A 57671-nucleotide genomic window follows, 5' to 3' on the forward strand; every position below is an offset into this window, starting at 1 on the left:
GACCCGCACGCAGCTGATCGGGCGGCCGCTTCTGATGCGTCGCCTGACGCAAGGCTCAGGGCTCTTCATCGCCGGCCTCGGCCTGTCGCTCGCGCTGGCGAGGCGGCCCGTGAATGGATAGCGCCACGATGACCGTCCCGCAAAGCCGCTATTACGAGTCTCACGGCCTGCGTCTGCATTATGCAGATTGGGGTAACGAGAATGCGCCGCCTCTCATCCTGGTCCATGGCGGCCGGGATCATTGCCGGAGCTGGGACGCCATCGCCCGCTCATTGCAGCCGCACTTCCACGTGATCGCGCCCGATCTGCGCGGCCACGGCGATTCCGACTGGACGAAGGGCGGCAGCTACGCGCTGACCGAGTATGTCTACGATCTCACCCAGCTCGTCCGCAGCATCGCGGCGCCCCAAGTAACTCTCATCGGCCATTCGATGGGCGGAATGGTGAGTCTCATCTTCTCGGGTTCATTCCCCGAGCTGGTCTCGAAACTCGTCGTTCTCGACGGCGTAACGATGCTGCCGGATTCACCCAAACCGCCGACGCATGAGCGCATCGGCAAATGGGCCGCCCAGCTCGACAGACTGCACGATCGCACGCCGCGCCGCTATGCGACCCTCGAGGACGCGGCTGCGCAGATGATACTTCACAACAAGCGGCTCTCCCGTGATCTCGCGCTGCATCTTGCCACCTACGGCGCGCGGCAGAATGAAGACGGCACCTATAGCTGGAAGTTCGATCCCTACCAGCGCGCCAGTGCGCCGCACCGGCTCTGGCCGGACGATCACGTCGCCCTGTGGTCGCGCATCACTTGTCCCACTCTGCTGCTGAATGCCGGCGAGAGCTTTCTCGCCGGCACTCGGTCGGCGGGACTGGAGCGCTATTTCCGAGAGGCGCGGATCGAGACCATCGCCGGCGCCGGCCACTGGCTGCAGCACGACAAGCCTGAGGAGGTGCTGGGTAAGATCCGGCGATTCTTGGGATTGGCCGAGGACGGCGCAGGTTAGCTACGCTGGAGTGGGCAAAGCGACTTGTCCGCCGTAGCTCGAAGAGCGAAGGCGGAGGCAATGCCCACGCCTTCGAACGCGTCATATCTATACATGGTGGGCACGGCGCTATCGCGCCTCTGCCCCCTACGGCACCGTCTTCCGGGAAACAGCTAGCTCAATGTCCCCGCATGCACCCACCAGCCCGGATGATCCGCGCGGATCTTCTCGGCAGCGGCGTGCGCCTCGGCGGGCAGGCCGTAGATCGCAAAACAGGTCGCGCCCGAGCCTGACATGCGCGCGAGCTTGACGCCGGCGGAAGAGCGCAAAGCGCCCAGCACGTCACCGATCACTGGCTCGATACGCATCGCAGGCGCCTCGAGGTCGTTGGCCACCGCGTCGAGAACCGCGACCCAATCGGCGATCGATCCGCCCGCCTCCGGCCAGGCCGGAGCTGCGAGGACCGAGGTCGCGCCGACCAGGAGCTCACCATTGCGCAAGCCGAGCGCCTGGAACACGTCCTTGGTCGCGACCGGCACGCGCGGATTGACCATCACGCAGGGCATGCTCGGCAACGCCAGCGGCAGCAGCTGCTCTCCGACCCCGGTCATGTCGCAGGCACGCGAGAGCAGGCACACCGGCACATCGGCACCGGTCGCGAGCGCGACCTCCTGGAGCCTGGGATCATCGAGCGACAGATTGTTGAGACGCGCCAGCAGGCGCAGTGCCGCCGCCGCATCCGCCGAGCCGCCGCCGATACCGGCTGCGACCGGCAAGACCTTGTCGAGCGCGAAGGCGCCGAGCTTCAAATTCGGCACGGCGTCGGCCAACAATTTTGCAGCCTTGAACACGAGATTATCCGACGTGTCGCCGCAGGCCGCTGCAAGCGGCCCCGTGGTCGCAAGCCTGAGCTCGCCACCCGGCTCCAGCGTGAGCCGGTCAGCACAGTCGGCAAACGCAACCACGCTTTCGAGATCATGATAGCCGTCGGCACGGCGGCCGATCACGCGAAGGCTCAGATTGACCTTCGCGCGCCCTTCTTCAACCAACGCCGGCATTGGCGATGCCCCCTCAACGCAGCCTTAACCGCCCTTGTCGTCGTCTTTCTTCTTATCCGCCTGCGCGGCCGAAGAGTTCGAATTATCGTCGCTCATGCCGTTGGCGATCTTGGCCTCGATCTTCTGCAGATCGTCCGCCTCGGGCTTGAGATCACGGGCATGCGCCCACTGGAATTTGGCCTCCAGCGTGCGGCCGACGCGCCAATAGGCGTCGCCGAGATGGTCGTTGATGGTGGGATCCTCGGGCTTGAGATCGATCGCGCGCTCGAGGTTCTTCACCGCCTCTTCGTAGTTGCCGATGCGGTAGTAGGCCCAGCCGAGGGAATCGACGATGTACCCGTCGTCGGGGCGCTGCTCGACGGCACGCTTGATCATCTTCATGCCTTCGTCGAGATTCACGCCCTGGTCGATCCAGGAATAACCGAGATAGTTCAGGACATGCGCTTGGTCGGGCTGCAGCTCGAGCGCCTTCTTCATGTCGGCTTCCGCGTTGCCCCACTGCTTGGAGCGCTCCTCGCAGATGCCGCGATAATAGTACCAGACGCTGTTGGCCTTGTCGTTGCCGGCCGGCAGCACGTCGATGCCTTGCGAATAGGTCGCGCCGCAGTCGCTGAACTTCTTGCGGCCGCGCTCGAGATTGCCGAGCGCCATGATGGCTTCGAGATCCTTGGAGTCCTCCGATATGACGCCCTTGAGGATCTTGATCGCCTCGTCGGTACGGTCGGCCGAATCCAGATCGATGGCGAGCTGAATCTGCGCGTTGCGCTTCAAGGGCGAGCTCGACGGCACGCGCTCGTAGATCTTGATCGCCATCTGCGGCCGCTTCACCGATTCATAGAGGTCGGCGAGCGAAAGCAACGCCAGCGGATGATTGGGCTGGAGATAGAGCGCGAGTTGGAGATAGACCAGCGCGAGATCTTCGCCGCCGCGGCGGGTCAACATCGCGCCGATGCCGTAGAGAGCCTCGGCCGCACCGGCCTGCGGGGAATCGACCAGCGATGGCATCTTCTTGCCGGCCTTGGTCTCTCGCAGGCCTTCCACGATCAGCGGATGACGGGCGAGCTTCTTGTCGAAGGCTTCATAGATCGCGGTCGCAGAGGCCGCATCCTTGTTGCGCGACAGCCAGCGCGCATAGGCCTCGCTGACGCGCAGCATGGAATCGTCGAGCTTATAGGCGCGCTCGAAGCGGGGGCCCGCGTCCTTCTCCTTGCCGGCGTTCTCGAGGATCATGCCGGCGTGCAGATCCTTGAACAGCGGATACCACTCCGGGCCCGCCAGCTTGTCGATCGTCGCAACCGCGCTCTTGGCATCGCCCGCACCATAGGCCGCCCAGCCGGACAGAAGCGTCGCGACGAGATCGGTGATCGGCCCGCGAATCGACTGGTTGATGTTGCTCTGCGCGCTCGGATATTTCTTCAGCTTCAAATCATGCACGCCGACCACGAGGCGTGCGATGCGATTGGTCTTGTCGATGGCGAGGATGCGCTCGGCGAGCTTGATCGCTTCTTCGAGGTCGCCATCGTCGACCGAGGAGATGAAGGCGCGGTCGAGCAGCTCGTTGTTCTTGGGATCGGTCCGCAGCGCAGAGCGGTAGAAGGCGGCGGCAGAGCTCGCGTCGCGCTCGACATTGGCATGACGGGCGGCGAGATAGCTGCCAGCGGTGGTGAGCGACTTCAGATCGTTTCGGGTCGGAAACGGCGCCGCCGTATCGGCCGGATGATCCGGCGTCTGCGCCAGCACCCCGCCGGGGACCGCCACGATCGCAGAACCGACAAGGGCGATGGCAGCAGCAGTCCAGCGGTTGAAACGATTTGAAAACATCAGGGCTCGCCTTGAGTTGGTGGTGCCTGGGTTTGAAGCAAAAGGCCGTCTCGCACGCGAACGCGGCCGGCGACATCGAGACCCGGAACCGTCGGGTCCGGACAATGCCGCTTTTGGCGCGTCACCGCAAGGATTCGGACCGGGTGCCCCCCTCCGCACGCCCCAAATCGGCCAATGACCGTCAAGAGCGCCCCAAGACGCCGCTACTATGGCCTTATCGTGGCCGGGAGCACCCGTGGTCCTGCCGTCCTCACGCGAACGTGCGCCAGATCACGCTTTGTGACCCTGCGGCCCCTACATCGCCTCGTAATTCGGTCCGCCGCCACCCTCCGGAGGAACCCAGGTGATGTTGCCGTTGGGGTCCTTCACGTCGCAGGTTTTGCAGTGGACGCAGTTCTGGGCGTTGATCTGGTAACGCGGGCTGGCGCCCTCCTCGACCCACTCATAGACGCCGGCCGGGCAATAGCGATTCGACGGACCGGCGAAGACGTCGTGCTCCGACGACTTCTGCAGGTCCATGTCGGTCACGCGAAGATGAACCGGCTGATCTTCCTCGTGATTGGTGTTGGACAGAAACACCGAGGACAGCTTGTCGAACGAGATCTTGCCGTCCGGCTTCGGATAGTTCTTCGGCGCATGTTGCTTGGCCGGATCGAGCGTCGAGCGATCGGGCTTGGCATGGGACAGCGTGCCGAACAGCGAGACGCCGAACAGCTGATTGGTCCACATGTCGATGGCGCCAAGGGGCACACCGAGAAAGGTGCCGAACTTCGACCACAGCGGCTTGACGTTGCGGATCCTGAAGAGGTCCTTGCCGACCGCGGAATCGCGCCAGGCATTCTCGTAGGCGGCGACCTCGTCATTGGCGCGGCCTTCGGCGAGCGCAGCGGCGACATATTCGGCGGCGAGCATGCCGGTGCCCATCGCGTTGTGCACGCCCTTGATGCGGGGAACGTTGACGAAGCCGGCCGCACAGCCGACCAGCGCACCGCCCGGAAAGGTCAAGCGCGGCACCGACTGGTAGCCGCCTTCGGTGATGGCGCGCGCGCCGTAGGCGAGACGCTTGCCACCTTCGAATACGTCGCGGATCGACGGATGGGTCTTGAAGCGCTGGAATTCGTCGAACGGCGACAGATATGGATCGTCGTAGTTGAGGTGCACGACGAAGCCGACCGCGACGCGGTTGTCGTCGTAGTGATAAAGGAACGAGCCTCCGCCGGTCGAATTATTGAGCGGCCAGCCGAACGAGTGCTGGATCAGGCCCTTCTTGTGCTTGGCCGGATCGATCTGCCAGACCTCCTTCAGGCCGATGCCGAACTTCGGCGGTTCGCACTTGGCATCCAATGCAAACTTCGCGATCAACTGCTTCGACAGCGAGCCCCGCGCGCCCTCGGCGAACAGCGTGTACTTGCCGAGCAGCTCCATGCCGCGGGTGTAGGAATCCTTGTGCGTACCATCCTTGGCGATGCCCATGTCGCCGGTCGCGATGCCCCGCACCGCGCCCTTCTCGTCATAGAGCACTTCGGTCGCGGCAAAGCCCGGATAGATCTCGACGCCGAGCCCTTCCGCCTTCGGCGCGAGCCAGCGGCAGACATTGCCGAGCGAGCCGATGTAGCAGTGATGATTGCTCATCAGCGGCGGCATCGCGAAGCCAGGCAGCTTGATGCGGTTGTCGCCGAACATCCAGTAGAAGTGGTCATCCTTGACCTGCGTCTTCAACGGACAGTCGGGATCCTCGCGCCAGTCCGGGATCAGCTTGTCGAGCGAGATCGGATCGATCACCGCACCCGAGAGAATGTGCGCACCGACCTCGGAGCCCTTCTCCACCACGACGATGTTGAGATCGGCGTTGAGCTGTTTGAGCCGGATCGCCGCAGCCAGGCCCGAGGGGCCGGCGCCGACGATGACGACGTCGAATTCCATGGATTCGCGCGGGGGAAGTTCTTCGGTGCTCATCTGATCTCAGCCCTTGAGACGGTTCCTTGTCATTTGCGCCCCCTTGTTTCCGATTTTTCCGGGTAGGACAACCACGGAAATGCGTTCCGCTGGGATGCAAGGCGCCTTAAGATGAACTAATAGTCCGACTTTCCCAATGATGCCCGAGCCCGCACCCACCGTCCGAGAGCTTCTCGCCTTCTATCTGGAGGCCGGTGTCGACTGCGCGCTCGCCGAGGAACCGGTCGACCGCCTGGCGGAATTAGACGCCCCGCCGCCGGCCCCGCGTGCGTCACCGGTCGAGGCACCGCGGCCGGTCGCCGCGCCTGCGGTGATGCGCGGCGAGGCCGCACCTGCTCCTGACGTCGCGATCGCCTCGGCGCGCGAGGCCGCGCGCACTGCGCCGACGCTGGAGGCACTGCGCGAGCTCATGCAAACCTTCGAGGGCTGTGCGCTCAAGCACACCGCGACGCGGCTGGTGTTCGCCGACGGCAATCCGCAGGCGCGCATCATGTTCGTCGGCGAGGCGCCCGGCCGCGATGAAGACATCGAGGGGCTGCCGTTTGTGGGGCGCAGCGGCAAGCTGCTCGATCTGATGATCGGCGCCATAGGCCTCAACCGCACCACGGCCTACATCACCAACGTGATTCCCTGGCGGCCGCCCGGCAACCGCACGCCGACGCCGCAGGAGACACAGATCTGCCTGCCCTTCATCCAGCGTCACATCGAGCTCGTGAACCCCGACGTGCTGGTGACGCTCGGCAATCCCTCGACGCAGACGTTGCTGTCGACGCGCGAAGGCATCATGCGCACGCGCGGACGCTGGTTCGACTACGATACGGGCCAGCGCGCCATCCGCGCGCTGCCGACCTTCCACCCGGCCTATCTGTTGCGCTCGCCATCATACAAGCGGCTGGCCTGGCAGGATCTGCGCGCGATCGCGAAGGTGCTGGCGGGATCGTAAGGAGCAGTACGTCCTATCTTCGTCATTGCGAGCGCAGCGAGGCAATCCAGAATCGTTCCGCGGAGGGAGTCTGGATTGCTTCGTCGCAAGGGCTCCTCGCAATGACGACGGAGAGAGCACGCGCGCGCCTCACGCCCCCTTCGGTCGCACGATCGCCCAGCCGATGCGCAATAGTCCCTGGCGGCCATTGACCAGCCATTCGAAGGCACGCGGCACTTCCGGCACGATGCCGGGGAAGCGCGCGAGGATGTCGGGCGGCGGGGTGCCGGCGGTGTCGGAAGCGCGCCAGACCACGACGCCGCCGCTCTCGCTGAATTTGGCCTGCGACATCCACGGCGTGCGGGCGGGCGCGGCGTCGATGAAGAGATGCGGCCGGCCGGAATGCAGCGTGATCAGGCTCGCAAGCTGCGTTTCACCGGCGACCGCACGCAGGCGATGGTTGGTGCGGCGGGCAAAGCTTTCATCGAAAAAGTCAGAGATCGCTCGCGCCGGCATCGAGGTCGCGATCTCGCCGGTGCCGCTCCAGGGCAGGAACAACACGGCCAGGACGACGCCGGCGGCGGGCGCGACGATGGCTGCTGCCCATACCGTGCGCAGCATGCGGGCACGGCGCATCGCGATGAGATCGCCGGCCACGACGACCATGGCGAGTCCCGACATGACCAGCACGACACCGGCGCCCCCGACGACGGCATCGAACCCGAACAGGCCGGAGATCACGACCGCACCGAGCGCCGGCGCGAGCGCAAAGAAATAGACGAAATTGCGCGCGAGCGGTTCGACCGGCGGGCGGTAGATGATCGGCGCCTCCTCGCTCGTGCCGGCGAACAGAGCGGTGTTGAGGAAGGTCAGCACCGGGACCGCCACCGCACCGAGCACGAGCCCGCCGAGCAGCCAGGCGGCGTGGATCGCACGGGCGCCGAGGTCGGCGATCTGCGGCCAGGCCGGCAGCACAAGGGTCTCGGCGCGCATCAGCCAGACCGCATAGGGCAACGCCAGCACGGCAACGACAACGAGCGCAAACAGCGGATCGAGCGCGCGCAAGGTCCGGCGGCCGCCGGCAGTCGAGAGCGCGAAGATGACGAGCAACGCGAGCAGGAAGATCGCCGACGGCGTGGTCAGGAGCAGCAGGCCGGCCTCGATCGACCAGGCGAACCAGGCATTGCCGCGACGCTGGCCGATGATCTGCCAGGAATGCAGCAGCAGCAGCGCCCACAGCGGCCGTGCGAGAATCAGGGGACCAAAGTCGAGCGCTGACGAGGAGAACGCCAACACCGTCATGGTCAGGAGCACGGCAAGCACCGCGTGCTGGGTACCGACCACGGCGCGCGCCAGGTGATAGAGCGTGATGAAGGTCGCGATCTGGCAGAGCTCGGCGAGGACGTAGACGCCGAACATATGGCCGCCCGCGGCGCGATAGGCGATGTCGGCGAGCCAGATCGACAGCGGCGGACCGAGATCAGTGCCGACTTGGTACTCGCGGCCGAAGGCGAGCAGGGTCGCGAGGCTGCCGGGCGGACTGCGGTAGAACAGCAGCGCCACCAGCAGCCACATTGCGGCCTGGAGCAGCACGGCAATCCAGACGATCAGCCGCGGCCGGGCGCGAATGAGCTCGATGACCAGGGAGGTAAACCGCATGCAACGCCCGCAAGATGCAGCCAACCCGTCCAGCCGGCCCTATTCGCTCACGCCTGTTTTGATAAAGGGCGCTGCGCGCCGTGGCAACGACCGTCTACGCTAGAGGCCTGCCGAAGCATCGATTTCAACTGTGGTCTCCACCTGCACCTCGACCTCGGCGACCTCGAACAAATCCCGCACCGGCTCGACCGTCCATGGCATGTGCTTGGCACGGGCGGCGGCGACCGGGGCGAAGAAGCTGCGGTGATGGACGGTGGGGCCGAGGCGATTGAGCGCGTCGAGATGCTCGGGCACGCCATAGCCCTTGTGCTGCTCGAAGCCGTAGCCGGGACAGTCCTGCGCCAGCGCGCACATCAGCCGGTCGCGCGTCACCTTGGCGACGATGGAAGCCGCCGCGATCGATAGCACAATACCGTCACCGCCGATCACGGCCTCGCAGTCGCAGGCGGTGTCGAGGCGGTCACGGCCGTCGACGAAGACATGCATGGGCGCCTCTGGCAATGCGACCACGGCGCGCTTCAGCGCCCACAGCGAGGCGCGCAGGATGTTGTCGCGGTCGATGCGGGCGGGGGAGGCGACAGCGACCGAAACCTGCGCGGTGGCGCAGATCTTGTCGAACAGTTTTTCACGCTCTTCCGCCGTCAGCCGCTTGGAATCGTCGATACCGCGCGGAATGCGGTTGGGATCGAGAATCACCGCAGCCGCCACCACGGGGCCGGCCAGGGGCCCGCGGCCAGCCTCGTCGCAGCCCGCCACCGGCCACACGCCGCGCTTGATCAGCGCGCGCTCGCGACGGAAGCTTGCCTTTGCTGGCCTGGCCTTAATTGGCTTTTTGGCGGACGTGTCCCGAATCATGGCCGGGATCGTGCGCAAGCCGACCCGCTCGCGCAACCGGGAACCCCGCGCAATTCCCGTTATTCGGGCCGGTCGCCCTACTCCGCCAGATGCACCCGCCGGTCGTCGCCGACCTCGATGCCGGGCGCGACGACAACCTCCCAGGGATGGCCGTCGGGATCGGCAAAATAGCCGGAATAGCCGCCGTAATCGGTCTCATGCGCGGCCTTCAGCAGCTTCGCGCCCTTGCCGAGTGCGAAGGCCAGCACCGCATCGACTTCCTCGCGCGTGGCGCAGTTCCAGGCGAGCGTCACCCCGCGGAAGGTTGTTGGCCTCGGATTGTCCGGCAGCTTGGCATCGGCCGCGAGCTGGTCCCAGGGAAACAGGCCGAGCACCGGACCGCCGGTCTCGAAGAACGCCACGGCCTCGCCGGTCGCCTTCAGCCGGCGCGAGAAACCGAGCGCGGCATAGAAAGCAATGCTGGTGCGGATATCGCTCACGCCGAGCGTGACCACCGTCAGTCGTGGTACCGGGGTCGGCAGTTCCTTACGCATCACACACCTCGTTCGCTCCGCGCCCTAGAACAGGCTGAGCTGCTCGCCGTTCTGCTTCGGCCGCGCAAAATGATCCGTGGTCAGCTTCGAGCGGCGCTTGTTCAGGCCGAGCCTGTCGCAGGCGATCTCAAAGCGGCGGCCGATGGTCCAGGCCATCGGACCCGTACCCTTCATCCGCTCGCCCCATTTCGAGTCGTAGTCGCGACCGCCGCGCATGTCGCGAATCAGCGTGAAGACGTGGCGATAGCGGTCGGGATAGTTCGCCATCAGCCATTCGCGGAAGAGATCCCGCACTTCCAATGGAAGCCGCAACAACACATAGGAGGCTTCCTTGACGCCGGCATGGGCTGCGGCGTCGAGAATGCGCTCGATCTCGGAATCGTTCAGCGCTGGGATCACGGGCGCGACCATCACCGTGGTCGGAATGCCTGCCTCCGAAAGCTGCTTCAGCGCCTCCAGCCGCTTCGGCGGCGTGGAGGCCCGCGGCTCCATGTTGCGCGCGAGCTTTGGATCGAGCGAGGTCACCGAGATCGCGACCTTGGCGAGGTTGCGCTTGGCCATGCGCGCCAGAATATCGATGTCGCGCACGACCAGCGCGGATTTGGTGACGATGCCGACAGGATGGCCGGTGCGCTCCAGCACCTCCAAAATGCCGCGCATGATTTTGCGCTCGCGCTCGATCGGCTGATAGGGGTCGGTGTTGGTGCCGATCGCGATCATCCGCGGCTCGTAGCCGGTCGCCGCGAGTTCCTTCTCGAGCAGCGCCGGCGCCTCGGGCTTCACGAACAGCTTCGACTCGAAGTCGAGCCCCGGCGACAGGCCGAGATAGGCATGCGTCGGCCGCGCGAAGCAATAGACGCAGCCATGCTCACAGCCGCGATAAGGATTGATCGAACGGTCGAAGCCGATATCGGGAGACTCGTTGCGGGTGATCACCTTGCGCGAGGTGTCGACGCCGACCGTCGTCTTGAACGGCGGCAGCTCTTCCAGGCTCTGCCAGCCATCGTCGAAGGCGACGCGCGCCTCGGCTTCAAAGCGGCCGCTGGCGTTGGACTGTGCACCCCGCCCTCGCCTGCGCGCGCGGTCGATGACGACGCCAAGTTCTGGAAAATCCGCGGGGAAATCAGAAGGCGCACCCGCCGGCTCGGAGGGCGCCGTGACCGGCGGGTGCTTGAGAGCAGAAGAAGAAGCTGGACTCATGAAAGCAAGATAGCACGGCAAAGGAACAAATCAAGAACAAGAATGAAAAACGCGAAAACAACCCCATGCACAGTAGCCGCCCAGATTTCAGGCAAGGTCCTTTGACCTCACGCAACACGCCCGTCACGGCCATCTCGTTTGATGCCCGACAGGATCGATCGTGCCGGAACAAAGTTGGTGACGATCGCTGGGTGAGGGTCGGCAGGAACATGACAATCCAACGAAAAACCGCCGCCGCGAGCGGCGACCTCGATCTCCTCGATCGCTACTGGCGCGCCGCGAATTATCTCTCGGTCGGGCAAATCTATCTGCTGGACAACCCGTTGCTGCGCGAGCCGTTGCGGCCCGAACACATCAAGGCACGCCTGCTCGGCCATTGGGGCACGACGCCCGGGCTGAACTTCATCTACGCCCACCTCAACCGTGTCATCCGCGCGCAGGATCTCAGCGTGCTCTATGTCTGCGGTCCCGGCCATGGCGGCCCGGGCATGGTCGCCAACACCTATCTGGAAGGCAGTTACAGCGAGATCTATCCGAACATCCCGCGCGATGCGGACGGATTGCGGAAGCTTTTCAGGCAGTTCTCCTTCCCGGGCGGCATTCCGAGCCACGCGGCGCCGGAGACGCCGGGCTCGATCCACGAGGGCGGCGAACTTGGCTACGCGCTGGTGCACGCCTATGGCGCAGCGCTCGACAATCCCGACCTGATCGTCGCCTGCGTCGTCGGCGACGGGGAGGCCGAGACCGGCCCGCTTGCGGCGTCCTGGCACTCCAACAAGTTCCTGAACCCGGCACATGACGGCGCCGTGCTGCCAATCCTCCACCTCAACGGCTACAAGATCGCCAACCCGACCGTGCTCGGCCGGATGCCCGACAGCGAGATCCGCGATCTCTTCCGCGGCTTCGGCCACGAGCCGCTGTTCGTCGAGGGCGACGATCCGCAACCGATGCACCAGGCCATGGCCGACGCGCTCGACGTCGCGATCGCCAGCATCCGCTCGATCCAGCAGCACGCCCGCGACGGACGCACGAGCGTCGAGCGGCCGCGCTGGCCGATGATCGTGCTGCGCAGCCCGAAGGGCTGGACCGGCCCCAGGGAAGTCGACGGCAAGAAGGTCGAAGGCTTTTGGCGCGCGCACCAGGTGCCCGTTGCAGGCTGCCGCGAAAGCCCGGCCCACTTGAAGATTCTCGAAAACTGGATGCGCAGCTACGAGCCGGAAAAACTGTTCGACACGAACGGCGCGCTCATCCCCGAACTGCAGGCTCTCGCGCCCGAAGGGAACAGGCGCATGGGGGCCAATCCGCATGCCAATGGCGGGCTGCTCAAGAAGGAGCTGAAGCTGCCGGACTTTCGCAGCTTCGCGCTCGACGTGCCGCAGCCTGGCTCCGTGACGGGCGAAGCGACGCGCGAACTCGGCAAATTCTTGCGCGACGTCATCCGCCTCAACGCGCAGGAGCGCAACTTCCGCATCATGGGCCCGGACGAGACCGCATCAAACCGGCTCGATGCCGTGTTCGACACCACCGAGCGCGTCTGGATGGAGCCGATCGAACCTTACGACGTGCATCTCGCGCAAGACGGCCGCGTGATGGAAGTCTTGAGCGAGCATCTTTGCCAGGGCTGGCTCGAGGGCTACCTGCTCACCGGCCGCCACGGCTTCTTCTCCTGCTACGAGGCCTTCATCCACATCGTGGATTCCATGTTCAACCAGCACGCCAAATGGCTCAAGGTGACGCGGCACCTGCCATGGCGGCGACCGATCGCCTCGCTCAACTATCTCCTGACCTCGCACGTCTGGCGCCAGGACCATAACGGCTTCAGCCATCAGGATCCCGGATTCGTCGATCTCGTCGCCAACAAGAAGGCCGATATCGTCCGCATCTATTTCCCGCCGGACGCCAACACGCTCTTGTGGATCGCCGATCACTGCCTGCGCACGTACAATCGCATCAACGTCATCGTTGCCGGCAAGCAGCCGGCGCCGCAATGGCTGTCGATGCAGGAGGCGGCGACGCATTGCGATGCCGGCATCGGCATCTGGACCTGGGCCGGCAACGAGGACGCCGGCAGCGAGCCCGACGTGGTGATGGCCTGCGCCGGCGACGTGCCGACATTGGAGACGCTCGCCGCCGTCGACCTCTTGCGCAAGGCGCTGCCCGATTTGAGGATCCGCGTCGTCAACGTCGTCGACCTCATGACGCTGCAGCCGAAAGGACAGCATCCGCATGGGCTTTCCGATCGGGACTTCGACGGCCTGTTCACGACGGACAAGCCCGTCATCTTCGCCTATCACGGCTATCCTTACCTCATCCACCGTCTCACCTATAACCGCACCAACCATGCCGGCATGCATGTGCGCGGCTTTGCCGAGGAAGGCACCACGACGACGCCGTTCGACATGGTCGTGCTCAACGGGCTCGACCGCTACCATCTCGCGATCGAGGCGATCGAGCGCGTGCCGGGGCTGGCGACCAAGGCCGCACAGGTCAAGCAGAGGTTCCGCGACAAGCTGATCGAGCATTCGCGTTACGTGCGCGAGCAAGGCGAGGATATGCCGGAAATCCGCGACTGGGTCTGGCCGGGCAAGGCAGGCTGACGTCGTGGTGACGTCAGTCCTCGTCCTCAATTCGGGCTCGTCGAGCATCAAGTTCGGCCTGTTCGATATCGCCTCGGCCGAGCCTGCCTTGCTCTGCAAGGGCCTTTTCGACGAGCACGAGGCGAAGCCCCGGCTCGTGGTGAAGGACCCCGCAGGCAAAGATCTGTTCGCGACGCAGAGCGACGCTGCGGATGCGGGCAGCGGCCATCTGTTCGCCGACGTGCTCGGCTTTATCGAGGATCGTTTCGGCAAAGGCCGCTTGCGCGCCGTCGGCCATCGCGTGGTCCATGGCGGTCCGGACTACTCCGGCCCGATCGAGCTAACGGACGATGTCTATGCAAAGCTCGAGGCGCTGACGCCGCTGGCGCCGCTGCACCAGCCCCGCTGCCTTGAACCGGTCCGCACCATCGGCGCAATCAGGCCCGGGCTGACGCAGATCGCATGCTTCGACACCGCCTTCCACCACGCCATCACGCCACCCGCGAGCCGCTTCGCGATCCCGCGCCGCTTCGAGGAACGGGGCATCCGGCGCTACGGCTTTCACGGCCTCTCGTTCGAATATGTCGCGGGTCGTCTCGCCGAAGTCGCGCCCGACCTCGCCACGAAGCGCCTCGTGATCGCGCATCTCGGCAACGGCGCGAGCCTCTGCGCATTGCGCGACGGCCGCAGCGTCGACACCACGATGGGACTGACGCCGCTCGATGGCCTCGTGATGGGGACGCGGAGCGGCACGATCGATCCCGGCGTGCTGCTCTATCTGCAGCAGCACGAGAAGATGAGTGTCGAAGACGTCCAGCACCTGCTCTATCACGAGTCCGGCCTGCTCGGCGTCTCCGGCATCTCCGCCGACATGCGCACGCTGCTGGCGAGCGGCAAGAGCGCCGCGCGCGACGCCATCGAGCTCTTCACCTTCCGCGCGGCGCAAGAGATCGCGGTGATGGCGAACACGCTCGGCGGGCTCGACTGTCTCGTTTTCACCGGCGGCATCGGCGAGCATGCCAAGGAGATCCGGAGCCAGATTGGTGAGCGGCTGGGTTGGCTCGGCTTGCGCATCGATGCGGCTGCGAACGACGCGATGCGCGAGCGCATCGCCGCTTCGGACAGTACGGTCGCCTTGTTCGTCATTCCCACCAATGAAGAGATCACGATCGCGCGCCACTGCGCCGGCGTGCTGCGCGAACGCGGGACGCTTATGACGGATTCATGAATGATCTAGCGCAACAGTCGGGCCGCCGCCTCGCGGCATGATGCCGGACGTCAAACGTTGTGCGGACAGACCATGAAGACCCAGATCATCGAAGAGCTCGGACAAGGCGGCATGCTGCTGCCAACGCTGGTGGCGGAAGGGCTGGCCGCCAACGACCGCATCAAGGTGCGGATGAGTGCGCTCCAGGCGGCGGCCCAGCATGCGCAGGAACCCGGTCGGGCCGCCAGCGAGCTTGCAGTCGAGAGCCGCGCCGCCGGCATTGCGCCTGCCGCGATCGCAACGCTGATCAGCGGCGCCCATCTGGTCGGGCAGTCCCGCCTCGCGGCGCCGAACCTCGCCAAGCTGATGAAGGAGATCCAGGACGACGCTGCGGCAATGATCCGCGCCGTCAGCGCCGGCATGCCTGCCGAAGGCGAGAAAACGAACGCTCGGCTGACGACGATCCGGAGCGCAGGCCTGCTCGATGCCACCAACGAAATCGACCTCTCCCGCATTGCCCGTCTGACCGGCGTCGCCGAGTCAGCCGGCGACAGCCTCCATCGCCTGGTGATGGATCTGCACAAGGCACTGAACAAGCTTGCCGCGAACTGCGCGGAGGAAACGCTCGACGGCGCCCACGTATTCGGTCTGCACAACGAGGACCGCAGCGCGGTCGAGGCCTTCATGAAGGGGCTCAACCAGACGCGCGGGCTGAAGTTCAATCACCCCGGCCTCGACACCATGGCGACGCGCTCGGGCGGCCGGCTCCTGATCCAGAATGATATCGGCACCACGGACGCCCATGTCGTGGTGATCGCGGTCAAGAGGAATGCGGTCACCGTCACCTACACCGACGTGCATCTGGTGCGGGCAAAATTCTTCATCTCGCTGTTCGACAAGTTCGACGCGACCTGGAGCGGGCTCGACCGTCACACCGCAGCCGGGCTTGGCGAAGACAATTCATTCTATCTCGTCACCGGCCAGTACCAGGCCGGTCACGCGGCGGATCGCAACGAATTCCTCGCCGCGGTGGGCGCTGCGCTGGTGTTCCTGATCGACTGGAACAAGGCGCGCAAGCTGCTGCGGACCTGGGTCGCCAAGGATGATGCCGCGCGCATCCTGGAATGGGCGGCGCGCCACCAGATCGGCCACCGCGCCTTCCTCGAACTCGGCGGCAATGAACTGCTGGGCTCGGCGGTCAGAAATGCCGCACCCGCCCGCATCGGCTTCGGCGAGCGGCTCGACCAGACGCTCGGCCGCACCGCCGCGATCGATTTTCTGAAAGCGGCACTGCGCGCCTCCACCGAGGCGCTCCTCGCGGGTCGCTCGGTCAGGACGGTGCGCGACCAGATCGAAGCGGACCTGATGCGACACCTGGAGCGTGTCGACGGCGCCCTGCTCGCCGCCGTGCTGCGCCAGATCGGACTTGCCCATGATCTCGTCGCGGCAATCTCCCGGCATGTTGCGGCGCTGCGGGCCGGCCAGCCCGCCGACCGCAAGCAGCTGGCGCGGCGCTGCGGCGCGATCGAGCAGAAGGCTGACCGCATCGCTCTGGAAACCCGCAAGGAGATCGATCGGCTCAACGCCCGGCCGACGATCGGGCAGTTGATCGACCGCGTTGAAGAGGCCATCGACGAACTGGAGCAGGCCGCCTTCATCGCCTCCCTGATGCCCGAGCGGACCGACCCGTCACTGCTGGCCGCACTCGCCGAACTCTGCGCGGTCGCCATGACCGCGACAGAGGTCGCGGCCAGCGGCGTTGCCGCCGCGACCGACGTGCCGGAGGGACGGCGCGCGGATTCCGAGGATGCGCTGTTCGCGGTCACCCGCCTGATCGATACCGAGCATGCGGCAGACAGCCAGGAGCGTACGACGACCGCACTGGTCTTCGGCGGCGGCTTCGACGTCGCGACCTCGCTCTCGGTCCTCGAGCTTGCACGTGCGATCGAACGCGCCACGGACCGCCTCGCCGGCTTCGGCCACTTGTTGCGCCGTCACATCATGATCGATCTCGCAGCCTAGGAGACCACCATGCATATCGTCCGTATCGGCGACGGCATAACTGAATTGCGCGGCGCCGAAGAGATCGGCGCCAAGGCCGCCAACCTCGCACGGATGGCGGCGCTGGGTCTGCCGGTGCCGCCTGCTTTCGTGCTGCCGGTCAAGCTCTGCGCGGACGTCATCGCCGGCCACGCCCATGCCGAACGTCATCTGCAAGAAGGTCTCAAGGAGGGAATCGCGTTCCTGGAAGATGCGACGGGAAAACGCTTTGGAGATCGACGCCAGCCGCTACTGGTCTCCGTACGTTCGGGCGCAGCGCGATCGATGCCGGGCATGCTCGACACCGTCCTCAATGTCGGCTGTACGCCGAATGCCGTGCACGGCCTGATCCGTGCGACCGGCCGGCCACGGCTTGCCTGGGATTGCCGGCGACGCTTCCTGGAGAGTTTTGGCGAGACCGTGCTCGGGCTCGATGCCGCCGCCTTCGCGGCCCGCATCTCGGAACTGGTCGGAGCCGAATGCGTCGACAGCGATCGCGAGCTCGACAGCGAAGCGCTGGAGCGGCTTGCCGGCGAAGAACAGGCGCTGGTCGAGGATCGTGCCGATGGCTGGCTCGACGATGCGGTCGCGCAGCTCGAAGCCGCGGCGAAGGCCGTCTACCGGTCGTGGATGAGCGAGCGGGCCCAGACCTATCGGAAACTCCAGCAGCTCGAAGGGCTCGAGGGCACCGCCGTCACCGTGCAGGCTATGGTGTTCGGCAATGGCGGGCTGGCATCCGGCGCCGGCGTGGCATTCTCTCGCGACCCTTCGACGGGTGCTCCGCGCCCAATGATCGATCTCGTGCTGGACGCACAGGGCGAAGACGTCGTGTCCGGGCGCCGAACCCCCGACACCGGGGACGCGATCGTGCGGACGCTGCCGGGAACTGAAGCCGAGCTTGGCGTCATCCTGAAACGGCTCGAGCGTGAATTTTGCGACGTGCAGGATGTCGAGTTCACTGTCGAGGACGGCAAGGTGTGGCTCCTCCAGACGCGTGCGGCCAAGCGAACGCCGCGTGCCGCGGTCAGGATCGCAATCGACCTCGTGCATGAGGGAGTGGTCACGAAGGACGAGGCGCTGGACCGGATCGCCGGGATTGACCTCGCCTCACTAGCCGTGACCTCACTGGTCGCTGCCGGCGAGCCGGCGGCGACCGGGATTGGAGCGTCCGGCGGCATCGGTGCCGGACGTGCAGTCTTCTCTTCCGAGAGCGCCCAGCGCCTGGCGGCCACGGGCGAGCCGGTGATCCTGCTGCGTCCCGATACCAGCACCGCCGATGTCGCGGGCTTCGCGGTGGCGGCCGGGATCGTCACGGCGGTCGGCGCGCGCACCTCGCATGCGGCGCTGGTGGCGCGACAGATGGGCAAACCATGCGTCGTTGGCTGTCGCGCGCTGAGGATTGATCCCGGCGCAAGCCGGGCACGGCTTGCCGATGCGACATTGTCGGAGGGCGACTGGATCACCATCGAGGGCGATGCGGGACAACTCTATCTCGGGCGATGCCAGATCATGGAGACGCGGCCCGAAGCCGAGCTCGCGGAGATCGCAAGCTGGCAGTCGCAGAGCGTCGATCGTGGCCGGCCGACGCGCGCCGCTGCTCAGTGAATCCCCGCAAAAATCTGGAAACACCCGATCGCAACCTCGATCACGATCAGCACCACCACCGCGATTTCGAGGCGCAGCGAGCGCTGGGTGTCGATGATGTCGGTGAGTGCATCGGCCGTCTCCGAGATGACCTTGAGCTTGCGCTCGAGCGTGTCGAGACGCTCCGTCAGCTCGTATTCGTCTTCCAGGCGCGCATAGAGGCGGTCGAGCTGAGGCTTTTCCCAGAGCGCGTCGGGCTTCTCGGCAACCGCGACGCGGCCGGCGACGCGCTGCTGGACGAGCAGCGCATTGCCGATCAGCTGAAGAATGCCCTTGCGCCGCCGCGACGTGCGGCCTTTCTCGGCGAGCTCCCGCGCAAAGGGTTCGATGACGTCGAAGACCGCAGCGACGCGCCGCTCGTCGCGCGCCAGCGACGTGCTCTTGGCGAGCGCGTCCGCGATCAGCAGCAGCCGCTCGTCGGAAAATTTCGACAGGCAGATCGGCCCGCCGGGTTGGATCGCTTCGGCATTCTCGTCGTGGCAAAGTTGCGCCTGCGCGGTCTCCTCCTCATAGGGGCTGAGCTCGCCGACCACGCGTGACTTGAGACCATCGATGAGGACCTTCTCCTCCGACGGCAGCAGCCCGATCAGCACCACGACGCCGTAGCGGAAGATCACGGCAAGGCCGCCATGGACGCGGAAGGCGGCTGGCGTCGAGGACACCAGCGCGCCGATCTCGAGGCCCGACGGGTTGATGCGTTCGCCCAACATCACGGCGCGGATCCGCAAGCTCGGCGCAGCGTCCGTCTTCGGCGATACCGGCGTCGCGGCAATGGGAAGCTGATCGGCGTTCATTGGACACATCCCGCTCTGCGCAACGGCGCTTGCACGTTTCCCATCTGCACGGTCCATGTGACACTGCTGTTGCAATCTTGCGGAACAGCCTTCACCCCGACGATATCGGTGGAGAAACGCCCCGTTTGAAGCTCACGAAACCGAAATTCGCCGAAACTTTCGGCAAGGTGAGGCCCCTGCGCGCGACATATTCGGCTGCGATGGGCCCGCGCCGGTTTACCATCGCACGCCGAGGCCCAGCCGAAAAGTTGCGCTCGGCAGCGCAGCATGTTTATGACAACATCATAACGCGTTACGCTTCTCCCGAATTGCGGACATCGAAGCCTCAATCATGCTGAGCGTCATCATTCCGACCGAAGGCGTCGAGCAGACCGCGGTCGCGACTCTGGCCGCGCTGGTACCCGGTGCCGCGGCGGGGATCATCAAGGAGGTGCTGCTGGTCGATGGCACGAGCAGCGGCGTCATCGAGCGCGTTGCCGACGTCGCCGGCTGCCGTTTCGTCGGCTGCGAGGGGTCCTCGCAAGGCGCGGCGCTCGCCGCGGGTGCGCGCGAGGCCCGTTCGCCCTGGCTGATGTTCCTCCCCGCCGGCGCGGTGCTGGACACCGGTTGGATCGAAGAGACCACCCAGTTCATCCAGGCCGTCGCGGCCAGCGGCCGGGATCGTGCGGCCGTGTTTCGCTATGCCCGTTCGCCTTACGCCGATACCGGGTTCCGCGACGTTCTCTGGTCCGTGGCACGCAAGCTGGTCGGCCCCCTCAGCGATCAGGGGCTCCTGATCGCGCGAGATCATTACGACAGGCTCGGCGGCTATCCGCCCCAGGCCCGTCGTTCCGAAGCGCGGCTACTCAGGCGGCTCGGCCGCTCCTCCCGGACGATGCTGCGCAGCCGGATCGTCATGGTCGCGTAAGCCCACCCAATACTTGCCAAAGTCAAATAATTATTTGACAATGGCAATTATTGAGGTGTCCCATGCCAATCGACGGTACCGACGGCCAGATCGCAGCGGTTCGCGCCTTCAACCGCTTCTACACCCGCAAGCTCGGCGTGCTCGACCAACATCTGGGAAATAGCCCGTTCTCACTCAGCGAGGCCCGCGTGCTCTACGAGCTCGCGCATCGCGACGACCTTGCGGCCAAGGAGATCGGAACCGAGCTCGGCCTCGACCCCGGCTATCTCAGTCGCATCGTCCAGAGCTTCGACGAAAAGGGACTGATCACGCGAAAGCCCTTGCCGGCAGATCGCAGGCAATACCAGCTCAGCCTCACCGCCAAGGGCCGACAGACCTTCGCCAGGCTGAATTTGAGCTCGCAGAATGAGATCGCCGCGATGCTGGCCGAGCTTTCCGCCGGCGATGCAACGCGACTCACGCAGGCGATGGCGACTATCGAGACCGTGCTGGAGCAAGGTCGAAGCCAACCTGCTTCCGTCGTGCTGCGCAGCCATCGCGTCGGGGACATGGGCTGGGTCATCGCCAAGCAAGGCGCCGCCTATGCCGCGGACTACAACTGGGACATCAGCTACGAGGCGCTGGTCGCCGAGATCTGCGCCCAGTTCATCCGGAACTACGACGCTGCGCGCGAGCACTGCTGGATCGCGGAAGTCGACGGCGAGCCGGTAGGCTCGATCTTTCTGGTCAAGGCCGCGGACGAGATCGCCAAGCTGCGCCTGTTGCAGGTGGAGAAGAGGGCGCGCGGACTCGGTGTCGGCCGCGCGCTGGTCCAGCAATGCATCCAGGGTGCGCGCGAGCGGGGCTACAAAAGGATGACGCTGTGGACGCAAAGCATCCTGGTGGCTGCGCGCGGCATCTACCGGAGCGCTGGATTCGAACTGGTCGCGACGAAGCCTCACCACAGCTTCGGGCACGATCTGGTCGGCGAGACCTGGGAACGGGATCTGTAGCGATATCGCCATCAGCGGACTGCGCATGAATGCGCCCTCTCCCCTTGCGGGAGAGGGCCGCGCCGTCGGTCGATACAGCTCATTGAGGTGAGGGGTATGGCTCCGAGCACTTCGCGCGGATAGATACCCCTCATCCGGCGCTTCGCGCCACCTTCTCCCCGCATCCGCCTTCGCCGAGGCTTCGGCGGACATGAGGGGGAAGGGAAGAAAGCAGTTACACCGTCGCGCCTTGCGCCTTCGGCCTGCGCAGATGCTCATCGAGCCGCGGCATGATCTCGACGAAATTGCAGGGGCGCGTGCGGTAGTCGAGTTGTGCGGCGAGGATGCCCTCCCAGCCGTCGCGGCAGGCGCCGGGGGAGCCGGGCAGGCAGAAGATGTAGGTCGCACCGGCGACGCCTGCGGTGGCGCGGCTCTGGATCGTCGAGGTGCCGATCTTGGCGTGGCTCAGCATGTGGAAGGCGATGGAGAAGCCGTCCATACGCTTCTCGAACAGCGGCTCGACCGCCTCCGGCGTGACGTCGCGGCCGGTGAAGCCGGTGCCGCCGGTGGTGATGATGACGTCGACGCCGGCCTCTGCAATCCAGCGGCGGATGACGGCGCGGATCGCCTCGACGTCGTCGGTGACGATCTCGCGCGCGGCGAGATGATGGCCGGCAGCCAGGAGCCGATCGACGAGCGTCTGGCCGGATTTGTCATCGGCAAGCGCGCGCGTGTCCGAGACGGTGAGCACTGCGATGTTGAGCGGGATGAATTGTTTGGATTCGTCGATCGAGGCCATTTCGCTACACCTTCTCTCCCGCTCGCCGGCATCATCCTTCGAGGCTCGCTGAAGAGGCGAGCACCTCAGGATGACGGCACTACTCCCGGATGCCCAGATGCGCAATCGCGCATCATATTTCAGCCTACGCAGCGCCCGGAGCGAAAGACCACTACGGCCCGCCGCCGCCGAACGTATTGCAGGCCTGCAGCGTGCCCTGCTGATAGCCGGTCATGAACCATTGCTTGCGCTGCGCGGCCGAGCCGTGGGTGAAGGAGTCGGGCACGACGCGCCCCGTGGCCTGACGCTGCAGCGTATCGTCGCCGATCGCGCTCGCCGTGGTCAGGGCGGCGTCGATGTCGCCCTGTTCGAGGAAGTTCGGACGCTTCTTCGCCTCGCGATTGACCCAGACGCCGGACAGACAATCAGCCTGCAGTTCGACCTTCACCTGCAGCGCGTTCGACTCGGCCTTGCTGCCGGCCTGCTGCTGCAGACGCGTCACCTTCGGGATGATGCCGAGCAGGTTCTGGATGTGATGGCCGGCCTCATGCGCGATGATATAGGCGGTGGTGAAATTACACGCCGACTTGCCGGAGCAGCCGCGGAAGCGCGTCTCGACCTCGCGGAAGAACGCCGTGTCGAGGAAGATGGTGCGGTCCGGCGGGCAATAGAACGGCCCCATCGCCGACTCGGCCCGGCCGCAGCGGCCGCCATTGGTGGCGTTGCGGAACAGCACGACCTTCGGGCCGGTGTAAGACTGGTTGCTGGCCTGGAAGATCTCGCTCCAGCGATCGTCGATCTCGCCGAGAATGCCGGAGATCATGCTGCCCATCTCGTCGGTCGGCGCGCCGCGCTTGGCCTGCGAAGACGGGCGGTCGCTCTGGTAGCTCGGCGCCTGGCCGCCGCCGGTGAGGATCTCGGCGCCGCCGATCAGGATGCGCGGATCGATGCCGAAGGCGTAGCCGACGAGGCCGAGCACGATGATGGTGCCGATGCCGAGCCCGCCGCCGCCCATCGGCAAGCCGAATCCGCCGCCGCCTCCACCGCCTAACCCTCCGCCGCCATCGTCGCGACGATCCTCGACGTCGTCGCTGCGGCGGAAATCATCGTAGCGCATGGCGGGCTTCCCTTAGGTCCTTGATGGCGTCAATTGGGCGGCGCAGAGGCGCTGGAGCTCAACGCGCCACATACGTAAAATTTCCGTTGCCTTTATCAATATCTTGGCCGGCAAAAATTGCCTAGTGCGACAGTGCCATCGCATCAGCAATTTTTTCCGAGGGCCGTGCATTTTTTTCCGAGAGAAAATTGGCCACCGCAAGGCCGCTGCCGCGCAGTGAAATGCGAAATACACTGCAAAACGCGGCAAACGCGCGCAATCTCCGGCTCACACAACCCTGCGCGACACCTGCTCACGAGCGCGGCGGGTTAAGTCGATTTTTACTTTGCCGCTTCATTGTAACGGTCAGTCGGTTGTTTGGTCCCGCGTCGCCGACAGCGTCGCCTGAGTCAGAGTTCTTGAGTCATGGTAGTGTCGCGTCGCGGGGCGTCTGCAAGGGCGCCCCGCACAAATTTTGAGTCTCCGTCCCACAGCATCATCCTCGGCGATTGCGTCGCCGAGATGTCGAAGCTTCAGGCCGGTTCGGTCGATCTGGTGTTCGCAGATCCGCCTTACAATCTCCAGCTCAAGGGCGATCTCAAGCGCCCCGACGAATCCCATGTCGACGCCGTCAACGACGACTGGGACAAGTTCGATTCGTTCTCCGCCTATGACGATTTCACCCGCGCCTGGCTGCTGGCCGCGCGCCGCGCGATGAAGCCGGCGGCGACGATCTGGGTGATCGGCTCCTATCACAACATCTTCCGCGTCGGCGCGATCATGCAGGACCTCGGCTTCTGGCTCCTGAACGACATCGTGTGGCGCAAGACCAATCCGATGCCGAATTTCCGCGGCCGTCGCTTCACCAACGCGCACGAGACCATGATCTGGGCCGCGCGCGACGAGAAGGCCAAGGGCTACACCTTCAACTACGAGGCGCTGAAAGCCGCCAACGAGGACGTGCAGGCACGCTCCGACTGGCTGATCCCGCTCTGCACCGGCGAGGAGCGCCTCAAGGGCGCCGACGGCAAGAAGGTGCACCCGACGCAGAAGCCGGAAGGCCTGCTCGCGCGCGTGCTGCTGTCGTCGTCCAAGCCCGGCGATCTCGTGATCGATCCCTTCAACGGCACCGGCACCACCGGCGCCGTCGCCAAGCGCCTCGGCCGCTCCTATATCGGCTTCGAGCGCGACAAGACCTACGCCAAGGCGGCCGAAGCGCGCATCGCCGCGGTCGAGCCGCTGCCGGAAGAGAGCCTCGCCCCGTTCATGACCGCGCGCGAAGCCCCGCGCGTGGCGTTCTCCGAGCTGATCGAGCGCGGCATGATCATGCCCGGCACGAAACTGTTCGACGCCAAGAAGAAGCTCGGCGCGCTGGTCCGCGCCGACGGCGCCATCATGTTCGGCGACAAGGTCGGCTCGATCCACCGCATGGGCGCGGTGGCGCAAGGCGCGCAGGCCTGCAACGGCTGGACCTTCTGGCACGTCGAGACCAAGAAGGGCCTCAGGCTGATCGACGAGCTCCGCGCGGAGATCCGCGCGGGTATGGCGGCGGAGTAGATCCTCTCCGTCGTCATTCCGGTGCGCGAGCCCGGATTGACGGCGTCTTGAAAGCCGCCAACGTCAGGACTAGATTCGTCCGATCAGCCCCGTCCCGACCGGCTTGGTCCCATGCGACGACAGTCCGAGACATTGCTGCTGGTGCCGCTGCTGCCGATCTTCCTGATCGGCATGTTTCCGATGTTCCTGATCGCCCTGCTCGGATTTTTCGGCCTCGCCTTGTTCGGCGTGCTGGTGATCTGCGTCGGGCTCGCCAGCAGCAACGAGGCGCACGACAATTTCAACCACGACGCCATCGTGCACGGCTATGCCCGGGAAACCGAGCGCGCGGCACGGGCGTCAGACATGCACCTCGCCGCGCGGCTCGGCTTGCGTCTCGAAGCGGTCGGCGTCGCGATGGTCGTTACGGCCACGATCGGACTTTGTTACGCCGGCTGATCTGCGCCGCGCGCAGATACCACACGGCAAACTCGCCGGTTGCTCTCCCCGCCAAGGATCAGGCAAGAAAAAAGCCGCCGCGGGAGCCATGACGCTGCGCCCGCTCTCGGCCGCTGGGGAGATGCTCAATGCTCAAATTCTATTTCAACGGATCGCCGAACCCGACCAAGGTCGCGCTGTTCCTCGAAGAGGCTGGCCTGGCTTACGAGCCGGTGAAGATCGATACCCGCAAGGGCGAGCAGTTCACGCCGGAGTACCTGAAGATCAATCCGAACGCCAAGGTGCCGGCGATCGACGACAACGGCACGGTCGTGTTCGACAGCAACGCCATCCTGCTCTATCTCGCCGAGAAGACCGGAAAGTTCCTGCCGTCAAACCGCGCCGAGCTGTTGTCCTGGCTGATGTTCGTGGCCACCGGCGTCGGGCCCTATTCGGGCCAGGCCGTGCATTTCAAGCATTTTGCGCCGAAGGACCAGAACCACGACTACGCCCATAACCGCTACCAGTACGAGACCGACCGTCACTACCAAATCCTCGACGGTCACCTCAAAGGCCGCCGCTACATGGTCGGCGGCGACTATTCGATCGTCGACATGGCGCTGTGGGGCTGGGCGCGGATGGTGCCGTTCAAGCTCGGCGACGACGCCTTTGCGCGCTACCCCAACGTGAAGCGGCTGTTCGACGAGATCTCGGCGCGGCCGGCAGCCGCCCGCGCGATCGCACTGAAGGACAAGTTCACCTTCAAGGCGGAGATGGACGACGAAGCGCGCGCCAACATGTTCAAGCACATGACGACGAAAGTGGCCTGATCACACTGCACCGCGACGCAAGGCCACGCGCCTGCGCGTGGCCTTTTGCTTTCAGGCGGCGTGGACCGACTCCAGGAACTTTGCGACCTCGAGCTTCAGCCGGTTGCTGTCTGAGGACAGCGAGCGCGCCGCCGACAACACCTGCGAGGACGCCGAGCCTGTATCGGATGCGCCGCGCTGCACGTCGCTGATATTGGTCGAGACGCGCTGGGTGCCGTGTGCGGCCTGCTGGACGTTGCGGGAGATCTCTTGCGTGGCCGCGCCCTGCTGCTCCACGGCGGCCGCAACGGCGGAGGAGATTTCCGACAACCGCTCGATGGTGCCGCTGATCTCCCGGATGGAGCCGACCGACTCTTCCGTCGCGGCCTGAATGCCGGAGACCTGCTGGGCGATCTCGCCCGTGGCCTTCGCGGTCTGCTCCGCCAGCGCCTTCACCTCGGACGCGACCACGGCAAAGCCGCGGCCGGCTTCGCCTGCGCGCGCGGCCTCGATGGTGGCGTTCAGCGCCAAGAGGTTGGTCTGGCCGGCGATCGTGCTGATCAGCTCGACCACGTCGCCAATGCGGGCGGCGGCCTTGGAGAGTTCGCCGACGCGGGCGTTGGTCTTGCTCGCCTGCCCCACGGCCTCGCCGGCGATGCGTGCGGATTCCTGGACCTGACGCGCGATCTCGGAGACCGAAGAGGACAGCTCTTCGGTGGCCGAGGCGACAGCCTGGACGTTGGCGCTGGCTTCCTGCGAGGCGGAGGCGACTTCCGTCGACAGATCCTGGGCGCGCGCCGCGGTCGCGGTCAGCGTGCCGGCCGACGTCTCGAGCTCGCTCGACGCCGACGACACGGTCTCGACGATCTCGCCGACTGCCTGCTCGAACTGGTCGGCGAGCCGGACCATGTCCTTCTTGCGGTCCTCGGCCTGCCGCGCCTCGATCTCGGTCTGCTCGTGACGCAGACGCTCGGTGTCGATCATGTTGTCCTTGAACACCTGGATCGCCTTGGCCATGTCGCCGATCTCGTCTTTCTTGCCGCGCGAGGGGATCTCGACCGCGAGATTGCCGCCGGCGAGCAGCCCCATCGCACGCGTCATTGACGTCAGGGGTCCGACGATGCTGCGGGCGATCAGGAAGGCCACGATCACGCTGAACAGAACTGCAAGACCACCCGCGGCCTCCTGAATCCATGTCGTGCTGGCAATGACGGCTGCGGCGCTGGTACGCGTCTTCTGCGAGTCAGCCGTCAGTCCGGTGTCCGCGACCTTGAGCTTGTCGATACTTCCGGTGATCAGGGGCGCAATGTTGTTGCGGTAAGTTTCCTCGGCCAGGAGGATCGCAGCGGACGTCGACTCGAACGCCGCCTGGTAGGTGGCAAGCGAGGCCTTGACCGGGGCGAGCGCGGACTTGACCTGCTCTGGCAGACTGGCCTCCTGGAGTGCCGTGATCCGTTGCTGCGCCCTCTCCGTATTGGCTCTGAAGGCCGAGGATGCCTTGGAATCGCGCATGGCGAGAAAGCGCCAGCTCGCCAGACGTGCCTGGAGGATTTTGGATTCGAGGTCGGCGACGGGCGCCGTGATCTCCGGATCGTGGGTGCCATGCGCCGCGATGACCAGCTTGCCGGCATTGGCGTTCAGCTCCTCGCCGCCCGGCAGCAGGGCGGCCTTGCCTTTCGTCGTCTCCTTGACGGCGGCGCCCATGCGCCCGCGCAGCGACTGCAGTTTCTCGATATCGCCAACGAGGCCGTCATAGATCTTGCGCCGCTCGTCCGAAAACGACGCCGCCGAGGCCGCCTTCAGCAACTCGACCGTCGCCGCCTCGCGTTCCGCGGCTTCCTTGAAGGCGGGTTCGTTGGCGTCATAAATATAGCGCAGATTGGCGCGCTGGAGCGCCTGGAGATGGATCGATATCTCCCGAACGCGCGCTGCATTGTCCGAGAAGGCCGACATTCTCGCGACCTGCTCCTGGACCGCCCACAGGTTCCAGACGGCAACCACGGCCATGATCAGGCCCACCGCGGCAAGAGCCGTAAAGCCGGCGTAAAGACGTCCCCGGATTCTCAAACGAATGCCCGGCATGATGCCGCCCCCAAGAATTCGAGCAGCCGAACGTCCCCCACGGCGATTCTCACTGCGCGGCAGCACAATGAAGGACACTCGTTAATTGTGTCCTTCTTGATCGGGCCGAGGCCGCGGTGTCGGCGGGCGCCTGCTGAGCGTTCGCCCGCCACCTCGAGACAAGCGGATCAGCCGGCCGCCCCGATTGCTGCTTGCGGAAACGGGCCGAGCGCCCTCTCGGTCAGCACCGAATCACAGTACTCGCGGATCTCCTTGATCTTGCCGTCCTCGAACCGGAACACGAGGCAATAATCGTTGTCGTAGCGCACACCCTCGGGGGTCACGTTGTCGCCCTTGGCTTCCACCACGACGATGTCGCCATCGGCGATGAAGCGGCGGGCGACCGTGCGTGTCCTCTCGCGCAGGCGGGTGCGCACATAGCCGTGCAGATCGTTGAGGATTGATTCCTTACCCGTGAAAGTGCGCGACCAGGAATACTGCCCGGTCACGACCCATCTGGCATCGTCGGCAAGGCTTGCGGTGAACAGGGAGCGGTCGCGCACCGCCGGGTCGGGGCTCGCGGCAGCGGCGAAAATATCCTGCATCAGTTTCTTGTTGGCGCTCGCGCTCATGGCGGCATCTCCGTTTGGTGGCAACACGCAGAACATCGCCGCGCGAACGTAATTCTTCAAATCGATAGCGAATATGATATTTATTCACCTCATGAATTTGAATTCGCTCGATCTCAATCTACTGACCGCGCTGGACGCGCTGCTGCGCGAGGCCAATGTCAGCCGCGCCGCTATGCGCATCGGGCTGTCGCAGCCGGCCACGAGCCACGCCCTTCAGCGGCTGCGCGATATCTTTGGCGATCCGCTGCTGGTGCGCACCGGCGCGCGCATGGAGCTGACACCGCGAGCACAGGCCCTGCGCGCGCCGCTGGCGCAGGCGCTCGACCAGGTGCGCGGGCTGTTCGTGCCCGATGAGTTCGACGCCGCGCGCAGCGAGCGGTCATTTCGCCTGATGATGCCGGATCTCGCCGTCGAGCTGCTGATGCCGCCGCTGATGGAGAAGGTGACGCGCCTTGCGCCCAACGTCCGCGTCGACGTGGTGCCGTGGCGGGGCCCTGCGATCTTTCACGCCGAGTTCGCCCGCACCATCGATCTCGTGATCTCGATCGGCAACGCGTTCAAGGGCTTTCACCGCCAGCTGCTTTACACCGACAGCGACGCGCTGGCGGTGCGGCGCGGTCATCCGCTTGCGTCGAAGCTGAAGCGGCGCGAGACGTTCCTGGCCGCACGCCATGTCGGCGTGATCATCCGCGGCAATGCTGAGGATCTCATCGACACCTGGCTGCGCGGCAAAGGCATCGAACGGCATATCTCGCTGGTGGTGTCGGGTTATCTCGAAGCGTTGCACGTCGCTGCACGCACCGACCTCGTCGCCTTCGTGCCGCGGCGGCTGATCGCCGCACTGTCAAAACAGATCGGGCTGGTGACGGTGACGCCGCCGCTCGACCCCGGGATCGACGAGCAGTTCATGTTTCACCCGACGCGGGCGCAGATGGACCCGGGCTCGATCTGGCTGCGGCGACTCGTGCTGGAGACAGGGCGCGAGCTGGAGAAACGGAAAGCTGGGTAGGATGCATCATCGGCAAACTCGCCGTCGTCCCGGACAAGCGCAGCTCTTGGCAACACGCGGCGTTGTCCAGGGCGGAGCGCCGATCCGGGACCCATAGCCACAGGCCGTGGTGAGGCGAAGACTCGTGGTTGTCGGCTCGCGCCACAACTTCTCCCTCGGGTGACGGGTCCCGGGTCTGCGCTGACGCTTGCCCGGGACGACAGGAGAATATGTGGCCGCGCCTCGGCGAACCCTACGCCTTCTGTTCGGCCATCACCTTGCGCACGGCGGGCCGGTCCGACATGCGCTTGAAGTGATCCGCGATCTTCGGCGTGGCGTTGATGTCGACGCTGTCGCCTTCGAGCCAGGTCGAGAGCGTGTAGAGATAGGGGTCGCAGACCGTGAACTGATCGCCCATCACCCAGGGGCCCCTGAACATCTTTTGATCGATCAGGGAGAAGCAGGCGCCCATGGTCTTCGGCACCATCGCCTTCATGTCGGTGAACGAGCTCTCTTGCGTGGCCCAGCGCGCGCCGCGCATCTTGTGGGCATGGTTGATGTGCACGGTCGAGCAGAGATAGGAGTTGAACGACTGCACTTGTGCGAAGTCGAAGGGATCGTCGAGCGGGGCGAGCTTCGCCTTGGGGAAGGCCTGCGCGACATAGGCCAGCATCGCCGGCGTCTCGGTCAGGACGCCGCGATCGGTCACCAGGGCCGGCACGCGGCCCTTCGGGTTGATGGCGAGATAGTCCGGGCTGTTCTGCTGGTTGTCCTTGAAACTCAGCCGTTCAGCCGTGTAGTCGGCGCCAGCTTCTTCCAGGGCGATATAGGTGGCGAGCGCGCAGGTGCCGGTGGCGTAGTAGAGCTTCAGCATGTCGGACCTCGTGGGAAAGCTGAAAATTAACGCCTGGCAGCCCCCACGTCCATAGCACGAGCTTCTCTTCGCAGTTGCCCACCGCCGCCTCGCTGTGCCAAGACGCCTGCAATTGGAGGGGCTTTCTCATGACCGTACTCATCGCCGGCGGCGGCATCGGCGGGCTGACCCTTGCGCTCAGCCTGCACGGAATCGGCGTTCCCGTAAGAGTGTTCGAAAGTGTCGCAGAATTGAAGCCGCTCGGCGTCGGCATCAACGTGCTGCCGCATGCGGTGCGCGAGCTGATCGAGCTCGGCCTGTTGGACAAATTGGATGCCAGCGGCGTGCGGACGCGCGAGCTCGCCTATTTCTCCAAGCACGGCAAGCCGATCTGGAGCGAGCCGCGGGGGCTCGAGGCCGGCTACAAATGGCCGCAATTCTCGATCCATCGCGGCACGCTGCAGCAGCTCCTGCTCGACACCGCGGTCGAGCGGCTCGGCCGCGACAACATCCTCACCAGCCATCATCTGACCGGCTGGACCGAGGCGGCGGATGGCGTGCGCGCCGACTTCATCGACAGGGCAACCGGCAAGGCCGCGGGAACTTACGAAGGCGCGATCATGATCGCCGCCGACGGCATCCATTCCGCGGCACGAGAAAAGCTCTATCCGAAGGAAGGCCCGCCGATCTGGAACGGCCGCATCCTCTGGCGCGGCGTGACGCCGGCAAAAGCCTTCCTCACCGGCCGCACCATGATCATGGCCGGCCACGAGATCCTGAAATTCGTCTGCTATCCGATCTCGAAGGAGCCGGATGCTAGCGGCAACCATCTGATCAACTGGGTCGCCGAGCGCCACATGCCGCCGACCTATCAGTGGCGGCGCGAGGACTATAACCGCACCGCCCGGCTGGAGGAGTTTCTACCCTGGTTCGAGAGCTGGACCTTCGACTGGCTCGACGTGCCCGGCCTGATCAGGAACTGTCCGCACGCCTACGAATATCCGCTGGTCGACCGCGATCCGGTGTCGCAATGGACGTTCGGCAAGGTCACGCTGATGGGCGATGCCGCCCATCCGATGTACCCGATCGGCTCCAACGGCGCCTCGCAGGCGATCCTCGATGCGCGCACCATCACGCGCGAGATCCTGGCGCGCGGTCCGACGCAAGCCGCGCTGCTCGCCTATGAAGCCGAGCGGCGCCCCGCGACCACCGACCTCGTGCTGCTCAACCGCAAGAACGGCCCTGAGCAGGTGATGCAGCTCGTCGAGGAGCGCGCGCCCGACGGCTACAATGTCGTCACCGACGTGCTGTCGCAGAAAGAGCTGGAAGACATCGCCGCAAACTACAAGCGCGTGGCGGGCTTCCAGGTCGAAGCGCTGAATGCGAAGCCGCCGATCGTGAGCAAGGACGCGCGGGCGGGGGCGTGAGGCTCTCGCAAGAAGCGAGATGCGCTTCAATGTGCCCTCTCCCCATGCGGGAGAGGGCATCTTCGCTGGTGGAGGCGCACTCGCTTGGGTGAGGGGTTCTCTCCGCGCGTTCGCCTCTCACAACTGAACTTGCGGAGACATACCCCTCATCCGGCGCTTCGCGCCACCTCCTCCCACAAGGGGAAAAGGGAAGTGGAGCGCGCCGCTACTTTCAGTCACTTCACCACCCTCGCCGCTTCCAGCAACCGCTCGCTGGCGCTTGCCGTCGCCAGCACCGTGCCGTCTTCCGCCATCAGCCGGGCCTCGACGAACGCAATGGTCTTGCCGAGCTGCGTCACCTTGGCCTCACCAATGATCGGCCCGGGCTTTGCCGGCGCCAGAAAGTTCACGGTCATGCTGATCGTCGTGGTGTAAAGCCGGCCCTCGCTCATCACCAGCACGGCCGGACCCATGGTGTCGTCGAGCATCGCGGAGAGCATGCCGCCCTGGATGAATCCGGCGGGATTGCAGAACTCAGGTCTGCCCTCGAAGCCGAGCTTGATCCAGCCCTCCTCGGGACGGGCATCGAGCAGGCGCCAACCAAGCAACTCGGCACAGGGCGGCCTCTTGAAATTATCGAGTGCGGTCTTGACCATTGGCAGCCTCCGTTTCGCACGCTGATAGCGCAGCGCTGCTGCCAGCGTGTTGTCAGGACGATCGGTCCGACGGCAGATCCAGCGCGTGCGCGATCACCTTGCGCATGACGTTGGGCAGCGCCTCATCGGCCAGGGTCGCGATCGGAACCCAGCGCATGCCCTCGGGCGCGCGGGTGCGGGCTTCGGCCTTCGCGGTGTAGACCACGAGCTCCAACGGGAAATGCGTGAAGACGTGGGTGACCACGCCGACCCTGCGCTGCCAACGCGACAACCCCTTCAGCGCCGGCGCCTGCCGTTTTGCGGCCGCATCCTCTTGACCGGCCAGCCAGTCCGAGCCCGGCACTTCGGTCATGCCGCCGAGCAGACCCTTCTCAGGCCTTGAGCGCACCAGCAGATCGTCGCCGCGCGTGATGACGAAGGCAGCGCCACGCCGCAACGTTCCACTCTTCTTCGGCGCCTTGCGCGGAAACGTCTCCTGCGTGCCCTGCGCACGCGCCGTGCAATCCTCGTTCAGCGGGCACAGCGAGCAGGCCGGCTTCTTCGGCGTGCAGATCGAGGCGCCGAGATCCATCAGGGCTTGCGCACTATCGCCGGCGCGGGAATTGGCAAGCAGCGTCGCCGCCAGCTGCTGGATCTGCGGCTTTGCCTGTGGCAGCTCCTGCTCGACCGCAAACAGGCGCGACACCACGCGCTCGATATTGCCGTCGACAGGCATGGTGTGACGATCGAACGCGATCGCCGCGATCGCGGCCGCCGTGTACGGCCCGATCCCCGGGAGCGCGCGCAGGCCCACTTCGGTGTCGGGAAAGGCGCCATCATGTTCGCGCGTCACGGCAACGGCGCAGGCATGCAGGTTGCGCGCACGGGAATAATAGCCGAGCCCCGCCCACATCCGCAGCACGTCATCCTGCGAGGCGGTCCCCAACGCCGTGACATCCGGCCAGCGCGCAACGAATTTCTCGAAATAAGGCCCGACCGCCTTCACCGTGGTCTGCTGCAGCATGATCTCCGACAGCCAGACGCGGTAGGGATCCGACGTCTCGCCGGGCCCGGCCCGCCAGGGCAACCTGCGGCGATGGCGGTCGTACCAGGCGAGCAACGCGACCGGACGTGACACGGCCTCCGACGGTCTGGATTGCGATTTTGCCCTCAGGGCGGATTTGGGGCTCATGCTCTCACTGTAGCGGCGTCACACCGATCTCTCCACGTCATGCCCGCGCTCGTCGCGGGCATCCACGCCTTTCTTCGCTGCAAGGAGCCTGCGGGCGGCGCGGCGGGGTGCTATAAGGCCCCATGTCCAAATTCCCTCCCAAACCCGGCCCCATCAGCGCCAAGCCGCTCGGGATCCTGCTCAACGACGTCTTTGCCGAGGCCTATGCCAAGCAGGGATTTGCGGCGCGCGAGCTGGTGACGCGTTGGGCACAGATTGCGGGGCCTGAGATTGCCGCGCATGCCGAGCCGCTGAAGATGCAATGGCCGCGGCCGGTCGAGGGCCAGCCGCAGGAGCCGGCGACGCTGGTGCTGCGGGTCGAGGGCCCGATGGCGCTGGAAATCCAGCACTCCGCGGACGTGATCCTGGAGCGGGTCAACCGTTTCTTCGGCTGGAGCGCGGTTGGAAAGCTCGCGTTCCGCCAGGCCCCGCTGTCCCGCCCCCGGCGCCCTGTGCGGCCCGGCCCGCCGGACCCCAAGGCCGTTGCCAAGGTGGCCGAGGGTCTGGGTGACATCGAAGATGAACAGTTGAAGACCGCGCTTGCGCGGCTCGGAGCCGCCATCAAGCGAAATTGAGCCTTATTCCAGCGCTAATCTGGACCCGTCCTTGTCGCTCGCCATTGCCTCAAACCACGTTTCAAGCTAGCGACAGGCCGCCCGGGAACCTGCATACGAGCCCGGGCGAGACCACGCCAATTCGGGAGCCGACCTTGATCATCACCCGCCGCGCCTTCACCACGATGCTGTCGCTGACCGGTCTTGCCGCGCTCGCCGGGCTCTCGCCGCTGCGGTTCATCTCCGATGCGATGGCGCAGGCCGCGGGCGATGTCGCCAAGCCGGTGTCGCTGCCCGACATGGCGCTCGGCCCGAAGGACGCCGCCGTCACCATCACCGAATTCGCTTCAATGACCTGCCCGCACTGCGCGGCCTTCAACGAGCAGGTGTTCCCGAAGATCAAGTCGGAATACATCGACACCGGCAAGATCCGTTACGTCTTCCGCGAGTTCCCGCTCGACATCAAGGCGGCTGCCGGCTCGATGCTGTCGCGCTGCATCGCCAAGGACGACGCGCCAAAATACTTCGCCGTCACCGACATGCTGTTCCGCCAGCAGAACGACTGGGTGGTCAAGAACACCACGGAGACCCTGACGCGGATCGGCAAGCAGGCCGGCCTCACCCAGCAGCAGGTCGAAGCCTGCCTCAAGGATCAGGCGCTGCTCGACAAGATCGCCGCCGATCAGAAATATGCCAGCGACGTTCTGAAGGTCGATTCCACGCCGACGTTCTTCATCAACGGCGAGAAGATCAAGGGCGAGACCTCGTTCGAGGAGTTCGCCAAGAAGATCAATCCGCTGCTGAAGAGCTGATTCGCTCGTCAAGATCCTGATTCGCATCTCAAAAGCCGTATCTTTCCCGGCATAAATCCCTTGGGAAAAGCGGCTTTCGCAGGTTGCCCTCGCGGCGCACCGCGGCCATTGTCCGCCGCATGAGGCGCCCCGCGCGACTCGCCCAGACAGCGACATTGCCTTCCATGGTATTGTCCGGGCAGGGGGATTCGCGCCTGCCAACAGAGATGCGTGCTAATGAAAATCACCCGCCTGCGCCTTCACGGCTTCAAGTCCTTCGTTGAGCCCACGGACTTCGTCATCGAGCCCGGCTTGACCGGCGTGGTCGGACCCAACGGTTGCGGCAAGTCGAACCTCGTCGAAGCGCTGCGCTGGGCGATGGGTGAAACCTCCTACAAGAGCTTGCGCGCCGCCGACATGGATGCGGTGATCTTCGCCGGCTCCGGCAACCGTCCGGCGCGCAACCATGCCGAAGTGACGATGACGATCGACAACGCCGATCGCACCGCGCCTGCGGCGATGAACGACAGCCAGCTGCTCGAAATCTCCCGCCGCATCGAGCGCGAGGCCGGCTCGGTCTATCGCATCAACGGCCGCGACGTGCGCGCCCGCGACGTGCAGATCCTGTTCGCCGACGCCGCCACCGGCGCGCGCTCGCCCGCCCTCGTCCACCAGGGCAAGATCGGCGAGATCATTCAGGCCAAGCCCGAGCAGCGCCGCCGCGTGCTGGAAGACGCCGCCGGCGTCGCCGGTCTGCACGCCCGTCGCCATGAAGCCGAGCTGCGCCTGAAGGCGGCTGAGACCAACCTCACCCGCGTCGAGGACGTGATCGGCCAGCTCTCCGGCCAGATGGAAGGCCTGAAGAAGCAGGCCCGCCAGGCCGTGCGCTATCGCGAGGTCGCCGCCAAGGTCCGCAAGGCCGAGGCCACGCTGTTCCATCTGCGCTGGATCGGCGCCCATGCCGACGTCAACGAATCCGGCCAGACTCACGATCTCGCTGTGCGCGAGATGGCCGAGCGCACCCAGCATCAGGCCGAAGCCGCCCGCATCCAGGCGATCCGCGCTGCCGAAATGCCGGCGCTGCGCGATGCCGAAGCGCGCGCCGCGGCCGGGCTCCAGCGCCTGACCAACGCCCGCGAGCTGCTCGACCGCGAGGAAGAGCGCGCCAAGGAGCGCGTCGCCGAGCTCGAGCGCCGCCTCGCGCAGTTCGAAGGCGACATTTCCCGTGCTCAACAACAAACCATGGACGCCGACGTCGCGCTGCAGCGGCTCGACACCGAAGATGCCGAGCTGAAGGAAGAGATCAAGTCGCGCGTCGAGAAGCGCTCCGGCGTCGACGAGCGCGTCGGCGAAGCCGAGGCCGTGCTGACCGAAACCGAGCAGCAGTTCGCCGAGCTCACCACCGCGCTCGCCGACTTGACCGCCAAGCGCAATCAGCTTGAAGCCAACGTCCGCACCCACCGCGACAAGCTGGCCCGCCTCGACCAGGAGATCGCCAGCGTCGCCGCCGAAGAGCAGAAGCTCGCGGCCGATACCGGCGGTTTCGGTGATCTCGACGAGCTGACCGCAGTGGTCGAGACCGCCGAGCAGACGCTGGCCGCTTCCGAAGCCGCAGCGCAAGCGAGCGAAGCCGCACACGTTGCCGCCCGCCAGACCCTGGAATCCTCGCGCTCCCCGCTGGTCGAAGCCGACAAGCGCGTGCAGCGGCTCGACACCGAGGCGCGCACGATCTCCAAGATCGTCAATGGCGAGACCAAGAACCTCTGGCCGCCGATCATCGACGGCATCACCGTCGACAAGGGCTTTGAAAAGGCGATCGGTGCCGCGCTGGGCGACGATCTCGACGCGCCGATCGATCCGTCGGCGCCGATGCGCTGGACCAATGTTGGACACGCCGAAGGCGATCCGGCGCTGCCCGAGGACGTCACCCCGCTCGCCGACCACGTGCAGGCGCCGGCCGAGCTGACCCGCCGCCTGGCGCAGATCGGCGTAGTGCCGCGCGAGCGCGGCGCCGAGCTGGTTTCGCAGCTCAAGACCGGCCAGCGGCTGGTCTCGCCGGAAGGCGACGTCTGGCGCTGGGACGGCTTTGTCGCCGCCGCTCACGCCCCGACAGGCGCTGCACGTCGGCTTGCCGAGCGCGCTCGTCTCGTCGATATCGAAAACGAGCTGGAGCAGGCCCGCATCGACGCGCAGATCAAACGTTCGGCGCTGGAGAATGCCGAGTCCGAATTGCAGATGGCAGCGAGCACCGAGGGTGCTAGCCGCGAAGCCATGCGTGCCGCGCAGCGCGAGCTGAATGTCGCGCGCGAGCGCCACGCCGCCGCCGAGCGCGAGATCAGCCGCCACGCCGCGCGCAAGGCGACGCTGTCGGAAGCGCACAGCCGCCTCGCCGCTGACCGCGCCGAGGCCGAGGCCGCCTACGAATATGCCGAGGCCGGCATCAGCGAGCTGCCGTCGAGCGAGGACACAGAGACCCGTCTCGCCGCCGTCCGTAGCGACATCGAAGGCCATCGCCGCATCGCAGCCCAGGTCCGCGCCGAGGCGCAGGCGCTGGCGCGCGAGGCCGAGCTGGCCGACCGCCGCGTGCAGGCAATCCTGGCCGAACGTACCGAGTGGGCGAACCGCAAGGAAAGCGCGGCCTCCCACATCGACACGATCCAGGCCCGTATCGCCGAGCTCACGATCGAGCGCAGCGAACTCGAGAACGCGCCTGCCGTCTTCGCCGAGAAGCGCAGCGCGTTGATCACCGAGATTGAATACGCGGAGAACGACCGCCGCATGGCCGCCGACGCGCTCGCCACCGCGGAAACCGCCATGGCCGAGACCGATCGCGTCGCCAAGCTGACGCTTGAAGCGCTCTCCAGCTCCCGCGAAGCCACCGCCCGCGCCGAGGAGCGCATGGAAGGCGCGCGGCGCCGGCTCGAGGACATCGAGCGCGAAATCCGCGACATGCTCGAAGTCGAGCCGCAGGCCGTTGCGGGCCTTGCCGAGATCGAGCCCGGCGCCGAGCTGCCGCCGCTGCACGACATCGAGGAAGATCTCGAAAAGATGCGCCGCGACCGCGAGCGCCTCGGCGCCGTCAATTTGCGCGCCGAGGAAGAGCTGCGCGAGGTCGAGACCCAGCATACGGGTCTGGTCACCGAACGCGACGACTTGGTTGAGGCCATCAAGCGGCTGCGCCAGGGCATCCAGAGCCTCAACAAGGAAGCGCGCGAGCGCCTCTTGACCTCGTTCGAGGTCGTCAACAACCACTTCAAGCGCCTGTTCGTCGAGCTGTTCGGCGGCGGCGAAGCCGCGCTGCACCTGATCGAGAGCGACGACCCGCTGGAAGCCGGCCTCGAAATCATCGCCAAGCCGCCGGGCAAGAAGCCGCAGACGCTGTCGCTGCTTTCGGGCGGTGAGCAGGCGCTGACCGCGATGGCGCTGATTTTCGCGGTGTTCTTGACCAACCCCTCGCCGATCTGCGTGCTGGACGAAGTCGACGCGCCGCTCGACGACCACAACGTCGAGCGGTACTGCAACCTGCTGCACGAGATGACCGGCTCGACCGACACGCGCTTCATCATCATCACGCACAATCCGATCACGATGGCGCGGATGAACCGCTTGTTCGGCGTCACCATGGCCGAGCGTGGCGTCTCGCAACTCGTGTCGGTGAGCTTGGCCGAGGCGGTGGACATCCTCGACCAGAACGTGGCGTGATATTTTTGGCGTCATTCCGGGGCGCGCGAAGCGAGAACCCGGAATCTCGTTCCACAATCTCTGGATTCCGGGTTCGCGCTTCGCGCGCCCCGGAATGACGGTGAGAAAACATGATCTCACCCAACCTCCCGCCTGAACTGAAAGCAGCGCTCGACGGCAAGCTCCAGGGCTTCTCCCGCACCGACGCCGCACAGCGATCGCAGAAAATCTCGACCACCTATCGCGCCGGCGGCGGCTCCGGTACGATCAAGTCGGAGGCCGACGCGCTCGCCTATGCGCTCGCGCGCATGCCGGCGACCTACGCCGCCGTGGCCGCGAGCCTGAATGCGCTGAGCGAGATCGCGCCAACCCTTGCCCCGGAGACGTTGCTCGACGTCGGCGCAGGTCCCGGCACCGCGAGCTGGGCTGCGGCGGAGGCCTTCCCGTCGCTGCAGGATTTCTCCCTGCTCGACGCCAACGCCACGCTGAGCCGGCTCGCGCTCGAACTCGCGCGCGACAGCACGCGCCTCGCGGAGTGCCGCTATCTGCCGGGCGATGCCGCCACCAACCTCGCCGAGGCCTCGCCGGCCGATCTCGTCATCGCCAGCTACGTCATCGGCGAGATCAGTGAGGCCGATCAGCGCAAGCTCGCCGAGGCGATATGGGCCAAGGCGCGCCACGCGCTGGTCGTGATCGAGCCCGGCACGCCCGCCGGATACGGACGCATCCTCGCGCTGCGCCAGCAGCTGATCGCGGCCGGCGCGTTCGTCGCAGCGCCCTGCCCGCACGAAAAGCCCTGCCCGCTCACCGCGCCGGACTGGTGCCATTTCTCGCAGCGCCTGCCGCGCTCCCAAGCACACCGTCAGATCAAGGGCGCCGAGGTGCCGTTCGAGGACGAACGCTTCATTTACGTCGCGTTGACCCGCACGCCGCCTGCAACGCGCGCCGCGCGCGTGCTGGCGCCGCCGGATGTCGGCAAAGCCGAGATCACGGCCAAGCTCTGCACCGCGCAAAGCGTCGAGCTGGCCAAGATCGCCCGCCGCGACAAGGCCGCCTATGCAAGCGCCCGTCGCTGGCGCTGGGGCGATGCCGTGATTGCCGAAAGTTAACCCCCGTTCAGGGCTTTTGCCTTGAACTCGGATGGTTCCTGTTCCGACCAAGTCTTACCTTCCTTCTGCGCCGGGGCTCTCGCCCTGCGCCAATTTGGTCTAGTCTGCGCCCGCCTTCTTCCCCCTTCAGGAGTTCTCCATGTCGACCGGCTGGATCGTTCTCGGCGTCATCGTCGTCCTCGTGCTGTTCGCCTTCAGCGCCTACAACCGCCTGGTGGCGCTGGGCCAGCGCGTCGGCCAGGCTTTCGCCGATGTCGACGTGCAGCTCAAGCAGCGTCATGACCTGATCCCGAACCTGGTCGAGACCGTGAAGGGCTATGCCTCGCACGAGCGCGGCACGCTCGACGACGTCATCAAGGCACGCAATTCGGCGATGTCGGCGCAGGGTCCGGCACAAGTGTCCGCCGCCGAGAACCAGCTCTCCGGCGCGCTTGGCCGGCTGATCGCGCTGTCGGAGGCCTATCCCGACCTCAAGGCCAACGCCAATTTCCAGCAGCTCGCATCCGAGCTCTCCGACCTCGAGAACAAGATCGCGGCGAGCCGCCGCTTCTTCAACAACGCGGTCCAGGAATACAACACCGGCATCCAGCAGATGCCCGCCGCCCTGTTCGCCGGCATGTTCGGCTTCACCAAGAAGGAGTTCTTCGATCTCGGCGCCAGCCGCACCGAGGTCGAGGCCGCGCCTCAGGTGAAGTTCTGATCTGAGCTTGGGCAACAGATCCTGTCATTCCGGGGCGATGCGCAGCATCGAACCCGGAATCCCGTCGAGATCACCAATCTCTGGATTCCGGGTTCAGGCCTCCGGCCTGCCCCGGAATGACAGTGGTTAAACGGGAGCAGTCATGGCTGCGTATGGTCTCTACACGCACATCGCCTCGAACAAGTTTCGTTCGATGCTGCTGCTCGCCGGCCTGTTCGCGCTGGTCTATGTGCTGGTCTATGCCGGCGCGCTGGTCGCCGAGGTCATCATCAACGGCAATGGCACGGTCGTCTATTATCTGAGCCGCGCCTTCCACGACCTCATCGTCGCCTTCCCCTTTGCGACCGTTGCCGCGGTCGCCTGGATCATCATCGCCTATTTCTTCCATCAGTCGATGATCGACGCGGTGACCGGCGGCCATGACGTCACCCGGCAGGAAGAGCCGCGGCTCTATAATCTGCTGGAAAACCTCTGCATCTCGCGCGGCATCACCATGCCGAAGCTGAAGATCATGGACTCACCGGCGCTGAACGCGTTCGCGACCGGCCTCAATCCGCGGCAATATGCCGTGACCGTCACCACGGGTCTTCTGGACGCGCTGAACGATCAGGAGATCGAGGCTGTGCTGGGCCACGAGCTCACCCACATCAGGAACGGCGACGTGCAGCTGATGGTGGTCGCCGTCATCATCGCCGGTGTGGTGGGCTTCTTCGGCGAATTGTTCTTCCGGCTGTTCACAAATTTGAGCTGGAGCTCCGGTGGCGGATCGTGGTCGTCGGGCTCTTCCTCGTCGTCGCGGTCGTCCTCGTCCTCCAGCGACAACAAGAATTCCGGTGGCGGTGCCGTCGTGGTCATCATCATCGCGGTCGTGCTGATCGTGGTGGCCTGGCTGGTATCGCAAGTCGTCAAGCTCGCGCTGTCACGCTCGCGCGAATACCTGGCGGATGCCGGGTCGGTCGAGCTGACCAAAAATCCCGATGCCATGATCTCGGCGCTGCGCAAGATCGAAGGCCGCGGCGAATTACCGGGCGCGACCTCCGCGGTGATGGAGCTTTGCCTCGACAATCCGCGCGAAGGCTTTGCCGATCTGTTCGCAACCCACCCTTCCGTGCAGTCCCGCGTCGACGCGCTGGTCAAGTTCGCCGGCGGCCATGATCCCGGTCCGCTGCCGCCGCCCGCCGAGGAGACGGACCAGCCCGAGACCGACGAGCCCGAGGCACAGGCAGACCAGCAGAAGGCCTCTCCTCCGGTCCCGCATGGCCCGTGGAACGATGCGGGCAACAACCCGCCCGGTCCGCCGCCCGTGCCCGCACCGAGCTCCGCCGGAACCGCGGCCGGTAATCCGCTGGGTCCGATAGGGAATCCCATCGGACCTTGGGGCCGCCACTAAGCGTTCAATCTGTCTCGTCTCGAGGCGGTTTCACAACATTTGGGAAAAACTGCGAGAATTGCCGCTGGCCTGTGCCGGAGATTTGAATTCTCCCTTGTTTCTGCCATGTTCGCGCCCAACAGCAGACTTGGGACATCCTTGGGACATCGATTTGGGGCCCGGCCGATTGCGACCTCGCGATCGGGGGCGCGCGTTAGGGGACAGCAATGGCAAAGCCGGCAGTGGTTGTGGTGGGCGCGGACAAGGGCGGGGTCGGCAAGACCACGGTTTCGCGCACCCTGCTCGATTATTTTTCCGCCAACAACGTGCCGACCCGCGCGTTCGACACGGAGTCGCCGCGGGGAACGCTGAAGCGCTTCCACCCCGAGATCACCGAAATCGTCGACATGACGACGACGGCCGACCAGATGAAGATCTTCGATACGCTCAACGCGGTGAGCCCGTCGGTGACCGTGATCGACGTGCGCGCCGGCCTGCTCTCGCCCGCACTGGCCTCGCTCCGCGACATCGGCTTCCTCGACGCCGCCAAGGCCGGGCAGATCACCTTCGCCGTGTTCCACATCCTCGGACCCTCGATCGCCTCGCTCGAGGAGATCGCGGAGACGGCCGGCTTCATGAGCGGCGCAAAATATTTCCTGGTGAAGAACTTCATCAACGACACCCAGTTCTTCCAGTGGGACCAGGCCACCTACAATTCCTACTTTCACCGCATCAAGGACGCGACCGAGCTGACCATCCCGAAGCTCAACGAAATGGCCTATGAACAGGTCGAGGTATCGTCCGTCCCGTTCCTGAAATTCGTCGCCAACAAGGGCATCAACGACGAGGCTGCGAACTATTCCTTCGTGCTGCGCGGCTATGTCCGGCACTGGCTGGCGAACGTCTGGAGCGAGTTCGACCGGATCCGGCTGACCGACATCGTCGGTTCGAAACCGGTCACCCGCAACAGCGAAAAATAGTTGCGAAGGCCGGGCTGATACGGCTGGATTGGGCGGTAAGTTGGCCTGATATAGCTGTCGATGTCCGCGACGCCCCTCTACATCATCTGTTCGCCCCGCCCGCAGGTCGGCAAGACACTGCTGGCGCGGCTGTTGAGCGAGTTCTTGCTTCTCAAGAACGGCAACGTCGCGGCCTTCGACGTCAATTTGAAGGAGCCCTCGCTGCTCGACTATCTGCCGCGGATCACCGAAACCGCTGACGTGATCGATACCTACGGCAAGATGCAGCTGATGGATCGCGTCATCGTCGATGACGGGCTTGCCAAGATCATCGACCTCGGCTTCCACGCCTTCGACGAGTTCTTCAAGATGACCGACGAGATCGGCCTGCTCAAGGAGGCGGCGCGCCGGCACGTCGCACCACAGATCCTGTTCGTCGCCGACACCGACCGCGTCTCGGCCCGTGCCCATGAGATGCTGCGTCAGCAGATCCCGCGGATGAACCTGATCACGGTGGACAACGAGTTCGTCATCCGCGGCGAGCTGCCGCCCGCGATGGCGGGCGGCCGGCTGTTCCGCCTGCCGGCGCTGCCCGGCTTTCTCAAGACCTATATCGACCGGCTGAGCTTCTCCTTCACCGGCTACCTGCGCCAGGAGAAGGATTCCTCGACCGAGCTGCACCAGTGGACCCGCCGGAATTACCTCGCGTTCCGCGAACTCGAGCTCAGCCTGATCCTGCAACGCTCTTAACGTCATTCCGGGGCGCGACGAAGTCGCGAGCCCGGAATGACTGAAGATTATTTTACCCGGATAATATTGACTCGGTGCATCCCTGCCGTTACAGGGACTGGGCAACAGCGTCCCAGCGAGGCACCTCCCCGTGAGCATCGACCGGAAAGCAGCCACCACCGCCTACAAGGAGCGGAAGACCATCGCGGGCATCTTTGTGGTCCGCTGTGCGGCCTCACGCGAGGCCTGGGTCGGCCAGGCCCCGAACCTCGAGACCATCCAGAACCGCATCTGGTTCACCCTGCGCCAAGGCGGCCACCCCTGCCGCAGCCTCCAGGCCGCCTGGAACGCGCATGGCGAGGCCGGCCTGACGTTTGGCGAATGCGAACGTCTGGGGGACGAGGACAATGCCTATGTCAGGAACGCGCTGCTGAAGGAGCGCGCGCTGCATTGGCGGGCCGAGCTGAAGGCCGACGCGATCTGACGATCGCTAGCCGGCATCAGTGCCCCTCGAACGTCATCAGCGTGCGCACCGGCACGTCCATGGCGCGCAGCTTGGCGGCGCCGCCGAGATCGGGCAGGTCGATGATGAAGCAGGCAGCGACGACATTGGCGCCGATCTGGCGCAGTAGCTTGACCGCGCCTTCCGCGGTGCCGCCGGTGGCGATGAGATCGTCAACCAGGATGACACGCTCGCCAGGCTGGATCGCATCGACATGCATCTCCATCTCGTCGATACCGTATTCGAGCGAGTAGGCGATGCGCACGGTGGTGTGCGGCAGCTTGCCTTTCTTGCGGATCGGCACGAAGCCGGCCGAGAGCTGATGCGCCACCGCGCCGCCGATGATGAAACCGCGCGCCTCCATGCCCGCGACCTTGTCGATCTTGTTGCCGGCCCAGGGATTGACCAACTCATCGACCGCGCGGCGAAACGCGCGCGCATCCGCCAGCAGCGTGGTGATGTCGCGAAACATGATCCCCGGCTTGGGATAGTCGGCGATGGTACGGACGCTCGCCTTCAGGTCGTGGTCAAAGGTCATTTGTATCCCATGTCAGCTGTCATTCCGGGACGGCTCGAAGAGCCTAACCCGGAATGATAAGTATAAAACATGCACTTAATTCGTCCCGGCACCCAGCCGGAACGCATTCTCGACAATCTTCAAGCCCACCTCGTTGCCGAGCGACATCAGCGATTCCGGGTGGAACTGGACGCCGGCAACCGGCAGGGTCTTGTGCTCCAGCGCCATGGCGACACCGTCTTCGGTGCTGGCGGTGACACTGAGCACGTCCGGCATGCTATCGCGCTCGACAAAGAGCGAATGATAGCGGCCGATGACGATTTCGTTCGGCAGATTGCGCATCAGGCGCCCGCCGCGCACCTGGACCCGCGAGGGCCGACCGTGCGCGGGATGGGTGAGTTGACCGAGCTCGCCGCCGAAATATTCGCCGATCGCCTGCACGCCGAGACAGACGCCGAACACCGGCAGCTTGTTCTCCAGCGCCGCGTCGATCGTCTTCTTGATCCCGAAATCCTCCGGGCGCCCCGGACCGGGCGACAGCACCAGCAAATCCCACCTCTTCTGCTTGAGCATGGCGAGCGCATGCACATAGCGGACCACGGTGACCTCGGCGCCGACCTGGCGGAAATAGTCGGCGAGCATATGCACAAAACTGTCGTCATGGTCGATCAGCAACACGCGCTTGCCCGAACCGGTGGCATCCGGCGCGAAGCTCGACAGCGGTTTCGGCGGATCGCCGCGCAGCGCCTGGAACAGCGCCGCGGCCTTGACCTGGCATTCGCGGTCCTCCGCAGCGGGATCGGAATCGAACAGACAGGTGGCGCCGACACGCACCTCGGCGAGGCCATCCTTCATGCGGATGGTGCGGATGGTGAGGCCGGTATTGATGCTGCCGTCAAAGTTCACCGCACCAATCGCGCCGGCATACCAGCGCCGCGGCGAGCGTTCGTGATCCTCGACGAACTGCATCGCCCAGAGTTTTGGCGCGCCTGTTACCGTCACGGCCCAGGCATGGGTGAGGAAAGCGTCGAGCGCGTCGAAGCCGGGGCGCAGCATACCTTCGACATGATCGACGGTGTGAAACAGCTTTGAATAGGTCTCGATCTGCCGCCGTGCCAAGACCTTGATCGTGCCGGGAACACAGACGCGCGCCTTGTCGTTGCGATCCACGTCGGTGCACATGTTGAGCTCGAACTCGTCCTTCTCCGAGTTCAGGAGCTGGCGGATCTGCTCGGCATCGCCGATCGCATCGGTGCCTCGCGCGATCGTGCCCGAGATCGGGCAGGTCTCGACCCGCCGTCCATCGGAGCGCACGAACATTTCCGGCGAGGCGGAGACGAGGAATTCGCCTTCGCCGAGATTCATCAACGCGCCATAGGGCGACGGGTTGATGACGCAGAGGCGCTGGAACACTTCGGCCGGCGAACGGTCGCAGGGCTCGGCGAACAGCTGACCCGGCACGGCCTCGAAGAGATCACCGCGGGCGAAGGCCGCGCGTGCGGTCTCGACCGTCGCCTGATATTCGCCGGGCGCGTGATCGGCAAAACCCTGGCGCCCCGTCTTCACATACGGGCTCTCGGCCGTCTCGCGCGGCAAGCCTTCGGTCGATTTTCCCTTCCAGGCGAAATCGTAGCTGAGCACCACGCCGCGCCCCGTGGCACGGTCGTAGGCGAGCAGGCGATCGGGGACGTAGAGCACGATGTCGCGCTGGTCTTGCTCGCGCGAGCGCTTCTGCACGAGGTCCTCGATCTGGAACACGAGGTCGTAGGCGAAGGCGCCGAACAGGCCGAGCAGCCCGTCGTCATTGGCGGAGAAGGCAGCGATAAGATCGCGCACCAGCGACATCACGCTGGCGCGTCGCGTGCGCTGGTCTTCCTCGACCGGCGCGTCGCCACGGATGATGTGACCGGCAAGCCGCGTGGCGGTCTTCTCGGAGATCACCACGCAGGGCTCGCGCAGGACGTCAGCGAGGAAGGCGATCAGCACCTCGCCGCGTGCGTTGAGCGCTTCGAGCTTGAAATTGATGCCGACGGTTTCGAGCTTGAGCGGCGGATCGGAAAAGCCCAGGTCGAAGCTCTCGTAGCGCCCGGGGACGGTGGTGCCGGAGGACAGCACCACGCCGCGTCGACGATCGAGCAGGCTGACGAGATCGTCGAGCCTGGAGGCGCCGCCGGTAAACTGTTCGGCCACGCGCGTGATCGCGAGACCGCCGCGGGTGACGTAATCGCTTCTGGCCGGGAGGGCAAAGACTGTCCTATTCATGTCGTCCTCTTACGAAACTTGCCGAGGAAACGCCACACAGGACAAACGATCAGGCCGCCGCGCTGTGCTGGCGACCTCAGACGATTTTGGGAAAACAAATCGCACCGGCCACCTCTTAGGAGGTGCGCCACCAACGACGGGATGGGCAGGCTGCGGTGCTCATGGGCCGGATACTCACCATGGCGCGGGGACGGCGTCAAGGGCGGGCGGACTGCGGTAGCCCCCTATTGTTCCTCCGGCTCCGGCAACCAGTCGAATTTGCGCTTCTTGCGATCCCATTTAAGGACCGAGCTGCCATCACACTCCATGCATGACCAGACGACAATCGTGTTGTCCTTCCCCTTCTGGAGCGCGCCGAATTGATGATCCGTCTGCACGGCATTCACAAATCTGATCTTGGTTTTGCCGTCCGCAGGTTGATCCAGGATCAGGATAAAGCTGCCCTTCTTGCCAGCGCAGTCCTCATAGGCGCCCACCAAGGCGACTTGCTTCGACGCCGAACCATCGAAATGCCCTTCGATCGCGAACGACATCCCGGCTGCCAGCATTTGGTCGACGCCTTTCGTGTCGACCAGCCACTCCCTCGGGATGAGATCCTTGCGAAATTCGGTCGCCTTGCACCAGTTCTTTCGTATCTGGCTCACGGGAATACCGCGAACCTCGGTCGTGAACGGATGGAATTCGGCGCCAACCCACCAAGCCGGATTATTTGAGTCCCCCTGCATCGTCACAAATGCCGGCTCGGCCCGAGCATGCGCAATCACAAAGAACAAACAACTGCACAGGGCAATGGTCCATCGCCCGGCACTGACGAAGGCGCTCCTGACAGGCACGGCTCTCAATCCTTCAATCAAAAGACGTGCCCCTCAGCTCGTCAACGCACGGCCGCGTGCTCGCATCAGCGCGCCTCTGCGTTTCACCCCAAATGCTTCCTGAAAAACTCCGTCGCCCGGCCCCAGGCGAGCTCGGCGGCTTCGCGGTCGTGCACGGCCTGGCGCTGCTCGTTGACGAAGGCGTGCTCGGCGTCATAGCGGAACAGCTCGAGCGACTTGCCGGCGGCCTTCATGGCCTTTTCGAAGCCGTTGACCAGATCGGGCGTGCACCAATCGTCCTTGTTGGCGAAATGGGCCTGGAGCGGGATCTTGACGTCGGCGGGCTTGGCGGCCTGCTCCGGCGGGATGCCGTAGAACACGACGCCGGCGGCGAGCTCCGGCACATGGACCGCGCCAATGATGGTGACGGCGCCGCCGAGGCAGAAGCCGGTGAGCCCGACCTTGGCGCCGTTGCGCGACAGATATTGCGTGGCCCCGCGCACCGTCTGCGTGGTGGCGTCCATGAAGTCGAGCGAGTTCATCTCTTTGCCGGCAGCGTCCGTGTCGTGATACGGCACCACCTTGCCCTTGTAGAGATCCGGCGCGAGCGCATCGAAGCCGGCAAGCGCAAAGCGGTCGCACAGGCCCTTGATCTGGTCCGACAGGCCCCACCATTCCTGGATCACGACCACGCCCGGCGCATTGCCGCGTGCGGCGTTCGCAAGATAGCCCGAGGCATCCTTGCCGTCCGGGCGCTTGAAGGTGATGACGGTTCCCATGGTGTCCTCCGACGCGTTTCTGGGGGAGAGGTTGCGGTATTTTGGCGGGTGGGAGGGCGCGAGGCAATCCACACTCTCGTCATTCCGGGGGGCGCGACCGCGCGAGCCCGGAATCCATCGGGCCTCAGAATGAGCAGATGAATGGATTCCGGGTTCGATGCTGGGCATCGCCCCGGAATGACGACAACAAAAAAGCCCCCTCGCGGGGGCCTTTTCATTTTCGTCTCATCTCAAGCCGCTCAATGCGAGTCGGCCCAGACCTTCTTCTTGGTGAAGTACATCAGGAACGCGAACAGGATCAGGAACACGAACACCTGGAGGCCGAGGCGCTTGCGCGCTTCCATGTGCGGCTCGGCTGTCCACATCAGGAACGTGGTGACGTCCTTGGAATACTGCGCGACCGTCGTCGGCGAGCCGTCGTCATAGGTGACCTGACCGTCGCTGAGCGGCTTCGGCATCTTGATGGCATGGCCCGGGAAGTACTTGTTGTAGTACGAGCCTTCCGGGATGGTCACGCCTTCCGGCACCTTCTCCTCGAAGCCCTGGAGCACCGCCGAGACGTAGTCCGGGCCCTGCTCCTGATACTGGCTGAAGAAGTCGATGATGAACATCGGGAAGCCGCGGCCATAGGAACGCGCTTTGGTGATCAGCGACAGGTCGGGTGGCGCCGCGCCGCCGTTCGCCGCACGCGCGGCCTGCTCGTTCGGGAACGGCGAGGGGAAGTAGTCCGCGGGCCGGCCCGGGCGCTCGAACATGTCGCCCGCGTCGTTCGGACCGTCCTTGATCTTGTAGTCGGAGGCGAAGGCCGCCGCCTGTGCCGTCGAATAGCCGGGACCACCGGCTTCCGCGAGATTGCGGAAGGCGATGTAGGACAGGCCGTGGCAGTTGGAGCAGACTTCCTTGTAGACCTTCAGGCCGCGCTGGAGCGCACCGCGGTCATATTTGCCGAAAGGGCCCGCGAACGACCAGCTGTTGCCCGGCGGCTTGGTGCCGCCTTCCTCGGCGCGGGCATCCTGCAGGGTGCCGACGAACAGCGCTCCGGCCGCCACGAGCGCGACCGCGATCGAGGCCACGGCCTTGCCGCTCTTGGCGAGAACCGCCTCCGAGATCGAGTTCGGCACCGGCCGCGGCGTCTCGATACGCGAGAGCAGCGGCAGCACGATCAGGAAGTAGGCGAAGTAGCAGACCGTCAGGACCCGGCCGGCGATCACGTAGATGCCTTCCGGCGGCTGCGCGCCGAGATAGCCGAGCAGGATGCAGACCACGACGAAGATCCAGAAGAACTGCTTGGCCAGCGGACGGTACTTCGACGACCTGGTCCTGGCGCTATCGAGCCAAGGCAGGAAGCACAGGATGATGATCGCCGAGAACATCCCGATCACGCCCGCGAGCTTGTTCGGGATCGAGCGCAGGATCGCGTAGAACGGCAGGTAGTACCATTCCGGCACGATGTGCGGCGGCGTCACCCCCGGGTTCGCCGGAATGTAGTTGTCGGCGTCGCCGAGATAGTTCGGCATGTAGAAGATGAACCAGGCGTAGAGCAGCAGGAAGCAGGCGACGCCGAACCCGTCCTTGATGGTCGCGTGCGGCGTGAACGGCACCGTGTCCTTTTCCGTCTTCGGCTCGACGCCATCAGGATTGTTCTGACCGGCAACATGCAGCGCCCAGACGTGGAGCACGACGACGCCCGCGATCAGGAATGGCAGCAGGTAGTGCAGCGAGAAGAAGCGGTTCAGCGTCGGGTTGCCGACCGAATAGCCGCCCCACAACAGCGTCACGATGCTTTCGCCCACATAAGGAATGGCGGAGAACAGATTGGTGATGACGGTGGCGCCCCAGAAGCTCATCTGGCCCCACGGCAGCACGTAGCCCATGAAGCCCGTCGCCATCATCAGGAGGTAGATGATGACACCGAGAATCCAGAGCACCTCACGCGGCTCCTTGTAGGAGCCGTAATAGAGGCCGCGCAGCATGTGGACGTAGACCGCGAAGAAGAACATCGACGCGCCGCAAGCATGCATGTTGCGCAGCAGCCAGCCGTAATTGACGTCACGGACCAGCAGCTCGACCGACTTGAAGGCAAGATCGGCATGCGGCGTATAGTGCATCGCCAGGATCACGCCGGTCAGGATCTGCATCCCCAGCATGAAGGAGAGGATGGCGCCGAAGGTCCACCAGTAGTTCAGGTTGCGCGGGGTGGGGTAGACGACGAAGGAGGAATGGATGAGACCAATGATCGGCAGGCGCCGCTCGATCCATTGCAGGGCCGGATTGCTCGGCTGGTAGTCGGATGGTCCGCTCATGATGCGATCCTGAGGAAATAAGACGACGAGACGGCGCGAAGCTTCGGACGCGGGTCCGAGGCTCAGCCGATCTGGATTTTGGTGTCGGAAACGAACTGGTACGGCGGCACCGGCAGGTTCGCGGGCGCGGGCCCCTGGCGGATGCGGCCGGACGAATCGTACTGCGAACCATGGCAAGGGCAGAAGAACCCGTCGTAATTGCCTTCATGGGCGATCGGGATGCAGCCGAGATGGGTGCAGATGCCGATCACGACCAGCCACTGCTCGTGGCCGGACTTGACCCGGGCCTCGTCGGACTGCGGATCGGGCAAGCTCGCCACGGGAACGGCGCGCGCCTCGTCGATCTGCTTCTTGGTGCGGTGGCTGATGTAGATCGGCTTGCCGCGCCAGAACACCTTGATGTCCTGCCCCTCGGCGACCGGGCTCAGATCGACCTCGATCGGCGCACCGGCGGCGATGGTCGAGGCGTCCGGATTCATTTGGGAGATAAAGGGCCAGAGCGCAGCCGCGCCCCCTACTGCTGCAGCTGCCCCCGTTGCAACGAATAAGAAATCACGGCGTGTCGGATGGTCCGCCGAAGACGCTGTCGTCACGATTCCAACCCTTTCTTCTTATGCGTCCGGTGGAACCGCTCCGGGAGCCCCCAAGGTCCCCGGAACAGTGCTGCCGGCGCCCGCGGCCCCCCGCGGCGGCAGAACTTCACTTGTCCGCGCCAAAACAAGGCGAAAACACCAGTCCAGAATCGTTCTATTGGCACCCTTGCAGGGCGAGCGCAAGCCCGCTAACGGCGCGGGAGCGTGCAATGCACGAATTCCGCGGCCAGCGATGTTTTATTGAGACATTTCCGGCCCTCAACAGACCCGCCACCGCCCATGCAAATCGCACTTTTCCAACCCGACATCCCCCAGAACACCGGCACGATTCTCCGCCTGTGCGCCTGCCTGGGCATCGCCGCCCATATCATCGAACCCGCCGGTTTCCCGGTCTCCGATCGGCATTTCCGCCGGGCGGGAATGGATTACCTCGACCATGTCAGCATCGCCAGGCACGATTCCTGGTCGAAATTCGAGGAGTGGCGGGCGGCACACGGCTACCGGCTGTTGCTGTTCACCACCAAGGCCGCCACCGACTACCGCGATTTCCGTTACCAGACGTCCGACATCCTGCTATTCGGGCGCGAGAGCGCCGGCGTCACCGATGCGGTGGTCGAAGCCGCCGATGCGCGGCTGGTGATCCCGATCACGCCCGGGCTGCGGTCGCTCAATGTCGCCATGAGCGCGGCGATGGCCGCAGGCGAAGCGCTCCGGCAGGTCCGGAACCCGCACGTTTGAATATGACGAGGAGAGACCAGTGAGCTACGCGGTCAAGGAAATCTTCCTGACCCTGCAAGGCGAAGGCGCCCATGCCGGGCGCGCGTCGGTCTTCTGCCGTTTTGCCGGCTGCAACCTCTGGAGCGGCCGCGAGGCCGACCGCAGCGGGGCGACTTGCCAGTTCTGCGATACGGATTTCGTCGGCACCGACGGCACGCTCGGCGGCCGCTACGCCACGGCGGCGGAACTCGCCGACACCATCGCCGCGCAATGGACCGGGTCGACCTCCAACCGCTATGTGGTACTGACCGGCGGCGAGCCGCTGCTGCAGGTCGATGCCGCCCTGGTCGCAGCGCTCCATGGCCGCGGCTTCGAGATCGGCGTCGAGACCAACGGCACGGTCGCCGCGCCTGACGGGCTCGACTGGATCTGCGTCAGCCCCAAGGGCGGCAGCGAGCTGGTGCTCCGTCGCGGCCACGAGCTGAAGCTGGTCTATCCGCAGGCGCTCGCCGCACCGGAAGCTTTCGAGGGCCTCGCCTTCGAGCGTTTCTCGCTGCAGCCGATGGACGGGCCCGAGGTCGCTCAAAACACCGCGCGCGCGATCGACTATTGCCTGCGCCATCCGCAATGGCGGCTGAGCGTGCAGACGCATAAATCGCTCGGCATCAGATAGGACTGAACGGACAGATGTGGGAATTGACGAAATCGTTCCGCTTCGAGGCGGCGCATACGCTGAAGGGGACGACCTTTGGCGCGGCGAGCGAAGAGATCCACGGCCACTCCTTCCGCGCCGAGGTGACGGTCCGCGGCACGCCCGACCCTGCGACCGGCATGGTGGTCGATCTCGGCCTGCTGCAGCGCGCGATCGAGGACGTGCGCTTGATGCTCGACCACAAGTTCCTCAACAAGATCGAGGCGCTGGGCACACCGACGCTGGAGAACCTGTCGCGCTTCGTCTGGGAACGGCTCGCCCATATCGGCAAGCTCACCCGCGTCAGCATCCACCGCGACAGTTGCAACGAGAGCTGCACCTTTTACGGTCCGCAAGAGTGAGATTTCGTAGGGTGGGCTAATCGGAGCGTGCCCACCATTCGAGATGACGGAGAGAGATCGTGGGCACGGCGCGAGGGCGCCTTTGCCCACCCTGCGGCAGGTTCGTTCGGGAATAGAAGATGGACGCCACAACAATCGAAGACCGCAAGACCCGCGCCCGCAGCTGGTTCGAGCATCTGCGCGACGACATCTGCGCGAGCTTCGAGCGGCTCGAGGATGGCGCGCCGCAGAGCCTCTATCCCGGCGAGGCCGGCCGATTCGTGCGCACGCCCTGGCAGCGCACCGATCATAGCGGCGCGGCCGGTGGCGGCGGCGTGATGTCGATGATGTCGGGCCGCCTGTTCGAGAAGGTCGGCGTGCACTGCTCGACGGTGCACGGCGAGTTCGCGCCAGAGTTTCGCGCGCAGATTCCGGGCGCGGCGGAGGATCCGCGCTTCTGGGCCTCCGGCATCTCGCTGATCGCCCACATGCGCAATCCGCACGTGCCGGCCGTGCACATGAACACACGCTTCGTCGTCACCACCAAGGCTTGGTTCGGCGGCGGCGCCGATCTGACGCCAGTGCTCGACCGAAGGCGCACGCAGGACGATGCAGATACGCTCGCCTTCCACGCCGCGATGAAAGAGGCCTGCACAGGGCCCAACGGCGTTGCCGATTACGACAAGTACAAGACGTGGTGCGACGAGTATTTCTATCTGCCGCACCGGAAAGAGGCCCGCGGCATCGGCGGCATCTTCTACGACTGGCACGACAGCGGCGACTGGGAGGCCGACCTCGCCTTCACCCAGGATGTCGGCCGCGCCTTCCTGAAGATCTACCCCGAACTCGTCAGGCGCAATTTCGCGAGCGCCTGGACCGCAGAAGACCGCGAGGAGCAGTTGATCCGCCGCGGCCGCTATGTCGAGTTCAATCTGCTCTATGACCGCGGCACCATTTTCGGGCTCAAGACCGGCGGCAATGTGGACTCGATCCTGTCGTCGCTGCCGCCGGAGGTGAAATGGCCATGACGACGATGAGGCCCGCCGTAAAGCCGCTCCCGCGCGCCATGCTGATCGACATGGACGACACCATCCTGTCGGCCTATGGCCGGCCCGAGATCGCCTGGAACACGATCGCGGAAGAATTCGCCGAGGAGCTTGCGCCGCTGCCGCCGCCACAGGTCGCCATGGCCGTGCTGGCCTATGCGCGGCAGTTCTGGTCGACCGCGGAGGCCGCGTGGCGGATGAAGCTCGGCGAGGCGCGGCGGCTCACGGTGCGTGGCGGCTTTGCTGCGCTCGCCGCCAACGGCCATCATCCGCTCTCCGATGATCTCGCGGATCGCCTCGCCGACCGCTTCACCACCTATCGCGAGGAAGCGATCTTCGTTTTCCCCGGCGCGCATGATGCGATCGACGCCTTCAAGGCACACGGCGTCAAGCTCGCGCTGGTCACCAACGGTGCCGCCGACATGCAACGTGCCAAGGTCGAGCGCTTCGAGCTGACCCATCGCTTCGATCATATCCAGATCGAGGGCGAGCACGGTTTCGGCAAGCCGGAAGAGCGCGCCTATCTGCACGCGATGGAAGCGCTCGGTGTCACCGCTGCGGACACCTGGATGATCGGCGACAATCTGGAATGGGAAGTCGTGACACCGCAGCGCCTCGGCATCTATGCGGTCTGGCTCGACGCGCACGGCGACGGCCTGCCTGAAGGTTCCACCGTCAAGCCCGATCGCATCATCCGCTCGCTGACCGAGCTGGTGCCGGGCTGAATCTCGAAAACAACCCCATGCACCGTAGCGGGTTGCTGCAAAATCGGGTCTTTACGGATTTTACGAAAATCCGTTGACCCGTCGGGCAAAACAGGCGCATGATGCCATCGTCGGGATGCTTGCGAGGGTAGTGCAGACCGCCGGCGAACGGTTTCACCTCAGGCGCGAGCCGATGGACTGGAAGTCGCTGATTGCGCTCCACACGCCCAGTCCGATCCCCTGCGCGAGCTGCTCCAGTTGCACCATGTTGTGAGCGAGGAAGATCATGACCGAGCCGTCGTTCGGATCGGCCTGCCACCAGCCGCCATATGCGCCCGGCCAGCCGACCGCCCCCTTGCCGCCCCCGCATCTGACAGGGTCGGCTTGATCCGGCTCCATCACCACAGCGACCCCCAAGCCAAATCCGTGCCCCCGCGCAAACAGCGGCAATCCGAGCATGCGAGCTGTGGAACGCTGATGATCGGTGAGCTGGTTCGTTGCGATCATCGACAACGTGCCCGGCTGCAGCAGGCGGACATCGTCGACGGCTCCGCCCTCGGCGAACATCCGCGCGAATGCGAGATAATCGTCGAGCGTCGACCATAGACCCTGACCGCCGGACACGAATGTCATGCTCGCCGGCCGTTCGGCGTGTGCGTGTCCGCCGGGAACGGATGGCAGCGTCGTGAGGCGACCTTGTGCATCGAATCCGTGCAATCCGGCACGCCGCCCCTCATTCGTCGCGGCAACGCTGAAGCCGGTATCCGTCATTCCGAGCGGAACGAAGATTCGGCGCTTCAGGACATCTGCCAGCGGTGCATCCGCGATACGCTCGATCAACAGCCCGAGCAGATCGGTGGATTTGCCGTAGTGGAACTGACGCCCGGGCTGGTCGATCAGCGGAAGCCCGGCCAGGCGCGCAATCCACGCGTTCGGCGACAGTTCATTGTCGATGTCGCCACCGAGCATGTCGCGATAGGCGGCCGCGATCGGCCCCCGATGAAAGTCGCTGTATGTCAGTCCGGAGCGATGGGTCAGCAGATGCTCGAACGTAATCGGCATCCCGGCCGGCTCCGTCTCGTTCAGCGGACCTTCGGGAGAGCCCAGCACGCGCATCGCCGAGAATTCCGGGGCCCAGCGCGTAATCGGATCGCCCAGCGCGAATTTGCCGTCCTCGAGCAACATGAGCGCCAGCGTCGAAATGATCGGCTTGGACATCGACGCGATGCGGAAGATGGTATCTCTCTCGACGGGGCGCCGGGCCTCGATATCGCGCAATCCGACACAAATGGTCTGCGTCTCGCCACCTCGCCGGACAAGCATCGCCGCGCCGGCAACCTCGCCGGCATCGACGTAGCGTTTGATTGCGGTCTCGATTGCGACGATGTCCATTGCGGCCCCTTGCATGTCGGAACGGGAAAGCGAGCCGCAATAGATTGATTTGCCAAACCGGACCACGGACTCGAACGCGAAGAAGCGGCCGTCAGCGACAATCGCGTCAAGGTGCGGGTGCTGGGGAGACGCCCGGGCCGAATGACTCACGCCCCCTCCCCCGTGTTCGGCGTGTCATGACAAATTGCTAGCTGTGGTGCGGATCGACCAACTCGAAAGGACAATCCATGGAATTGAAAGCCGGCGATATCGTCATGCTGAAATCGGGCGGCCAGCCATTGACCGTCGCGGAGGTCAAGGGCGAGGACGTGCTCTGCCTCTGGATGGGCATGGAAGGCGATCTCTTCCGCGAGACGCTGCCGCTCGCGACGCTCATCCAGGTCGAAGAAGATCACGATGATGAGGACGAAGAAGACGAGGAGGAGGACGACGAATAGCCTTGCCTGAGCCCGCATCCTCATTCGCCAGCTTGGCGTATCCGGCTCCGGCACGAGATGTCCGGTTCGCTGCCAACGACGGCGCGATAGCGGACACGGGGATGTGACCAGTCATGAAGCCGATATCTGTTCGGGCTGCGTCGCCGAGCGCTAAACTGAGAACGGAGGCATCTGGAGAAAAGCGATGCGTTCCGTTCTCGCCTTAGGTCTTTTCTTGGGCCTTTCCTTGGGCCTTTTGATCTCGCTGTGCGGCGTTGCGAATGCCGCGCCGGCCCATCATACCCATCGGCACGCTGCTGTGCGCTCCCATCAGGGCGCTTCGAGCTTTGCCTACGCGCCAGCTCAGTCGCCGCGCCGAGACCGGTCCGGCACGCCGGACTGCAACAAGCCTGAGCCCTATTTCGGCGCTTGTCAGGGTTACGCACCTGGCGAAAAGGATCGATTTCTCAGCAGCTTGTGGAGCATGTAAAGGCTGCCATGACTGCGGCAATGCGCTCGATCCGCCACTCCCATGCGCGCGAACGCCGATCGCATCGCCAAAAAGACAAGGACCGCCAACCGGCGGTCCTTGATTCTCATCCTGCGTCGGTTCGCTACCAGCGGCCCGGACCGACGTCGATGCTGACGCCGGGTTGCTCGTGTGGATAGCCGTAACCGCGGTCGTCATAGCCGTACGAGCTGTCGACCGGTCCGCGATAGTAGCCGTAGCTGTTCCGCCATCTCCCGTGACGGCAGTTACCCACGCCAGCCATTCGCTGACCACCGTTCATGGCCGGGCCCTCGATGCCCACCGCCATGCCCTTCGAGCTGGTGCAGGGTCCCGGCCCTGCGAAACTCGCACTGGATACGCCGGTCGCCGCGATCGCAATTGCGGCGAATCCCAGGGTCTTTGCAATCGTCATAGCTTTCTCCTGTCATTGGATTGACCTCAATCGCTCGCGGCCCATCCCGTTCCAATCGCCGCTGCCAGTGCAGACGTGAACAATCTGCATGTGCTCGCGATATATTGGTCCCGCCGGCGCCCGCGTTGGATCCAGCATCAGCAAGTCCAATGTTGTGTGACGCCGGATTGGTCCTTGCCGTCGAGGCTGCTG

At 65.1% G+C, this 57671-nt stretch carries 52 protein-coding genes (1 of these 52 only partly in view); 29 read left to right on the top strand and 23 right to left on the bottom strand.

The annotated features are described in order from the left end of the window. Both JQ587_RS32985 and JQ587_RS32990 read left to right on the top strand, forming a co-directional pair. Positions 1–121: the 3' end of a LysE family translocator gene (locus JQ587_RS32985; protein ID WP_212428122.1), read on the top strand. It extends 512 nt beyond the left edge of the window; the window shows 121 of its 633 coding nt (coding positions 513–633); the start codon falls outside the window, past its left edge; its stop codon occupies positions 119–121. 7 nt (positions 122–128) lie between these two features. Then, positions 129–1004, top strand: coding sequence for an alpha/beta fold hydrolase (locus tag JQ587_RS32990; protein WP_212428123.1), 876 nt, complete (start codon positions 129–131; stop codon positions 1002–1004). 152 nt (positions 1005–1156) lie between these two features. Here JQ587_RS32990 and JQ587_RS32995 read toward each other — a convergent pair whose 3' ends face one another. The 3 genes from JQ587_RS32995 to JQ587_RS33005 form a co-directional block, all read right to left on the bottom strand. Further along, positions 1157–2041 (bottom strand): 4-(cytidine 5'-diphospho)-2-C-methyl-D-erythritol kinase, encoded by an 885-nt coding sequence (locus JQ587_RS32995; RefSeq protein WP_212297592.1) that lies wholly within the window; start codon positions 2039–2041, stop codon positions 1157–1159. 24 nt (positions 2042–2065) lie between these two features. Next, on the bottom strand, positions 2066–3862 hold the full coding sequence (locus JQ587_RS33000) for a tetratricopeptide repeat protein (protein WP_212297591.1): 1797 nt from the start codon (positions 3860–3862) through the stop codon (positions 2066–2068). Positions 3863–4156: 294 nt separating this feature from the next. Then, positions 4157–5818 (bottom strand): electron transfer flavoprotein-ubiquinone oxidoreductase, encoded by a 1662-nt coding sequence (locus tag JQ587_RS33005; RefSeq protein WP_212428124.1) that lies wholly within the window; start codon positions 5816–5818, stop codon positions 4157–4159. 136 nt (positions 5819–5954) lie between these two features. Between JQ587_RS33005 and JQ587_RS33010 the strand changes: the two genes are divergently transcribed. Beyond that, positions 5955–6761 (top strand): uracil-DNA glycosylase, encoded by an 807-nt coding sequence (locus JQ587_RS33010; RefSeq protein WP_212297589.1) that lies wholly within the window; start codon positions 5955–5957, stop codon positions 6759–6761. 129 nt (positions 6762–6890) lie between these two features. Here JQ587_RS33010 and JQ587_RS33015 read toward each other — a convergent pair whose 3' ends face one another. The 4 genes from JQ587_RS33015 to JQ587_RS33030 all read right to left on the bottom strand — a co-directional run bounded on the left by JQ587_RS33015 (position 6891) and on the right by JQ587_RS33030 (position 10987). Next, entirely contained in the window at positions 6891–8399 is a 1509-nt protein-coding gene (locus JQ587_RS33015; RefSeq protein ID WP_212428125.1) for a glycosyltransferase family 39 protein, read from the bottom strand. A 99-nt stretch (positions 8400–8498) separates the two neighbouring features. Next, a complete protein-coding gene (gene rnhB, locus JQ587_RS33020; RefSeq protein ID WP_212428126.1) occupies positions 8499–9254 on the bottom strand; it encodes a ribonuclease HII in 756 nt (251 codons plus the stop codon). A gap of 77 nt (positions 9255–9331) precedes the next feature. Further along, on the bottom strand, positions 9332–9787 hold the full coding sequence (locus tag JQ587_RS33025) for a VOC family protein (RefSeq protein ID WP_212428127.1): 456 nt from the start codon (positions 9785–9787) through the stop codon (positions 9332–9334). A 24-nt stretch (positions 9788–9811) separates the two neighbouring features. Next, the gene (locus JQ587_RS33030; protein WP_212428128.1) at positions 9812–10987 is read right to left on the bottom strand and encodes a PA0069 family radical SAM protein; all 1176 of its coding nucleotides are present in this window, start codon (positions 10985–10987) and stop codon (positions 9812–9814) included. Positions 10988–11196: 209 nt separating this feature from the next. On the opposite strand from JQ587_RS33030, the gene JQ587_RS33035 reads away from it, so the two are divergent. The 4 genes from JQ587_RS33035 to JQ587_RS33050 all read left to right on the top strand — a co-directional run bounded on the left by JQ587_RS33035 (position 11197) and on the right by JQ587_RS33050 (position 18415). Continuing rightward, positions 11197–13584, top strand: coding sequence for a phosphoketolase family protein (locus JQ587_RS33035; protein ID WP_212428129.1), 2388 nt, complete (start codon positions 11197–11199; stop codon positions 13582–13584). Positions 13585–13588: 4 nt separating this feature from the next. After that, positions 13589–14791 (top strand): acetate/propionate family kinase, encoded by a 1203-nt coding sequence (locus tag JQ587_RS33040; protein ID WP_212428130.1) that lies wholly within the window; start codon positions 13589–13591, stop codon positions 14789–14791. Positions 14792–14863: 72 nt separating this feature from the next. Beyond that, positions 14864–16792, top strand: a complete 1929-nt coding sequence (locus tag JQ587_RS33045; protein WP_212428131.1) for a hypothetical protein — start codon at positions 14864–14866, stop codon at positions 16790–16792. Positions 16793–16801: 9 nt separating this feature from the next. Continuing rightward, entirely contained in the window at positions 16802–18415 is a 1614-nt protein-coding gene (locus tag JQ587_RS33050; RefSeq protein ID WP_212428132.1) for a PEP/pyruvate-binding domain-containing protein, read from the top strand. Here JQ587_RS33050 and JQ587_RS33055 read toward each other — a convergent pair. Continuing rightward, positions 18409–19248, bottom strand: a complete 840-nt coding sequence (locus tag JQ587_RS33055; RefSeq protein ID WP_212297580.1) for an RMD1 family protein — start codon at positions 19246–19248, stop codon at positions 18409–18411. The two genes, JQ587_RS33050 and JQ587_RS33055, sit on opposite strands and share 7 nt — an antisense overlap. A gap of 331 nt (positions 19249–19579) precedes the next feature. Here JQ587_RS33055 and JQ587_RS33060 point away from each other — a divergent pair, with 331 nt between their 5' ends. Continuing rightward, positions 19580–20155 carry a glycosyltransferase gene (locus tag JQ587_RS33060; RefSeq protein ID WP_212428133.1) on the top strand — a complete coding sequence of 192 codons (576 nt, stop codon included), beginning with the start codon at positions 19580–19582 and terminating at the stop codon, positions 20153–20155. 62 nt (positions 20156–20217) lie between these two features. After that, positions 20218–21147: a bifunctional helix-turn-helix transcriptional regulator/GNAT family N-acetyltransferase gene (locus JQ587_RS33065; protein WP_212428134.1), complete on the top strand. Its 930-nt coding sequence runs from the start codon at positions 20218–20220 to the stop codon at positions 21145–21147. Positions 21148–21361: 214 nt separating this feature from the next. Here JQ587_RS33065 and moaB read toward each other — a convergent pair whose 3' ends face one another. Beyond that, positions 21362–21925: a molybdenum cofactor biosynthesis protein B gene (gene moaB, locus JQ587_RS33070; RefSeq protein ID WP_212428135.1), complete on the bottom strand. Its 564-nt coding sequence runs from the start codon at positions 21923–21925 to the stop codon at positions 21362–21364. A 151-nt stretch (positions 21926–22076) separates the two neighbouring features. Further along, the gene (gene ypfJ, locus JQ587_RS33075; RefSeq protein WP_212297576.1) at positions 22077–23021 is read right to left on the bottom strand and encodes a KPN_02809 family neutral zinc metallopeptidase; all 945 of its coding nucleotides are present in this window, start codon (positions 23019–23021) and stop codon (positions 22077–22079) included. A gap of 405 nt (positions 23022–23426) precedes the next feature. Between ypfJ and JQ587_RS33080 the strand changes: the two genes are divergently transcribed. The 3 genes from JQ587_RS33080 to JQ587_RS33090 all read left to right on the top strand — a co-directional run bounded on the left by JQ587_RS33080 (position 23427) and on the right by JQ587_RS33090 (position 25804). After that, the gene (locus JQ587_RS33080; RefSeq protein ID WP_283815708.1) at positions 23427–24557 is read left to right on the top strand and encodes a site-specific DNA-methyltransferase; all 1131 of its coding nucleotides are present in this window, start codon (positions 23427–23429) and stop codon (positions 24555–24557) included. Between the two features lie 111 nt (positions 24558–24668). Further along, a complete protein-coding gene (locus JQ587_RS33085) occupies positions 24669–24995 on the top strand; it encodes a hypothetical protein (RefSeq protein WP_212297573.1) in 327 nt (108 codons plus the stop codon). A gap of 128 nt (positions 24996–25123) precedes the next feature. After that, positions 25124–25804 (top strand): glutathione S-transferase family protein, encoded by a 681-nt coding sequence (locus JQ587_RS33090; RefSeq protein ID WP_212428137.1) that lies wholly within the window; start codon positions 25124–25126, stop codon positions 25802–25804. A gap of 51 nt (positions 25805–25855) precedes the next feature. Here the strand turns inward: JQ587_RS33090 and JQ587_RS33095 are convergent, their stop codons facing one another. Then, positions 25856–27865, bottom strand: coding sequence for a HAMP domain-containing methyl-accepting chemotaxis protein (locus JQ587_RS33095; protein WP_212428138.1), 2010 nt, complete (start codon positions 27863–27865; stop codon positions 25856–25858). A 167-nt stretch (positions 27866–28032) separates the two neighbouring features. Continuing rightward, the gene (locus tag JQ587_RS33100) at positions 28033–28476 is read right to left on the bottom strand and encodes a nuclear transport factor 2 family protein (RefSeq protein WP_212428139.1); all 444 of its coding nucleotides are present in this window, start codon (positions 28474–28476) and stop codon (positions 28033–28035) included. Positions 28477–28567: 91 nt separating this feature from the next. Here JQ587_RS33100 and JQ587_RS33105 point away from each other — a divergent pair, with 91 nt between their 5' ends. Further along, positions 28568–29485 carry a LysR family transcriptional regulator gene (locus JQ587_RS33105; protein WP_212428140.1) on the top strand — a complete coding sequence of 306 codons (918 nt, stop codon included), beginning with the start codon at positions 28568–28570 and terminating at the stop codon, positions 29483–29485. A 232-nt stretch (positions 29486–29717) separates the two neighbouring features. Here JQ587_RS33105 and JQ587_RS33110 read toward each other — a convergent pair whose 3' ends face one another. Beyond that, complete coding sequence (locus JQ587_RS33110) at positions 29718–30338, bottom strand: glutathione S-transferase family protein (RefSeq protein ID WP_212428141.1); 621 nt, start codon at positions 30336–30338, stop codon at positions 29718–29720. Positions 30339–30466: 128 nt separating this feature from the next. On the opposite strand from JQ587_RS33110, the gene JQ587_RS33115 reads away from it, so the two are divergent. Continuing rightward, positions 30467–31744: a flavin-dependent oxidoreductase gene (locus JQ587_RS33115; protein WP_212428142.1), complete on the top strand. Its 1278-nt coding sequence runs from the start codon at positions 30467–30469 to the stop codon at positions 31742–31744. A 215-nt stretch (positions 31745–31959) separates the two neighbouring features. Here the strand turns inward: JQ587_RS33115 and JQ587_RS33120 are convergent, their stop codons facing one another. Together JQ587_RS33120 and mutY are read right to left on the bottom strand one after the other, a co-directional pair. Continuing rightward, the gene (locus JQ587_RS33120) at positions 31960–32379 is read right to left on the bottom strand and encodes a PaaI family thioesterase (protein ID WP_212297566.1); all 420 of its coding nucleotides are present in this window, start codon (positions 32377–32379) and stop codon (positions 31960–31962) included. Between the two features lie 52 nt (positions 32380–32431). Continuing rightward, the gene (mutY, locus tag JQ587_RS33125; RefSeq protein ID WP_212428143.1) at positions 32432–33550 is read right to left on the bottom strand and encodes an A/G-specific adenine glycosylase; all 1119 of its coding nucleotides are present in this window, start codon (positions 33548–33550) and stop codon (positions 32432–32434) included. Positions 33551–33672: 122 nt separating this feature from the next. On the opposite strand from mutY, the gene JQ587_RS33130 reads away from it, so the two are divergent. The 9 genes from JQ587_RS33130 to JQ587_RS33170 all read left to right on the top strand — a co-directional run bounded on the left by JQ587_RS33130 (position 33673) and on the right by JQ587_RS33170 (position 43965). After that, positions 33673–34164 carry a DUF721 domain-containing protein gene (locus tag JQ587_RS33130; protein ID WP_212297564.1) on the top strand — a complete coding sequence of 164 codons (492 nt, stop codon included), beginning with the start codon at positions 33673–33675 and terminating at the stop codon, positions 34162–34164. A gap of 134 nt (positions 34165–34298) precedes the next feature. Then, the gene (locus tag JQ587_RS33135) at positions 34299–34955 is read left to right on the top strand and encodes a DsbA family protein (RefSeq protein WP_212297563.1); all 657 of its coding nucleotides are present in this window, start codon (positions 34299–34301) and stop codon (positions 34953–34955) included. Between the two features lie 216 nt (positions 34956–35171). Next, complete coding sequence (gene smc, locus JQ587_RS33140; protein ID WP_212428144.1) at positions 35172–38636, top strand: chromosome segregation protein SMC; 3465 nt, start codon at positions 35172–35174, stop codon at positions 38634–38636. Positions 38637–38746: 110 nt separating this feature from the next. After that, a complete protein-coding gene (locus JQ587_RS33145) occupies positions 38747–39724 on the top strand; it encodes a small ribosomal subunit Rsm22 family protein (RefSeq protein ID WP_212428145.1) in 978 nt (325 codons plus the stop codon). Between the two features lie 139 nt (positions 39725–39863). Beyond that, the gene (locus JQ587_RS33150) at positions 39864–40424 is read left to right on the top strand and encodes a LemA family protein (protein ID WP_212297560.1); all 561 of its coding nucleotides are present in this window, start codon (positions 39864–39866) and stop codon (positions 40422–40424) included. A 142-nt stretch (positions 40425–40566) separates the two neighbouring features. Continuing rightward, a complete protein-coding gene (locus JQ587_RS33155) occupies positions 40567–41814 on the top strand; it encodes a M48 family metallopeptidase (protein WP_212428146.1) in 1248 nt (415 codons plus the stop codon). A 206-nt stretch (positions 41815–42020) separates the two neighbouring features. After that, positions 42021–42773, top strand: coding sequence for a P-loop NTPase family protein (locus JQ587_RS33160; protein ID WP_212297558.1), 753 nt, complete (start codon positions 42021–42023; stop codon positions 42771–42773). Between the two features lie 60 nt (positions 42774–42833). Continuing rightward, positions 42834–43502, top strand: a complete 669-nt coding sequence (locus JQ587_RS33165) for a hypothetical protein (RefSeq protein ID WP_212428147.1) — start codon at positions 42834–42836, stop codon at positions 43500–43502. Between the two features lie 130 nt (positions 43503–43632). Continuing rightward, the gene (locus tag JQ587_RS33170; protein WP_212428148.1) at positions 43633–43965 is read left to right on the top strand and encodes a GIY-YIG nuclease family protein; all 333 of its coding nucleotides are present in this window, start codon (positions 43633–43635) and stop codon (positions 43963–43965) included. Between the two features lie 16 nt (positions 43966–43981). Here JQ587_RS33170 and JQ587_RS33175 read toward each other — a convergent pair whose 3' ends face one another. The 6 genes from JQ587_RS33175 to petA form a co-directional block, all read right to left on the bottom strand. Next, positions 43982–44521: an adenine phosphoribosyltransferase gene (locus JQ587_RS33175; protein WP_212297555.1), complete on the bottom strand. Its 540-nt coding sequence runs from the start codon at positions 44519–44521 to the stop codon at positions 43982–43984. Between the two features lie 75 nt (positions 44522–44596). Then, positions 44597–46762: an anthranilate synthase component I gene (locus JQ587_RS33180; protein WP_212428149.1), complete on the bottom strand. Its 2166-nt coding sequence runs from the start codon at positions 46760–46762 to the stop codon at positions 44597–44599. 224 nt (positions 46763–46986) lie between these two features. Then, positions 46987–47595, bottom strand: coding sequence for a hypothetical protein (locus JQ587_RS33185; RefSeq protein WP_349629548.1), 609 nt, complete (start codon positions 47593–47595; stop codon positions 46987–46989). Positions 47596–47678: 83 nt separating this feature from the next. Continuing rightward, complete coding sequence (locus tag JQ587_RS33190) at positions 47679–48353, bottom strand: dienelactone hydrolase family protein (RefSeq protein ID WP_212297552.1); 675 nt, start codon at positions 48351–48353, stop codon at positions 47679–47681. Positions 48354–48592: 239 nt separating this feature from the next. Continuing rightward, complete coding sequence (gene fbcH, locus JQ587_RS33195) at positions 48593–50656, bottom strand: cytochrome b/c1 (RefSeq protein WP_212428150.1); 2064 nt, start codon at positions 50654–50656, stop codon at positions 48593–48595. A 62-nt stretch (positions 50657–50718) separates the two neighbouring features. After that, positions 50719–51249, bottom strand: coding sequence for a ubiquinol-cytochrome c reductase iron-sulfur subunit (gene petA / locus JQ587_RS33200; protein ID WP_212297550.1), 531 nt, complete (start codon positions 51247–51249; stop codon positions 50719–50721). A 279-nt stretch (positions 51250–51528) separates the two neighbouring features. Here petA and JQ587_RS33205 point away from each other — a divergent pair, with 279 nt between their 5' ends. The 5 genes from JQ587_RS33205 (at position 51529) to JQ587_RS33225 (ending at position 54769) form a co-directional block, all read left to right on the top strand. Beyond that, positions 51529–51987 (top strand): tRNA (cytidine(34)-2'-O)-methyltransferase, encoded by a 459-nt coding sequence (locus JQ587_RS33205; RefSeq protein ID WP_212297549.1) that lies wholly within the window; start codon positions 51529–51531, stop codon positions 51985–51987. A gap of 19 nt (positions 51988–52006) precedes the next feature. Then, positions 52007–52639, top strand: coding sequence for a 7-carboxy-7-deazaguanine synthase (gene queE, locus JQ587_RS33210; RefSeq protein WP_212297548.1), 633 nt, complete (start codon positions 52007–52009; stop codon positions 52637–52639). A 14-nt stretch (positions 52640–52653) separates the two neighbouring features. Beyond that, positions 52654–53019 (top strand): 6-pyruvoyl trahydropterin synthase family protein, encoded by a 366-nt coding sequence (locus tag JQ587_RS33215; protein WP_212428151.1) that lies wholly within the window; start codon positions 52654–52656, stop codon positions 53017–53019. 119 nt (positions 53020–53138) lie between these two features. Beyond that, entirely contained in the window at positions 53139–54026 is an 888-nt protein-coding gene (hemF, locus tag JQ587_RS33220; RefSeq protein WP_212428152.1) for an oxygen-dependent coproporphyrinogen oxidase, read from the top strand. Next, positions 54017–54769: an HAD family hydrolase gene (locus JQ587_RS33225; RefSeq protein WP_212297545.1), complete on the top strand. Its 753-nt coding sequence runs from the start codon at positions 54017–54019 to the stop codon at positions 54767–54769. The genes hemF and JQ587_RS33225 overlap by 10 nt, the downstream gene beginning before the upstream one ends. A gap of 153 nt (positions 54770–54922) precedes the next feature. Here JQ587_RS33225 and JQ587_RS33230 read toward each other — a convergent pair whose 3' ends face one another. Continuing rightward, complete coding sequence (locus JQ587_RS33230) at positions 54923–56140, bottom strand: serine hydrolase domain-containing protein (RefSeq protein ID WP_212428153.1); 1218 nt, start codon at positions 56138–56140, stop codon at positions 54923–54925. Positions 56141–56367: 227 nt separating this feature from the next. Between JQ587_RS33230 and JQ587_RS33235 the strand changes: the two genes are divergently transcribed. Beyond that, positions 56368–56577, top strand: a complete 210-nt coding sequence (locus tag JQ587_RS33235) for a YodC family protein (protein ID WP_212297543.1) — start codon at positions 56368–56370, stop codon at positions 56575–56577. 593 nt (positions 56578–57170) lie between these two features. Here JQ587_RS33235 and JQ587_RS33240 read toward each other — a convergent pair. Further along, positions 57171–57479 (bottom strand): hypothetical protein, encoded by a 309-nt coding sequence (locus JQ587_RS33240; protein ID WP_212297542.1) that lies wholly within the window; start codon positions 57477–57479, stop codon positions 57171–57173. Between the last annotated feature and the right edge of the window lie 192 nt (positions 57480–57671).

Source organism: Bradyrhizobium manausense (assembly GCF_018130615.1).
Taxonomy (GTDB): Bacteria; Pseudomonadota; Alphaproteobacteria; order Rhizobiales; family Xanthobacteraceae; genus Bradyrhizobium; species Bradyrhizobium manausense_A.

Coding starts and splice junctions, on each gene's coding strand:
- JQ587_RS32990 (WP_212428123.1), top strand. CDS start 129: ATGACCGTCCCGCAAAGCCGCTATTACGAGTCTCACGGCCTGCGTCTG.
- JQ587_RS32995 (WP_212297592.1), bottom strand. CDS start 2,041: ATGCCGGCGTTGGTTGAAGAAGGGCGCGCGAAGGTCAATCTGAGCCTT.
- JQ587_RS33000 (WP_212297591.1), bottom strand. CDS start 3,862: ATGTTTTCAAATCGTTTCAACCGCTGGACTGCTGCTGCCATCGCCCTT.
- JQ587_RS33005 (WP_212428124.1), bottom strand. CDS start 5,818: ATGAGCACCGAAGAACTTCCCCCGCGCGAATCCATGGAATTCGACGTC.
- JQ587_RS33010 (WP_212297589.1), top strand. CDS start 5,955: ATGATGCCCGAGCCCGCACCCACCGTCCGAGAGCTTCTCGCCTTCTAT.
- JQ587_RS33015 (WP_212428125.1), bottom strand. CDS start 8,399: ATGCGGTTTACCTCCCTGGTCATCGAGCTCATTCGCGCCCGGCCGCGG.
- rnhB (WP_212428126.1), bottom strand. CDS start 9,254: ATGATTCGGGACACGTCCGCCAAAAAGCCAATTAAGGCCAGGCCAGCA.
- JQ587_RS33025 (WP_212428127.1), bottom strand. CDS start 9,787: ATGCGTAAGGAACTGCCGACCCCGGTACCACGACTGACGGTGGTCACG.
- JQ587_RS33030 (WP_212428128.1), bottom strand. CDS start 10,987: ATGAGTCCAGCTTCTTCTTCTGCTCTCAAGCACCCGCCGGTCACGGCG.
- JQ587_RS33035 (WP_212428129.1), top strand. CDS start 11,197: ATGACAATCCAACGAAAAACCGCCGCCGCGAGCGGCGACCTCGATCTC.
- JQ587_RS33045 (WP_212428131.1), top strand. CDS start 14,864: ATGAAGACCCAGATCATCGAAGAGCTCGGACAAGGCGGCATGCTGCTG.
- JQ587_RS33050 (WP_212428132.1), top strand. CDS start 16,802: ATGCATATCGTCCGTATCGGCGACGGCATAACTGAATTGCGCGGCGCC.
- JQ587_RS33055 (WP_212297580.1), bottom strand. CDS start 19,248: ATGAACGCCGATCAGCTTCCCATTGCCGCGACGCCGGTATCGCCGAAG.
- JQ587_RS33060 (WP_212428133.1), top strand. CDS start 19,580: ATGCTGAGCGTCATCATTCCGACCGAAGGCGTCGAGCAGACCGCGGTC.
- JQ587_RS33065 (WP_212428134.1), top strand. CDS start 20,218: ATGCCAATCGACGGTACCGACGGCCAGATCGCAGCGGTTCGCGCCTTC.
- moaB (WP_212428135.1), bottom strand. CDS start 21,925: ATGGCCTCGATCGACGAATCCAAACAATTCATCCCGCTCAACATCGCA.
- ypfJ (WP_212297576.1), bottom strand. CDS start 23,021: ATGCGCTACGATGATTTCCGCCGCAGCGACGACGTCGAGGATCGTCGC.
- JQ587_RS33080 (WP_283815708.1), top strand. CDS start 23,427: ATGGTAGTGTCGCGTCGCGGGGCGTCTGCAAGGGCGCCCCGCACAAAT.
- JQ587_RS33085 (WP_212297573.1), top strand. CDS start 24,669: ATGCGACGACAGTCCGAGACATTGCTGCTGGTGCCGCTGCTGCCGATC.
- JQ587_RS33090 (WP_212428137.1), top strand. CDS start 25,124: ATGCTCAAATTCTATTTCAACGGATCGCCGAACCCGACCAAGGTCGCG.
- JQ587_RS33095 (WP_212428138.1), bottom strand. CDS start 27,865: ATGCCGGGCATTCGTTTGAGAATCCGGGGACGTCTTTACGCCGGCTTT.
- JQ587_RS33100 (WP_212428139.1), bottom strand. CDS start 28,476: ATGAGCGCGAGCGCCAACAAGAAACTGATGCAGGATATTTTCGCCGCT.
- JQ587_RS33105 (WP_212428140.1), top strand. CDS start 28,568: ATGAATTTGAATTCGCTCGATCTCAATCTACTGACCGCGCTGGACGCG.
- JQ587_RS33110 (WP_212428141.1), bottom strand. CDS start 30,338: ATGCTGAAGCTCTACTACGCCACCGGCACCTGCGCGCTCGCCACCTAT.
- JQ587_RS33115 (WP_212428142.1), top strand. CDS start 30,467: ATGACCGTACTCATCGCCGGCGGCGGCATCGGCGGGCTGACCCTTGCG.
- JQ587_RS33120 (WP_212297566.1), bottom strand. CDS start 32,379: ATGGTCAAGACCGCACTCGATAATTTCAAGAGGCCGCCCTGTGCCGAG.
- mutY (WP_212428143.1), bottom strand. CDS start 33,550: ATGAGCCCCAAATCCGCCCTGAGGGCAAAATCGCAATCCAGACCGTCG.
- JQ587_RS33130 (WP_212297564.1), top strand. CDS start 33,673: ATGTCCAAATTCCCTCCCAAACCCGGCCCCATCAGCGCCAAGCCGCTC.
- smc (WP_212428144.1), top strand. CDS start 35,172: ATGAAAATCACCCGCCTGCGCCTTCACGGCTTCAAGTCCTTCGTTGAG.
- JQ587_RS33145 (WP_212428145.1), top strand. CDS start 38,747: ATGATCTCACCCAACCTCCCGCCTGAACTGAAAGCAGCGCTCGACGGC.
- JQ587_RS33150 (WP_212297560.1), top strand. CDS start 39,864: ATGTCGACCGGCTGGATCGTTCTCGGCGTCATCGTCGTCCTCGTGCTG.
- JQ587_RS33155 (WP_212428146.1), top strand. CDS start 40,567: ATGGCTGCGTATGGTCTCTACACGCACATCGCCTCGAACAAGTTTCGT.
- JQ587_RS33160 (WP_212297558.1), top strand. CDS start 42,021: ATGGCAAAGCCGGCAGTGGTTGTGGTGGGCGCGGACAAGGGCGGGGTC.
- JQ587_RS33165 (WP_212428147.1), top strand. CDS start 42,834: ATGTCCGCGACGCCCCTCTACATCATCTGTTCGCCCCGCCCGCAGGTC.
- JQ587_RS33175 (WP_212297555.1), bottom strand. CDS start 44,521: ATGACCTTTGACCACGACCTGAAGGCGAGCGTCCGTACCATCGCCGAC.
- JQ587_RS33180 (WP_212428149.1), bottom strand. CDS start 46,762: ATGAATAGGACAGTCTTTGCCCTCCCGGCCAGAAGCGATTACGTCACC.
- JQ587_RS33190 (WP_212297552.1), bottom strand. CDS start 48,353: ATGGGAACCGTCATCACCTTCAAGCGCCCGGACGGCAAGGATGCCTCG.
- fbcH (WP_212428150.1), bottom strand. CDS start 50,656: ATGAGCGGACCATCCGACTACCAGCCGAGCAATCCGGCCCTGCAATGG.
- JQ587_RS33205 (WP_212297549.1), top strand. CDS start 51,529: ATGCAAATCGCACTTTTCCAACCCGACATCCCCCAGAACACCGGCACG.
- JQ587_RS33215 (WP_212428151.1), top strand. CDS start 52,654: ATGTGGGAATTGACGAAATCGTTCCGCTTCGAGGCGGCGCATACGCTG.
- hemF (WP_212428152.1), top strand. CDS start 53,139: ATGGACGCCACAACAATCGAAGACCGCAAGACCCGCGCCCGCAGCTGG.
- JQ587_RS33225 (WP_212297545.1), top strand. CDS start 54,017: ATGGCCATGACGACGATGAGGCCCGCCGTAAAGCCGCTCCCGCGCGCC.
- JQ587_RS33230 (WP_212428153.1), bottom strand. CDS start 56,140: ATGGACATCGTCGCAATCGAGACCGCAATCAAACGCTACGTCGATGCC.
- JQ587_RS33235 (WP_212297543.1), top strand. CDS start 56,368: ATGGAATTGAAAGCCGGCGATATCGTCATGCTGAAATCGGGCGGCCAG.
- JQ587_RS33240 (WP_212297542.1), bottom strand. CDS start 57,479: ATGACGATTGCAAAGACCCTGGGATTCGCCGCAATTGCGATCGCGGCG.